A 50,426-nucleotide genomic window follows, 5' to 3' on the forward strand; every position below is an offset into this window, starting at 1 on the left:
GTCCATGCGGTCTTTGTAACCCGCCAGAATGACGACCAAGTCATCGCGCTGGTTCTCCATCACCTGCAGCAGGATTTCAATGGCCTCCTGGCCATAGTCACGTTCGTTTTCCGGTCGGTACAGGTAATAGGCTTCGTCGATGAACAGAACGCCACCCATGGCTTTCTTCAGAACTTCACGGGTCTTTGGCGCAGTGTGGCCAATGTATTGGCCAACCAGATCGTCACGGGTGACCGCCACCAGGTGGCCTTTGCGTACATAACCCAGCCGATGAAGAATTTGTGCCATGCGCATGGCCACTGTGGTTTTGCCAGTGCCCGGGTTGCCGGTGAAGCACATGTGCAGTGACGGGTTATTCGCCGTCAATCCCTGATTTTTACGCAAGCGATCAATCACCAGCAACGCCGCAATATCGCGAATCCGGGTTTTGACGGGAACCAGGCCCACCAGGTCCTGCTCAAGCTCGTTCAGCACCGATTCAACATCGGCGTCCTTCAGCACATCGGCCACGGTCCGGGCCACCGAAAGTGGATCGACCTCAGCTTGTTCCTGTTCTATGGTCTGGTTCATGGTTGGCTCCTCTTCAGTATCGTTCGCCTTCGGGTTTGCTGGCGGCGACACCCACCGTGGTGTAGCGCATGCTGCGCCCGCCAATTTCCTGGCGGCTCAGTGTGAAGCCCGGTTCTACCGGGGGGCGGTTGACAATGAAACTCATCGTGATGGACTCCACCCCGCGGGTCGAATCAAATGCCATCAAACGAATGTAGTGGTGCGGAAAGGTGTCCCGGCATTCGCGCATTTCCATCATCACGCCAGCAGCGTCTTTCAGGTCGAACATCGGGTGGCCGAACATCTCCCAATAGGTGTTGCGCGGGTGCGCATCGTCGGTGTATTCGATGCTCCATGCAAAGCCCTTGTTCAAGCCGTATTGAATCTGCATCTCGATTTCTTCGTCGGTCAGTTCAGGCAGAAAACTGAACTGCCCTTGCGTGATTTTCCCGGTCGGGTTGGTCATCATGATCGTGTTCTCCTGTGAATCAGTTGGACGGACTGGCTGTGGTGACAAAGTCAGAGGTGTCAGTCGATGCGTAGTTGAAGGAAATCTCGCCCCAAGTGTCCAAGGCCTGTTTCAACGGTGTACAGAACTGGGCCGCCTTGCGCAGAATTTCAGGACCTTCGTTCTTGATGTCCTTGCCTTCATTGCGCGCCTTGACAATGCATTCCAGCGCAACCCGGTTGGCGACGGCGCCAGCCTGAATGCCGCCGGGGTGGCCAATCGTGCCGCCACCGAATTGCAAAATGACATCGTCACCAAACAGATCGATCAAGTCGTGCATCTGGCCCGCATGAATGCCACCCGAAGCCACAGGCATCACCTTGTTCAGGTCTGCCCAGTCCTGGTCGTAGAACAGGCCACGCTCCAGGTCTTGTTTGTTGTAGCTTTCGCGGCATACGTTGTAGAAGCCCTGAACGGTTTTGGGATCCCCTTCCAGTTTGCCCACCGCTGTGCCGGCGTGCATGTGGTCGCAACCCGCCAGGCGCAACCACTTGGCCATGACGCGGAAACTGACGCCGTGTGTTTTCTGGCGGGTATAAGTGCCATGCCCGGCCCGGTGCATGTGCATCACCATGTCGTTTTTGCGGCACCAGTTGGACATGCTTTGAATGGCAGTCCAGCCAATCACCAGATCGACCATCAACACGACCGAGCCCAGTTCCTTGGCGAACTCGGCACGTTCGTACATCTCTTCCATGTTGGCTGCGGTCACATTCAGATAAGAACCCTTGACCTCGCCGGTGGCGGCTTGCGCCTTGTTCACGCCGTCCATCACATACAGAAACCGGTCACGCCAGTGCATGAAGGGTTGCGAATTGATGTTCTCGTCGTCCTTCATGAAGTCCAGCCCACCTTTCAGGCCTTCGTAAATAACCCGGCCATAGTTGCGGCCACTCAAACCCAGCTTCGGCTTGGTGGTGGCGCCCAGCAGGGGTCGGCCGAATTTGTCCAGACGCTCGCGTTCAACAATCAGGCCGGTGGGGGGACCCTTGAACGTTTTGACATACGCCACCGGAATGCGGATGTCTTCCAGTCGGCACGCCTTCAAGGGTTTGAAGCTGAACACGTTGCCGATCAGGCTGGCCGTCATGTTGGCGATGGAGCCTTCTTCAAACAGAATCAGATCGTAGGCAATCCAGGCAAAGTATTGCCCGGGGTTGTTCGGAACCGGTTGAACGTTGTAGGCCTTGGCACGGTAGCTGTCGCAAGCGGTCAGGCGGTCGGTCCACACCACTGTCCAGGTGGCGGTGGACGATTCACCGGCCACCGCGGCGGCGGCTTCAACCGGGTCCACGCCTTCCTGTGGGGTAATTCGAAACAGGCACAAAACATCGGTGTCTTTCGGTTGATAGTCGGGCTCCCAATAACCCATCTGCCGATACTTCAATACGCCTGCTGTGTAGCGTTTTTTGCTGTCCGTAATTGCTGTGTTTTCGATGGGTTTATTCATTCGTTTCTCCCTGTGGTTCGATTCAATGTGAATTGCCATAGGGACAAAATAAACCGATTGACAGTTAAGTGAAATTCATGATTTATTAATCGCTGATTCAGCTTTTACTTAATCATGAAGAATGCAACTTTTCGGCAGCTCAGAATATTCACTGAGGTTGCCCACCATCTCAGTTTCAGCAAAGCCGCATCGGCGCTGCATCTAACGCCACCGGCGGTGACCATGCAGGTCAAAGATCTGGAAGCCCAAATCGGTTTTCCCTTGTTTGAAAGGAAAGGCAAAACCACCTACCTGACCACGGGTGGTGAATACATGCTGGTGTATGCAAGAAAATTGCTGGGCACTTTGAAAGATGCGCAAGACGCAGCAGAACGGCTTTCGGGAATTCAAACAGGCACGCTGCTCATTGGCATGGTCAGCACGGCCCTGTACTTCCTGCCCAAGCTCTTGTCAGAATTTAAAACCGATCATCCCGGCGTTGATGTCAGGATTTCCATGGGAAATCGGCAAAAGCTTTTGGCCTGGTTGCGGGATGGTGAAATTGACATGGCGATCATGGGCAGGCCACCCAAGGAAATTTCCACGCGTGCAGAACCTTTTGCAGCGCACCCCCATGTGTTTGTGTGTTCGCCTTCACACATTCTGGCCCGCACCGACGACATCATGCCCACGGTGCTGGAGACGCATCCGTTCATCGTCAGGGAACCCGGATCAGGCACGCTGGCTGCGCTTGACCGGTTTTTCGAACAGCACCGCATCACCCCCCCGATTGCGATGGAGCTGGAAAGCAATGAAGCCGTGAAGCAGGCGGTGATGGCGGGTTTGGGGGTTTCTTTTTTATCGTTGCACACGATCAAGCTTGAGCTGGATCAAGAACTGCTGTGTGTGCTGGATGTGGTGGGTGCCCCAGTGATGCGGGCATGGAATTTAACCTACACCCTGGGGAAGTACCTTTCCCCAACCGCAGAGGCATTTCGCTATTTCATACTGGAGCGAGGTGAGCCCTTTTTGATCTCCGAATTTCAAGAGCATCACCTCAACCTGATGCAAAATACAATCAAGCCTTGACGGCAAGCAAACTTACTTGCCTGCCGCTGCCTTGGCAACATACTTGGTGTTTTGTAGCAGCTCATTTCATGGTCTGCAAAATAAAAACTCGGGCGTCACGGGGGGCAGCTTAAAATATGAATTCAGGTCCAAGTGGTCGCAAACTTTTAGTACATGAATGAACTACGTATTGGTCGCCGATGTTGTCCTGTTGATTCATTTCTCCATCGTGCTGTTTGTGGTGGGCGGTTTGCTGTTGATCGTGTTGGGCAATTTGCTGCGTTGGGCATGGGTCAACCGCTGGTGGTTTCGCGCACTGCATTTGCTGGCAATTTCCGTGGTGATTGTCGAAAGCCTGTTGGGCGTTGAATGCCCGCTGACCACGTTCGAGAACTGGCTGCGGTTGCAAGCCGGGCAGGGCGTGTACCAAGGCAGTCTCATTCAGCACTGGGTGCATGGGGTCATGTTTTACAGGACGCCGGCCTGGGTGTTCACCTTGGTTTATGCCCTGTTCGGACTTGCGGTGGCGGCGGCTTGGTGGCGGTGGCCGCCACACCAACGGAAGTAACATCACCAGCCTGCAACGCTGGCACCTGCCGCGTCAAAGCCACCGATTGCGCCATCGGCAAACCAGCCAGAGAAATCCATCCATTCGGCTGTATTAGTCACCAGCACTGCGGGTAATTCAGTGGCTTGGGCCAAGCCAATGCCGGTCAGTATCATCAAGGCAATTAACAGGGTCCGGAAAGCCCGGATTGCTGTTTCAATCAGGTTCCAGTTCAGGTCCAGGCCAAGCAGGTTTTCGGGCCATTCATTCATGATTCACTCTCCTTTTGAGATGGTGTGAAGTCATGGTATTGATGTACATTAAGCAAATAAACTACCTTTGGTGAATTTCACTGTTGCGATATGAGCAATAATTTCAACGAACTTCAAGCCGCTGAAACCTTCCTGATGGTGGTGAATTCAGGCGGCTTCGCCGCTGCCGCCAAGCTGAAAGGCGAGAACCCCTCCAGCGTTAGCCGGTCTGTCGCGCAACTGGAAGCCCATTTGAATATTCGCCTGCTCAATCGCACCACGCGGCAAGTCAGAATCACCGAGGCTGGTGAAATATACAAACTCCATGCCCAGCGCATGCTGGACAGCCAGCAGGAAGCTCGCGATGCCATTACCCAGCTGCAAAGCGGTCAGCCCCAAGGTACGGTGCGTATCAGTCTTCCCGTCATTGTTGGCGAAAAGATATTGGCACACCGCCTGTCGGAATTTCACGCCAGGTATCCTGATGTGCAGTTGCAGGTGGACTTGTCCAACCGCAATGCAATGATCGTGGAAGAAGGGCTGGATATTGCCTTGAGGGTGGGGCCGCTTCAGGATTCCACCCTGCGTGCCCGAAAAATTGCCACCATTTGGCGAAAGCTTTATGCAGCACCCTCGTACCTTGAGCAGCACGGTATTCCGAAAACGCCGGCGGATCTTATCGATCACCAATGCATCGCGTTCTCCCAGCGAGGGGACCTGAAAGAATGGGAATTCTGGCCCAGGCATGGTCAAGGACCCAGTCAGAAGCACCGGGTAATTTCATGGTTGAGCTGTTCCAGCCCAATCATGGTGGTGCGTGCCATAGAAGCAGGTCTGGGTTTGGGGCGCAGTGCCGACTGGATGATACTAGACGCCCTTGCACGTGGTGAACTGGTTGAAATATTCCAAGACTGGTATTGCGACAACCCGGCAACTGGTGGTTTGCCCATGTACCTGGTGTTTCCGCCGGGCTTGAGCAGCCAGTTGTCGCTGAAAACCCGAGTGGTGGCTGATTTTCTGGAACAAATTGTTCAGGCAGAGTTCAAAAAGGCGGAAAAAACGTCAATTTGCTGACAGCGCATGGGTGCGGCTTCGGCTACAGTAGCTGAACAATAAAAAAGACCCCATGGAGACACAATGCTCGGCAATTCCTACATCACAATCGGTTTACCGGTTTCCCTTTTTATCATCATGATCGGCATGGGGCTTAGCCTTACAGTTGAGGATTTCCGTCGAGTCAAAGAACAGCCCAAAGGCGTGATTGTGGGTACTGTGTTGCAGTTGGTGGGGGTGCCTTTGCTGGGCTTTGCCATTGGCGGCTTGTTTGGTGGCGGGGTAATGGCAGCTGGTTTGGTGCTGTCTGCTGCCATGCCCGGTGGTACAACATCGAACGTGTTGACCTACATGGCCAAAGCCAATCTTGCTTTGTCGATCACCCTGACGGTGCTGGCCAGTTTGTTGACCGTTCTTACCATTCCGTTTTACATGGCGTACGCCTTGCCCATGTTTGTCGGGGTGGGAACTGAATTGCAGCTTCCTTTTCTGAAAACCCTCATCACCATGATGGTCATCGTGATCATTCCTGTGTGCATTGGCATGTTTGTTCGCGCCAAAAGACCAGAACTGTCCAAAAAGTTTGAGCCGGCAATCAACAAGTTTGCCGTGTTTGTGCTGGTCGCCATCGTTGTTCTGATCGGTATCAGCGAGTCTGACAACATGCCGGGCTGGTTTGCCCAAGCCTGGGCCCCAGTGGTGGCGCTGAATTTTGCTGCCGTGGCTTTGGGCCTTTTGGGTGGAAAGATCAGCGGCTTGAATGCGCGCGACAGCTTGACCGTGTCGATTGAAATGTGTGTCAAAAACTCTACGCTGGGCTTGACCATTGCGCTGTCGTTGTTACAAAACGCCGAAATTGCCGTGCCCGTGGTAGTTTACGGTTTGCTGATGTATGTCACCGTTGCGGTGCTATGCTGGTACGGCAGGCGACTGCCGTAACCAGATTTGGTGGGTGAATTACTTCGCGGCGCTGGTTTGCGCTTGGTCGGCCGAGGCCAGTGGCTTTGTCTTGTCAAGCGCCACATTGATGTCGGTCTGGTATTCGTACATGGCACCCGTAATCATGTCGGTAATGCCTAGGTCCAGAAATACACCGCCAACCACACCGGCTGTGGACACTGAACTGACCAGGCGTGTTGTTTTGTCATCGTAGCCATCTGCCTTGCAGGTGATAACAATGTCGTCTTTGTCCTTGCCCACATTGATGGTGTTGTTGGTGCTGCTGATTGAACCAAGTTCGCCATCGCCGATGCGGGTCAGGCTGCATCTTGTTTCTCTAGGGTCAAGCTTGAAAGCCAGTGTTTGGGAAGTGCCTTTGGTAATCGAGGCACAGCCGGTGAACAAAATTGCCGCAGCGCTCATCGCTAAAATAGTTGTTTTCATGTGATTTATTTTTTTCGTTAAATGGATCCGAGACAGTAGAGGCAGGCACAAAGGGTGGTCAATCCCAATTGTGACCAAATAATGGGGGCCCCCCAATTCATGTTCCCTTCCACTATGACGCTTTGTCTATGGCCGAACCCCGCCGTTCCGGGTATAATTCACGGCTAGCTAAATGATTCTTAGGCAAAAAGCCTGCGCGGGTGTTATTTGTCCCCGGGTGTTTTGTCGCATCTATTGGAGTTTCCCTTGTCGAAATTAGTCGCAAGCGCCCACCCGCGCGCCTTGCTCGCGCTCGCAGACGGCACAGTATTCGAGGGCATTTCTTTTGGCGCCCCCACCACGAAAGTGGGTGAAGTGGTTTTCAATACCTCGCTCACGGGCTATCAAGAAATTGTCACCGACCCGTCGTACTGCCGTCAAATCGTTACCCTTACTTATCCTCACATTGGCAACGTGGGCACCAATCCGCAAGACGAAGAATCCGCAGGGCTTCATTTGTCGGGCTTGGTTATCAAAGACCTGCCCGAACTGGTGTCGAATTTCCGTTCCACCATGCCCCTGGCTGATTACCTGAAAAAGCACGGTGTGCCCGGTATTGCTGGCATTGATACCCGCAAGCTGACCCGTATTCTTCGTGAAAAGGGTGCCCAGAATGGTTGCCTGCTGACCGAGGACAGCGGTGAAACCTTTAGCGCCGAACGCGCCATTGAACTGGCCAAAGGCTTCCCCGGCCTGGCTGGCATGGACCTGGCCAAGGTGGTTTCCTGTACAGAAGCCCATGAATGGGTGGAAGGCGAATGGGCCTTGGGTGTGGCAGCTGAAGAGCCTCATTTCCAAACCGGCGAGCGCCCCCACCACGTGGTGGCCTTTGATTACGGTGCCAAGCGCAACATTTTGCGCATGCTGGCCCAGCGTGGCTGCCGCGTTACTGTGGTGCCTGCGCAAACCCCGGTTGAAAAAGTGCTGGCATTGGATCCCGATGGCGTGTTTCTTTCCAACGGCCCCGGCGACCCTGAGCCCTGCGATTACGCCATTTCGGCCATCAAGCACATTCTGGACAAAACAAAGCTGCCCGTGTTTGGCATTTGCCTGGGTCATCAGTTGATGGCATTGGCCAGCGGCGCGAAAACACTGAAAATGAAATTTGGTCACCACGGTGCCAATCACCCCGTGCAAGACCTGAAAACAAAGCGTGTGGCCATTACCAGCCAAAACCATGGTTTTGCGGTGGATGCCGATTCTTTGCCTTCCAACCTGCGTGTTACGCATGTGTCCTTGTTCGATGGCTCCATTCAGGGCCTTGAGCGCACCGACCGTGCAGCCTTCTGTTTCCAGGGTCACCCTGAAGCCAGCCCAGGCCCACACGATCTGGCAGAGCTGTTTGACCGTTTTATTTCAGACATCAGGGTAGCCAAGGCTTAAGAGCCTTTTGTGCAAACCTGTTTGAACCGTATTGAAATTTTTAAAATTAAAGGGAAGTTATGCCAAAGCGTAACGATCTAAAAACAATCCTGATCATCGGCGCTGGCCCCATCGTGATTGGCCAGGCCTGCGAATTCGACTATTCAGGTGCCCAAGCCTGTAAAGCGCTTCGTGAAGAAGGTTACAAAGTGGTGCTGGTCAACAGCAACCCGGCCACCATCATGACCGACCCGGAAATGGCCGATGTCACCTACATCGAGCCCATCACCTGGCAGGTTGTTGAGCGAATTATCGAAAAAGAGCGCCCCGATGCCGTGTTGCCCACCATGGGTGGTCAAACCGCACTGAACTGTGCGCTTGATTTGGCCAAGCATGGTGTGCTGGCCAAGTACAACGTTGAATTGATTGGCGCGAAAGAAGAAGCCATCGAGAAAGCCGAAGACCGCTTGAAGTTCAAGAACGCCATGACCAGCATTGGTCTGGATTCTGCAAAAAGCGGTGTAGCCCATTCCATGGAAGAAGCCCTTGAAGTGCAGGCCAGCATCGCCAAGCAGGTGGGCAGCAACGGCTTTCCGGTCATTATTCGCCCCAGCTTTACCCTGGGCGGTACCGGCGGTGGCATTGCCTACAACGCCGAAGAATTTGAAACAATTTGCCGCCGTGGTCTGGAAGCATCGCCCACGAACGAGCTGCTGATTGAAGAAAGCCTGATTGGCTGGAAAGAATACGAAATGGAAGTAGTCCGCGACAGTGCAGACAACTGCATTATCGTGTGTTCCATCGAAAACCTCGACCCCATGGGCGTGCACACTGGCGACAGCATTACTGTGGCCCCTGCACAAACCCTGACTGACCGCGAATACCAGTTGATGCGCAATGCGTCGATTGCGATTCTGCGCGAAATCGGCGTAGACACCGGGGGATCGAATGTTCAATTCTCGATCAACCCGGCCAATGGCCGCATGATCGTGATCGAAATGAACCCGCGCGTGTCTCGTTCATCTGCCCTTGCTTCCAAAGCAACCGGTTTCCCGATTGCCAAAGTGGCAGCCAAGCTGTCTGTGGGCTATACGCTTGATGAATTGAAAAACGACATCACCGGCGGCCTGACCCCCGCGTCGTTCGAGCCTTCAATCGACTACGTGGTTACCAAAATCCCACGTTTCGCATTCGAGAAATTCCCGACTGCCGACGACCGCCTGACCACCCAAATGAAATCGGTGGGTGAAGTGATGGCCATGGGCCGCACTTTCCAGGAAAGTTTCCAGAAAGCCCTGCGTGGCCTGGAAGTGGGCGTGGACGGATTGAACCAGAAAACAACCGACCGCGAAGTCATTGAGCGCGAACTGGGTGAACCTGGCCCCGAGCGTATCTTCTACGTGGGCGACGCATTTGCCCAAGGTTTCAGCCTGGAAGAAGTGCACCAGCTGACCAAAATTGACCGCTGGTTCCTGGTTCAAATTCAAGACATCGTCGACACGGAACTTGAACTGGAAACCAAAACACTGGCCGACCTGACCGAGCCAATGCTGCGTTTGCTCAAGCGCAAAGGTTTCTCGGACCGTCGTCTGGCCTACTTGCTTGACACATCCGAGGCGGAAATTCGCAAGCTGCGCCACCATCACAATGTGCGTCCCGTGTACAAGCGCGTAGACACTTGCGCTGCTGAATTCAAAACCGGCACGGCGTACATGTATTCCACCTACGAAGAGGAATGCGAAAGCCAGCCCACCGACAAGAAGAAAATCATGGTGCTTGGCGGCGGCCCCAACCGGATTGGTCAGGGCATCGAATTTGACTACTGCTGCGTGCACGCCGCCATGGCGCTGCGTGAAGATGGCTATGAAACCATCATGGTCAACTGCAACCCTGAAACGGTTTCAACTGACTACGACACTTCTGATCGCCTGTACTTCGAGCCATTGACGCTGGAAGACGTGCTGGAAATTGTGGCCATTGAAAAGCCGGTGGGCGTGATTGTGCAGTACGGTGGCCAAACACCACTGAAACTGGCGAAATCGCTTGAAGCCAACGGTGTGCCAATTATCGGCACCAGCCCTGAAAGCATTGACATTGCCGAAGACCGTGAACGTTTTCAGAAACTGTTGACCAAGCTGAACCTGCGCCAGCCGCCAAACCGCACCGCGCGCACTGAAGCGGAAGCCATTTCGCATGCGCAGGAAATTGGTTACCCGCTGGTGGTGCGCCCAAGTTATGTGCTGGGTGGCCGTGCCATGGAAATTGTGCACGAGCAGAAAGACCTGGAACGCTACATGCGCGAAGCCGTCAAAGTGAGCAACGACAGCCCCGTGCTGCTGGACCGCTTCCTGAATGACGCGATTGAAGTGGACGTGGATGCCCTGTGCGACGGCCATACCGTGATGATTGGCGGCGTGATGGAACACATTGAACAAGCGGGCGTGCACAGCGGCGATTCTGCCTGCTGCCTGCCCCCATACAGCTTGTCTGCCGACATGGTCAATGAACTGAAGCGTCAGTCCGAGGTAATGGCCAAGGCACTGAATGTGGTCGGCTTGATGAACGTGCAGTTCGCCATTCAAAATGACACCGTGTTCGTGCTGGAAGTGAACCCGCGTGCATCCCGCACCGTGCCTTATGTTTCCAAGGCCACTGGCCTGCAGCTGGCAAAAATTGCAGCACGCTGCATGGCTGGTCAAACCTTTGAATCGCAGGGTGTGAAGGGCGAAGTGGTACCCAAATACTTCTCCGTGAAAGAAGCCGTGTTCCCCTTCGTCAAGTTCCCGGGCGTGGACACCATTTTGGGTCCTGAAATGAAGTCTACCGGCGAGGTGATGGGTGTGGGTCGTACATTCGGCGAAGCATTCGTGAAGTCGCAGTTGGCAGCGTCTGTGAAGTTGCCAGAAGGTGGTACAGCCTTCATCAGCGTGAAAACCGAGGACAAGAAACACACAGTGAAGTTGGCCAAGGGCCTGGTTGAACTGGGTTTCAAGATCATCGCGACACGCGGCACGGCAGCAGCGATTACCGCGGGCGGCATTGAGTGTACCGTGGTGAACAAAGTGCTGGAAGGCCGCCCCAACATTGTTGATATGTTGAAAAATGGTGAGGTGCAACTGGTGGTGAACACGGTTGAAGAACGCCGCAGTGCGATCAACGACAGCCGTTACATTCGAACCACATCACTAAGTTCTCGTGTTACGATCTTTACAACCATGGCAGGTGCATTGGCTTCAGTTGAGGGCATGAAGCACCTTGGCGCGATGGACGTTTACAGCGTTCAAAGCCTGCACGCGGAACTCTCCGCTTAATCTGCTTGTCTGAACCTTTAAGCCGTCTTATAGCAATTCCTGCTATCAGGCGGCTTTCCATTTGCAGGAAATACCGGAAGTTATGGCCACTATCCCATTGACAGTCAAGGGCGCTGAAAAGCTGAAACAAGAATTACACCGTCTTAAAACCATTGATCGCCCAGCGGTGATCAATGCCATTTCTGAAGCGCGTGCGCAGGGCGATTTGTCTGAAAACGCCGAATACGACGCTGCCAAGGAAAAGCAGGGTTTTATTGAAGGGCGTATCAAGGAAATTGAAGGCAAGCTGAGCAACGCGCAAGTCATCGACCCCACCAATGTAGACGCGGAAGGTCGAGTGGTGTTTGGTGCAACCGTCAAGCTTGAGGACATTGAAGCTGGCGCCAGCGTTGAATATCAGATTGTGGGCGACGACGAAGCCGACATCAAATCGGGCCTGATTTCCATTTCCAGCCCAATTGCACGTGCCTTGATCGGCAAGTACGAAGGCGATGTAGCGCATGTTCAGGCGCCGGGTGGCTTGCGTGAATACGAAGTGCTGGAAGTGAAGTACATCTAAAGGGGTACAGCAACAATGACTTGGCGTGGTTTTAAGGGTACAGAACTGGCATTTTGGGCGATTTGGCTCGGTGCCTTGTGGTTCATGGCCATTTTGGTTGCGCCGGGCTTGTTCAAATGGTTGCCGCGCCCGGAAGCGGGCTTGGTGGCTGGCCGCCTGTTCTACATGCTGGCCTTGTATTCGTTGTTCACCAGCGCAGTGCTTCTGGTGTTGTCCAATTTCGTGAACGGGTTGCGCGCTGGCACCAAGGTGAATGTGCTGATGGCTGTCATCTTGGGTGTGTGTGTGCTGGAACTGGCATGGCTGCACCCACACATGAATGAATTGCGTGAAGGCTTGAGCACCTTGCAAGGCGATGAGCTGGCTGAAATGCGCAGTCGATTTGGCAATGTACATGCACTTTCAACGGTGCTGTATTCCATCAAAATGATTGGTGCGCTGGTTTGGGGTTTAAGCCGGTATGGCGTGAACCAAGCTGCAGAGGCTTGATTCACGGGCAGGCTTTCAGCTTTTTGAATTGAACTGGCGCTTGGTTTGGCGTGGGCCTTTGGGCTTTGGGCGGCTTTTGGCCTTGGCTTTTTCAGGGTCTTCAGCCTTGGTGCGGAAAAGTACCAGTAACTTGCCAATGTGTTGAACCAGGGCCGCGCCAGTTTCTTCGCAAATGGCCTGTGCGTATTCCAGGCGCGCTTCGCGGTCATCGCCGGCAACACGTACTTTAATCAGACCGTGGGCGTTCAGGTTCATGTCGATTTCCTTGACCACATTGGGTGTCAAACCCTTGTCGCCAATCAAAACTACCGGATCCAACGCATGGGCCTGGGCTTTGAGCGCCTTTTTTTCGGCGGGTGTCAGGGTTACAGCAGTGGTGTCCGTCATATTAATTTTTCACTCGGTTGGGTAATCGGTGGCTAAAAAGAAGAAACTCAATAAAAACTGGTTGCATGACCACATCAACGACCCTTACGTGAAAATGGCCACGAATGCGGGTTATCGCGCTCGTGCGGCCTTCAAACTGAAGGAAATCGCAGAGCCGGAAGGGTTGTTGACGCCGGGCATCAAGGTGGTCGACCTGGGCAGTGCGCCGGGAAGTTGGTCGCAGGTGCTTCGGGAAGCCTTGGTGGGGCCGGGTGGCGTTATCAATGGCCGTATTATCGCACTGGATCTGCTTCCAATGGAACCTATTGCGGGTGTTGAATTCATTCAAGGGGATTTTCGCGACGATGCGGTGCTTGAAGACCTGAATCAACGCCTGGGTGGTGAAAAGCTGGACTTGGTGGTTTCCGACATGGCCCCCAATCTTTCTGGTGTTGCTGCGGCCGATTCAGCCCGAATTGAGCATGTGTGTGAATTGGCCATTGATTTTGCCTTGAATCACCTCAAGCCCAACGGGGTGTTGATTGTGAAAATTTTTCATGGATCGTCTTACAGCAACATCGTGCACCAGATGAAGCAAGTGTTTAAAAGTGTGTCTCCGCGCAAACCCAAGGCCTCCCGTGACCGATCCCGGGAAACCTTTTTGCTTTGCAAGGGTCTTAAACAGGCAAATGAAAAGTAATTTAAGCAGCATCACCCAAGTGATTGCGATTGTTAATGCACACCATGAAATAGTGTGATGGCGTAATTTGCTGGCTTGGGTTTAAAATGGACATCCTGCCCCCATTTCCCTAGGGTGGGGCCAGAGTCCTCGAGGAGAAGTGACATTGAATAATTCGTTTTCCAAAGCAGCAGTTTGGTTGGTCGTGGCGCTGGTGCTCTTCACTGTGTTCAAGCAGTTTGAAGGCCAGCAGGTTCGTTCCAACGAAATGACCTATTCCGAGTTCATGCAGGATGCGCAAAATGGACGCATCAAGAGCGTGATCGTTGAAGGCCGCACGGTGCGCGCCCTCACCAATGATGACCGTGAGCGGATCGTGTACTCGCCCGGCGACATCTGGATGGTCGGCGACCTGCTGAAATACGGCGTGCAAGTGCGAGCCAAGCCCGACGAAGAGCCATCACTCTTGATGAGCCTGTTCGTGAGCTGGTTCCCGATGATTCTGCTGATTGGTGTGTGGATCTTCTTCATGCGTCAAATGCAAGGCGGCGGCAAGGGTGGGGCGTTCAGCTTCGGCAAAAGCCGAGCGAAGCTGCTGGATGAAAACACCAACCCCGTCACTTTTGCTGACGTTGCTGGTTGCGACGAAGCCAAAGAAGACGTGCATGAACTGGTTGAATTCCTGAAAGACCCCACCAAGTTCCAGAAACTGGGTGGTCGCATTCCCCGTGGCGTGTTGATGGTGGGTTCGCCCGGCACCGGTAAAACCCTGCTGGCCAAAGCCATTGCAGGTGAAGCCAAAGTGCCGTTTTTTGCCATTTCGGGTTCCGATTTCGTGGAAATGTTCGTGGGTGTGGGCGCGGCCCGTGTTCGCGACATGTTTGAACAAGCCAAAAAGCAGGCACCTTGCATTATTTTCATCGATGAAATTGATGCGGTGGGTCGCCAGCGTGGTGCCGGTTTGGGCGGCGGTAACGACGAACGCGAACAAACCCTGAACCAGATGCTGGTTGAAATGGACGGCTTTGATACCAACCAGGGCATTATCGTGATTGCCGCGACAAACCGCCCCGATGTATTGGATCCAGCCTTGCTGCGCCCCGGCCGTTTCGACCGCCAGGTGGTGGTCAGCCTGCCCGATATTCGTGGCCGAGAGCAGATTTTGAAAGTTCACATGCGCAAAATTCCAATGTCGCCCGACGTGGATGCATCTGTGCTGGCCCGTGGCTGCCCCGGTTTCTCTGGTGCTGATTTGGCCAACCTGGTGAACGAAGCCGCTTTGTTTGCTGCACGCCGCAATGGCCGTGTGGTTGAAATGAACGACTTCGAGAAAGCCAAAGACAAGATCATCATGGGTGCCGAGCGCCGCAGCATGGTGATGCCGGAAGAGGAACGCCGCAACACGGCTTACCACGAGTCTGGCCACGCAGTGGTTGCCAAATTGATGAGCAAAACCGACCCCGTGCACAAGGTCACGATTATTCCCCGTGGCCGTGCCTTGGGTGTGACCATGCAGTTGCCTGAAGGTGACCGCTACAGCATGGACAAGGAACGCATGCTGTGTACCCTTGCTGTGTTGTTTGGTGGCCGCATTGCGGAAGAAATTTTCATGAACCAGATGACCACTGGCGCATCGAACGACTTTGAGCGAGCCACAGCCATTGCCCGCGACATGGTGACCCGTTACGGCATGACCGAGGCCCTTGGGCCCATGGTGTATGCCGAGAATGAAGGCGAGGTGTTCCTGGGCCGTTCAGTGACCAAGACCACGCACATGAGCGAGCAGACCATGCAAATGGTGGATGCCGAAATTCGCAAGATCATTGATGCCCAGTACAAAGTGGCCTGGGACATTTTGGACCAGAATCGTGACAAGGTTCACGTCATGGCCAAGGCTTTGCTGGAATGGGAAACCATTGATGCAGATCAAATCAACGACATCATGGAAGGCAAAGACCCACGTCCACCCACAACTGGCGGCAGCACGCCACCCACGGGTGGTGGTAGCCCCAGCTCCAGTGGTGGTGGCGACAAGGTTGCACCTGCTCCACAGCCCGCACCCGCTGCAATGAGTGTGAAGGCAGACTGATCTTTTTCTGCGTTCGTTTTGAAAAGCCGTTGGTTTTGCGACCAGCGGCTTTTTTGTTGGTGAGTCTGGTTTTTGGTTTGCAGGTGCCACATTGCATTCTGCCTTGATCAAGTCGAATTCCCCGGTGTTGATTCTTGCTCGTTGCATGCGGCTTCGCAGATGCATTAAAACAGCAGCTTCGCAGATGCAATCGAACAGCCTGCATCTTTGCCTTAAAATAGCCTGCATAGCAACTAGCAAGGCATCACATGGTTCGCACTTGGAAAGCAGGTCGATTCGAGCTTACCTACACCCACGGCAAGCCCTTGATCATGGGCATCGTGAATGTAACGCCCGATTCTTTTTCTGACGGCGGCAGTTTCTTCAATACCTTGAAAGCCATTGACCATGCCCGCCAGCTCGTTGAAAGCGGTGCAAACATTCTGGATATTGGTGGTGAATCCACTCGCCCCGGCGCAAAAGGCGTAGACGCCGAAGAAGAATGGAAGCGTGTGGGTGATGTGCTCAAGGAACTGATGAGCTGGAACGTGCCTTTGTCCATCGACACGATGAAAACCAAAGTGATGGCGCGTGCTGTGGATTTGGGCGTGGACATTCTGAATGACGTAAACGGTTTTCGGGAAACGGGCGCAGAAGCAGTGCTTGCGCAATCCAATGCTGGTGCGGTGGTGATGCACATGCAGGGCGAGCCGCGCACCATGCAGGATTCGCCCGAATACACCAACGTGGTCAGCGATGTTGAAGCGTTTCTGAACAAGCGCATGGTTGCGCTTGAAAAACAGGGTGTTCAGCCTAGCCGCTTGTTGGTCGATCCAGGTTTTGGATTTGGCAAAACACTGCAGCACAACATCGATTTGATGAAAGCGACCCCTTTGTTTTCTACCTTGGGTGCAGGCGTGTTGGTGGGCGTTTCGCGCAAGCGAATGATCGCCGAGCTAACCGGGCAAACCGACCCAGGCTTGCGCACTGCGGGTTCAGTGGCCGCGGCCACCTTTGCTGCGCAACATGGGGCAGCCGTGCTGCGCGTGCACGATGTGCGTGAAACCGTGGAGGCCTTGAAAGTTGCCTTCGCGTTAAACCAATAGCACAGGCCAACAAGATGGAGCGGCTTCCCACCATTTTTGTCAGTGTTGCCGCTTTTTGCGAGCAGCATCTTCAACTGACCGTTCACCAGTTGTACGCCAAAGCCAAAAACCCACAACGAATTTTTGTGGGTTTGGTGGATCAATCCGAAGAATTGAACCCCGATTGGTTGGCCCAATTTCCCGCCAGAAAAAATATCCATTACGTGGGTTTGTCGCCGGTTGATTCTCGCGGGGTCAGCTGGGCGCGCGCCATTGCATTCTCGCTGTACAACGATCAAGACTATTTGCTGCAAATTGATTCCCACACCCTGTTCGATGCGGGCTGGGATGAAACACTGATTCAGCAAATGCAGCAACTGAAACATGTCCATGCGAAACCGTTGGTTTCAACTTACCCACCAGGTTTCAGGTTTGATGCGCAGGGCAGGGCGGTGGCGGACGAACCTGTTAAATCGAACGAGATATTCCGGATTGATCGCGACCCGGCAAGCACCTTGGCAGCAGACCGTGCGGTGTTGCAGTTCAGGGTATTTCGCGATGCGGTGGAATCAGATGAAACAACGCACTTGCCCGGTTTTCACGTCGGCGCCTGTTTTCTGTTCACTACAGGCGATTTTACCCAACAGGTGCCTTATGACCCTTACCTGTATTTTCGGGGCGAGGAACAAAGCCTTTCTTTGCGGGCGCACGCCAAGGGCTATCAGGTGTTTCACCCCCGGCACAATCTGATTCCGCTTTATCACCTGTACAAGGAAGTGGGCAAGCTGTATGCGGGGCAGCATTGGCGGCCCGACATGGAGGCCAAGCGCCACAGCGCCTTTGGCTGGTTGCAGCAACGGTCGAACGAGCGAACGAATGCCTTGTTCACACCCGGCTCAGATTTGGGTGTTTATGGCATTGAAGACCTGGCTTATTTGAAGAGTTTTTCCAAATTGAGCAAGATTGATTACTTGGGGCGTACTTAATCGGTATTTGCGCGTTCTAGTGAGCAGGTTCCCGTAAAATCAGTTTAATTATGACAATTCACCCTACTGTAGATTTTCAATGAGCAGACAATATTTCGGCACTGACGGCATTCGCGGCACCGTGGGCCAAAGCCCCATGATCCCTGATTTTTTGTTGCGTTTGGGGCAGGCCGCCGGCACTGTGTTGGCCAAACACGAGGGCGATGGGCGCCGCCCGCAGGTGTTGATCGGCAAAGACACCCGTGTCAGTGGTTATTTGCTGGAAAGTTGCCTTGAAGCGGGTTTCACATCGGTTGGGGTTGATGTGGTGATGGTAGGCCCCATGCCCACTGCAGGCGTGGCCTATTTGGCGCGTGCATTGAACATGTCGGCAGGTGTGGTCATCAGCGCCTCGCACAATCCTTACCAAGACAATGGCATCAAGTTTTTTTCGGGTGAAGGCACCAAGCTGCCTGATGCCTGGGAAATGGAAATTGAAGCTCAACTGGCGCTAAGCGCACCTTGCAAGTCTTCCGAAGAATTGGGCAAGGCCAGGCGTTTGAACGACGCAGCGGGCCGCTACCTTGAATTTTGCAAAGGCACTTTTCCGCGAGACAAACACCTGCGTGGCCTGAAAATTGTGGTGGATTGCGCCAATGGTGCAGCCTATCAGATTGCGCCAGCCGTATTCCGCGAATTGGGTGCTGATGTGGTGGTGCTGGCCGACCAGCCCGATGGCTTGAACATCAACAGCGGGGTGGGTGCCACGTACCCTGATTTTGTGGCCAAGGCGGTGCTGGAACACAAGGCTGATTATGGCTTTGCACTGGATGGAGACGCCGACCGGCTAATTTGCGTCGATGGCACAGGCCGAATTTTCAATGGTGACGAATTGCTGTTTGCCTTGGTGGCCGAGCGCCTGAACATGCAAGGCAAGGTGGAGGGCGTTGTGGGTACACTCATGACCAACCTGGGCCTTGAGCTGGCGTTAAAACAGTTGTGCGTGCCCTTTGAGCGTGCCAAGGTGGGCGACCGCTATGTATTTGAAAAACTGCGGGCCAATGGTTGGCAGTTGGGTGGTGAAAGTTCTGGCCATTTGCTGGTTCTGGATCGCCATTCCACAGGCGATGGCATTGTAAGCGCCTTGCAGGTGCTGCGTGCTGTGCGTAACCTGGGCATGCCCTTGGCCGATATTTTGAAGCCTGTGACCATGCTGCCACAGGTGCTTAAAAACGCCCGTTTGCCGGCTGCTTACGATTGGGCCAACGATGCAAAAGTGCAGGGCATTTGCGAAGCTGTAAAAGCGGAACTGGGTGCCAATGGGCGCTTGCTGATTCGTCCTTCCGGCACGGAACCCGTGCTGCGCGTAATGGTGGAAACAGCTGACAAATCGATTGCAACGCGCTTGGTGGATTCCATTCTTCAGGCTTTGCCCAAAGCGGCCTGATGGTGTTTGAAATACTTGACGGAAATGTCAATAGGCTTTAGAATTCCGCTTCTTTGTCGGGGCATAGCGCAGTCTGGTAGCGCATCTGGTTTGGGACCAGAGGGTCGAGGGTTCGAATCCTTCTGCCCCGACCACCGAATTTTAAGGATGTTCTATCCTTGTCCAGTGGGTGTTTCATACCCATTCGCGTGTGCGAGTTACAATGCAATTTCTGCCCGTAGCTCAGTTGGATAGAGCATCGGCCTTCTAAGCCGAGGGTCGGGGGTTCGAACCCCTCCGGGCAGGCCAAGAATTTAGTACCGGTTTACGGTGGCGGTGTTAGCTCAGTTGGTAGAGCAATGGATTGTGATTCCATGGGTCGTGGGTTCGAGCCCCATACATCGCCCCAAATAAAATCAAGGACTTAGCGTGAGTGATCCGCTAGGTCCTTTTTGTTTTTGGCGATATTATTCTCGACTGAGAGACATTTTCAGTGGTTGTAGATTAGGCAAACTGCCTTAGATTCAACAGCCTCAATTAAATTGCTGTGACAAGCCTGTGACAAATTTTGTGACAAATCGTTTGTCACAGATGGTTTTTGAGTATTGGCCTATATTTGTCGTGACCGGATTTGTCACTAGCACCGAGAGGCAGCGTTAATAGCTTGCGACTACCACCAACTGATGGAACTAAATGGGATATGTTCCTGCTGCCGGGGCGGGGGTGGCTTTCAGACAAAGGCATCTTCCTTTCTCATTAGTTCGATGAATCAAAAGAAATGAAATGCCAGCAAATGTTTATTAGCCCCAAAGTTAAATATTCAAGGAGGCATTTCTAAACTAACTTTTTTGAAAGTCCCTCCCCACCAGCAGAATGGGTTTCTGCATACTCGACGAAGTGAGATGATTGCATTTTTATGAAGAACAATGCCATTATTGCTTAGAAAAGGGGGGGCAGTGGCAGAACTTGAAAATTTGGCGGGACGTTGTATCGAAGGCTGCGTCCTAATTGAAGTTATAGGAAGTGGGGCAGATGGTATCGTCTACGCGGCCGTGCGAGAGGGTGCAGAAGTTGCAGTGAAACTCTTCTTTCCCTCTCAGATCGCTAAAAATGGCGAGACAGCAACTAAAGAGAGGTTGCAACTACAGCTTGAGTTGGCGGGAAAAAAAATACATCCAAATCTGGTGGAAATATATTCAGGTGGTGAATATCCAGAGCTAGAAACTCTTTACTTGGTTATGGAGCGTGTGCCCGGCATCTCTCTAGATAAGTTGGTGGGGAAAGTACCGCCAGCATCGATTCCAAGCCTAGCAAAACAACTGGCCGAGGTCGCTCGTTTTCTGGAGGAGCATGATCTTGTGCATCGAGATATCAAACCTGCCAACATAATAATCAGTGAAGACTTCCAAACACTGACGCTTCTAGATTTAGGAATTATTCACCAAGTGCCTACTGGTAATGAACTACCTCAGGAACGACACTCGGGTATGGAGTTTGTCGCGTCATTACGTTATAGCCCCCCAGAGTTTGTTTGGAGAAAAGAGGAAGAAGATGCTGAAGGAGCCTGGCGAGCAGTGACGCTGTACCAAATCGGAGCAACGCTACACGATATGGTTATGAGAGAGCCTATCTTTACCGGTTACGATAAGCCTCATGCTTGTTTGTATGACGCTGTACGCGATCAAACACCAAGTGTTCATTCAGAACACGTACCAGACTGGTTGATTCAAACAATACAGGCTTGCCTGCTAAAAGACTGGCGGAAGCGAATAAAGTTAGTAGGCTGGAATGATTTTTCGGAACCCGAAAAATCGGCTAACTGGCATCTTCGTGAAAAGCGTATTCGCTTGAAGCAGATTTTGAATGAACAGATTCGACTTGCAGAAGAAAAGCAGGCAAAGCCCGCTATCGCCCAGACCAGAGAACAAGACCTCTGGAGGTTGAATTCGGATTTATTTCTTGAGGTACGGACTTACCTACTTAACACTCCAATTTTCCCAAAATTTAAGGTCATTGAAGAGCGTTTATCACTGCAAGAATATAAATCATGTTTTGTCTTCGATGTGGATGTGTCCCGCGGCTTTTTTAAGGAGATGACCTTTACTGTGACCGTTGCTGTTGATGGACAAATAAATGAAGCTACGAAGCTGTCTTTTGATGCATCAACCGAAGATGGACATATAAGCTCCGCCTCGTGGGTTGAGTTATTTACTGTAGAGACTGCCTGTGCAAATTGCCAACAAGCTTTTCTTGATGCTGTTGAGCAAATGATAGCTTGTTAATCGGAGAGAAAAATGTTCTGGATAGGTACGAACCAGCTCGATACAGAGCAGCGGCAAGCTGTACAAAATATCCCCACATCAGATAGTTTCCTTTTGACAGGACCAGCCGGCTCCGGGAAAACAAATATTCTTTTGCTACGAGCAAAATTTCTTCTTCTTAAGGGAGAGAGTAACTTCAAGATAATTGTATTCACGCAAAGCTTGAGGCAGTTTGTTGTGGCAGGTTGCGAGCACTATGGAATCGATCCCGACTCAGCAGTAACTCAAATGAGGTTTTTTAGAGAGATTCTTAAGGAATATGGCGTGGCGGTTGAGGAGCCGGAAGACTTTGAGGCTAGTCGCGCATTGCTGGCGGGCAAGGTTATGTCGCTAATTGACGCAAAAAGAATATCGGACTCTTATTGTGAAACGTTACTGATCGATGAAGCGCAAGACTATACGGATACTGAATTATTGGTATTCCGCGGTCTATGTAAGCGTTTAGTTTTGGCGGCTGATTCGCGACAGAGCATATACAAGGCTACGCACACCCCTGACCTACCAGAGCGGCTTGTCGGTGGAAATGTAGTAACGCTCCGTTATCACTATAGAAGCGGCTTGAGCTTGTGCAAAGTAGCTGATGCAATTCTTTCTGACGCAGCAACGTATCCACGGGTTCAAGCGGGGTGCCATTATCCTGAGGCTGAGAAACCGTCGATAGTCAGGTCTGTTCCATGCAACACATTCGAGGATCAGCTCGCAACTATAGTTGAGAATTTGCGTGAACATATTGCCCTCTATCCTGGCGAGAAAATTGGCGTTTTATTCCCTAAACGAGAACAGGTAGAGGCTTTTAAAGAAATATTAACGGTCAGCGCGCTAGTAGACGGCAATAAGCAAATATGGGTCGATACCATGCATGCAGCGAAAGGCTGGGAGTTCCGAGCGGTTCACCTAGGAGGGGGGGAGGTTTTGTCCCGAATGGGCCCTGTTCAGAAGCGGTTGATATACACTGGTGTGCTTCGAGGGAAGACTAGCGCTAACATATATTACAGTGGCCACCTGCCCGGTTACCTCAATGCGGCACTGGCTGTGCTCGAACCTCCACAACCCGACCCTGAGTTTGATGACCTTTTTAAGAAATAATCATGCTGCACAGTAGGTCTGAAACATTAGCTGACATTTTTAATACCAACTCTCAAGTGGGAGCCCCAGTGAGAGCAGATCTGTTTTCTGCTAGCTATACGAAGGACGAGAAGTTAGTCAAAACTTATCGGGTAGAACAATCCGACAGTATCTCATTGCCCAATGTAATTGTTCCGCAGTCGGATACATTGGAGGATTTGTTTGCAACGGTCGCAACCTACTATCCGGATCAGTCACCCATAACAGCGCTCATACATGTTTTGGATGGTGAAATGGAGCGCTCTCTGGACCATTCCGCTACTCCCGAGCCTAGGAGTTGCGATGTTCTCGACAGTCGATATCGCAAGGCTAGTCTTGGGGCTGCGCTAGGAGAGGCTGTTTTGGCCGGTTTGTCCGTTTCAGAGAGTGTAAGTTCTACACCGTCTTATTCCGCAGTTCGCCGAACTCTTGCTTTTACATTAGGCCGTTGCCAGCATTTGTATAAAGACTTAGTCCCGTTTGAGCATCTCGCAATGAGATGGATGCAGCTTAGGGACATGACTAGATTGGGCTATACGCAGCCAGTTGTGAGCGCTGTGCTGCGAGTCCATGAGTTAGTTAGGCCTAGTTCGGCCAGGCCATCGGACTTTGCTGATATTGAGCTGATTCAAGGAGTTCAGGCGTTCGTCAGGGGTGACGATCTTGATGGCAAACTTATTGAGGCAGTTATTCGCAAGTGCTACCCAGGGACCGCTGCCCACCTTCGAGAACTCACCGGGGTGTTCGATGATCGCATGAAAGCGTTTATACGACTTGTCGAGATCATTCAAAGTAAATCCTTGGGCACGGAGATTGATGAGGTTGCTGTTGCATTTGTATGCAACCGTATATTGCCTTCATCGTTCTCGCATGTTGGTGTCTTGCTCCCTCTAATTGAATTCTTTCCTGCTGCGCTAGTTTGGTACGGGTTCTTTTCGACACTTTCCAAACCGTCGAAATCCACGTCCGTTAACTTTGGGTTGCTGCTAAAGCTTGAGCGAGATCTGTTCGAGCCTTTCTCTTATAAACAAAGACCGCGTTGTGATATTTCCTTGGACGAGCTCGAAGTGTTATCGCGTGTGGGATTGCGCAGCGAGATTATTAAGCCGACACAGCAACGTGTTTTGCTAGTTTCCCTATTACCTGGCATAGATATTTATACGCGATTTGGTGGGGAATCAGAGACAAGTTCAGACTTGCTTGCACGTCGCAACGCACTAACTACAGCAACGCATGATCGTGTTGCAGCCCTACTACAAGAGGCACTGGAGACGTTGAGAAGCGGGCCAGCACGGCAGTCGAAGGAGTTTTCAGTATCTGCTGCTGGAAAAAAAGAGAGAAAGAGAAGTAGATAGCTTGCTTCCGTTAAACCATGCCTGAGACCTTGGACACATTTGAAACATTACAGTTCTTCCGCGGGCTGTCTGACGAGTATTCAATTGATAAAACTTCGATAATCGTTCCGCGTAAAGATCGACGTCCTCGCAACTCATCACCCCACTTTCACGAAGTGGCCGATAAGTGGTTTCTCGATAAGTTCGGCATACCTTATCGGAGTCAAGGTGTTTTCGTGATAGCCAGAGTATTGTCAGCATCGGCTTACGCTACTTCGCCTGATCATGTTGTCAGAGTTATCCCGTTGTCTACGTATAGATTCTGCTGGTCCAAGAAGATTTCAGATCTTCTATTCGGAGCTCAAAAGCTGGCAAATGCGCCTGCAGAAAAAATCAAAGATTTCCTTGAGAGCGCTTGTTATCAGGAAGACGATTTGAGTGCTGCTCATTCAAGCGGGAATGAGGTAAAGAGCAGGCCTCGTTTTGTCGGACAGTTTTCTTGGATTTTTAATAAAGATCCAGCCCTGCGGGTTAAGCGGCCAATGCCGCAACTTGTTTGACGAAATACACCTCGTCAGGGGTTTTGTAATCCAAGGCCTGATGGCCTCGACCCGTATTGTAAAACGCAATGTACTCGTGCAAATGTTTTCTGGCTTCTGATGTGGTTTCGTAGGCTCGAAGGTACACCTCCTCGTATTTCACCGTGCGCCAGAATCGTTCGATCACCACGTTGTCGCGCCAACAGCCTTTACCATCCATGCTGATTTGTATGTCATGACCTTTGAGCATTTCGGTGAACTCCAAACTGGTGAATTGACTTCCCTGATCTGTGTTGACGATCTCGGGCTTGCCATATTTGATGATCGCTTCTTGAACCGCTTCAACGCAGAAATCTGCATGCATGGTGTTCGACAACCTCCAACTGAGCACTTTCCTGCTGAACCAATCGATGACTGCGCACAGATACAGAAATCCGCGTTTCATTGGCAAGTACGTGATGTCCAGCGCCCAGACCTGATTGGGTCGAACAATGGGCAGTGTTCGCAACAAATACGGATAGATCTTGTGCCCAGGGTGTCGCTTACTGGTATTGGGCTTTCGGTAAACGGCTTGAATGCCCATCTTGCGCATCAAACTGATCACCCTGCGCCGACCAACGCCTGCAAAACCCGAGCGAAGCAGCAGATCACGCATCATGCGGCTGCCTGCATACGGACGGTCTAAATGAATCCGATCCATAGCAGCCATCAGCGCGAGATCCGATTCAGACACGGGCACAGGCTTGTAATACGCCGTGGATCTGGCCATGCGAAGAATCTTGGCTTGTTTGCTCACTGCCAATTCGTGACTCGGGTCAATCAACGCTTTGCGCTCAACAATCCCGCCTTGGTGAGCGCGCTTTCTAAAAAATCGTTCTCCAGTGTCAGCTCGCCAATTTTTGCATGCAACACCTTCACATCCACCGTGGATTCTGCGGCTTTGGTAGCGCCAAATACAGTGGATGCGCCTTGCAGCAATTCAGCCTTCCATTGCGCGATCTGGGTGGCATGCACATCGTATTTCTGGGCTAGCTCGGCAAGAGGCTGTTCACCCCGAACTGCTTCTAGCGCCACTTTGGCTTTAAAGTCAGGCGAGTGGTTTCTGCGTGGTCTGCGACTCATGATTTCTCCTTTCCTGGCCAACATTGTTGGCCTAAAAAGCAGAGCTGTCATCTTTTATCCACCTGTCCAAATTTCCGAGGCCTGCTCTAGGTTTGTTGAAGTCGATCGATTTGAGTCTGTAATTCTTGATTTTCGTAATGCTCCTGTGAGGGTTGAAAGGAATATTGTTACAACATGGTTTGATACCAGAGAGGCTTAGATCTCATTCTTGGCATCACTGGCCAGGCTATCTAGCGCTCGTCGCGGGCAGGGCGCGGACTACTGCGTCTTCTAAATCTGCCTTAATGCAATGAGGCTGCTTCCAGTCTCCTTGGTAGGTGATCTGGTCAACCCCGCCAGGCCCTACACCGCTTGGCACGTAGTCAAGTTTGAGGTTGTTGCGGGTACGCCATGCAATAGCATGGTCAGCGCACGAACTGTCCCCCGATACTCCTACAGCACCTAACAATACGCCCTGATTGTTGTACAAGGCCAATCCTCCTCCAAACACATTGATGCCTCCCATGCGTTGACCAACCAACGGATCATTGGGTTGGCCCCACGCACTTACTGGGCCTTGCATCGCCAAGGCAGGATTCACCGGGTTACTCTCTTGCAGGCCGAACAGGCTACCACCGGGTTGGACGGCGCTGTATAGATTGGCCGTTGCCAAAGCTAGACCTGGCAGGCTGAAGGCATTGGCTGTGTAGGCCTTCTGTGCTGAAATAGCCCGGCTTCCCGGCCACTGGTCACCCAAGCCTTTCCCTGTGAACGCTACCGCACACACGGTTCCACTACGCGACACCACAGTGCCCCACATCTCTAAGTTGAAGCCTGCATTGTTAGCCTTGCGTGCGAGCACAAGCGCATCGTGTAACTGGGCATGGGTGGGCAACGCGGCACATTCTGCGGGAGCAGCTGGCTTGACTGCATGCGCAGGCAAGCTGGTAGAAGTAAGCAACGCAGCTATCATGATGCCAAAGGGGCGGATGTAAATGTTCACAGAATTTCCTTTTAATGAAAAGTGATCATTGCCAGTCTCCCATTTCATATTAATCGTGTATATGGAATAAAAAGGAATTAAGTATTCCTATAAATGAGACAATGAATATAAGGACACTTTCAGATTTTCTGTCATATGCTGAATCCACAAGACCGGCTGAAAATTTTTTGCGTCGCCGCAGAAACCGACAGCTTCCGTGAAGCTGCAATGCTTTTGGGGATGTCGCCTCAAGGAGTAACACGGGCCATACAGGAACTCGAAGCGCACTATGGCGAATTACTTTTTCACCGCACCACTCGCCGGGTGAATATCACCGAATTCGGGGCCGAACTTGCACCACGCGTACGGGCCAGCCTGGAGCAGATGGAAGCTGTCCTCGCTCCTGCATCGCCACAAGCACCCGCTGAACTAGTTGGCCGCGTTCGTATCACAGCGCCTCGCAGCCTTGGCAGGTTACGGGTGCTGCCAGCGCTTAACGAAGTTGCACGTCTTCATCCAGGTATCGTCATCGATATCCGACTTTCTGATGAACTTGCTGATGTTGTTGACGGGCAGATTGATGTCGGTGTTCGTATGGGTCTATTCAAAGACAATCGCTTTGTGGTGCGCAAAGTAGGTTCGGTGGGCTTTGGTGTTTATGGCAGCCATAATCTCATCGAGCGCTATGGCACACCGCAGCAAATCTCCGACCTATCAGCGCTACCAACTACAGGGCTTATTGATCACAGCACGGGCCGACCCTGGAGTTGGTTTTTTAGCAAAGAGCGCCGTATGCTACCCGAGCCTTTTGCGTTTGTAACCGACGACCCTGAGGCAGAGTGCGATGCTGTTCTGTCTGGTGTTGCCTATGGGCAATTGCCAGATTACCTCGCGGAGCAACACGTGAATTCCAAAAGTCTAGTACGCGTGCTGGAGGCCGATGCGTGTGCACCGTGGGATATCTATGTATACAGACCTCAACGAGGACCAGTACCAAAACGGGTGCGCCTAGTGTTTGATGCCATAGTCGATGCATTGAAACAGCACGAAGCTATTTTGACAAAGACGTAGCATACGTGTTTGCCGTGTACAACAGTGATATGTCAAAAGCCGCTCTTTCGAGGCACAGAATTGGCATATGAATCCCACATCATAGAGACACCTCTAGCCGCACAAAAGTAATGACGTGATTTGCATGTAATGACTATCCACAAGGCAAAACGCAAAGAATTCAATGAGGTCGTTATCCACGAGGGCACGTTCCCCGGGCGCATAAAGAATACGCCCTCTCCTGTAATCCTGAAATTGACTGATCCTAGATTTCGTAGGCGCCCACTTGTCCGCTTTTCAGCCCAAACTGGCCATTCCTCCCAAAGAAGCTGGACAACCGCTCCGGCCGAAATTCGACCTTAACTGACCTTCAACAGTTGAATGCATGAGCACCGTCAGGCGTCCCGCTAAAGGGTTAGGGTGAGCTTGCTAAACAAAATCCACCATTAACGCCCCCAGATTCTATGTTTGTATACTTTCATCGTGGAGGCTTCATTTCGGCACTCAAACGTGACTGCCCAACCGACTGCAAAGCGCCTATGCAGTTGCTAATAGCGCTAAACTGTCACCACAATTTTGCCGATCTGCTGGTTGGATTCCATATAGCGGTGTGCTTCGACAATCTGCGCTAGCGGAAAGGTTTTGGCCACCAGCGGTTTCAGCTTGCCTTCAGTCAGCCCTTGCACAATGAAGGCTTTGGCGCGTGCCATGCGTTCAGGATGAGTGCTGATTTCAAATAGGGTATACCCGCGTATGGTTAATTGCTTGGCGAGCACGGGGAACAGCGGCAATGGCGTCGGCTCTGTACTTAGCGCGCCATACTGGAAAATAATGCCGCTTTGGGCTGTCGCTTCTGCCAGTTTGCTGATGGTCGGCCCGCCAACCGGATCGAACACCACGCGTGCACCTTTATTATTGGTAATGCGGTTCACTTCGGTCACCAGGTCTTGTTCTTCCGTCGCAATCACATGCTTGGCACCGGCCTTGAGCAAAGCCTCGCGCTTGCTGCTGGTGCGCGTCAAAGCAACAGGAATGGCACCCAGCAGATTGGCAATCTCGATAGCTGCCACACCCACGCTACTGGATGCCGCCGGAATCAGCACAAACTCACCGACTTTGGTATCGGCAAACTCCACCAATGCGCCGTAGGCAGTCATATATTGCATCCAGATGGCGGAAGCTTCCGGCCAAGAAAGTGATGGTGGATGCTTGACCACGGCAAATGCGGGCACATTCGCCAACTCACCATACACGCCATACTGATTCTGCGAAAACGCCGGAACCGTGCTGACCGCATCACCTATCTTGAAATCAGTCACATCCTCGCCCACCGCATTGATTATGCCTGCCGCCTCATAGCCGAGCCTCGCTGGCAGTTGCGGTGTTTCCAGATACTGACCATTGCGAAACATGACTTCGGCACGATTGAGTCCGATGGCATGCACCTTGATCTGCACCTCACCCTTGCCTGGTGAGGCGACTTGTTCATCTGCTATCTGTAATACTTCTGGCCCACCGGTTTGGTGGAATCTGACGACACGTGACATTTTTATCTCCTGATAATGTAAAAAATAGTGTGAAAATACTATTTATAATTTAATGCCAGCCTTTCAACACGATCTTGCCTATGGTGCCACCTGCTTCGAGCTGAGCGTGCGCCTTACGCAGATTGGTAGCATTGATGGGTGATAGGGTTTCATTGAGCGTGGTCTTCAGCACACCCTCATCCACCAGTTTGGCAATGCGGTCGAGGATAAGGTGCTGTTCTGTCATGTCGGCGGTCTGAAACATGGAACGTGTAAACATCAGCTCCCATGCGAAGGTCGCGCTCTTATTCTTGAGCAGATTAAGGTCCACCGGCTGTGCGGTTTCGACAATCGAGCAAATCTTGCCTTGCGGCTTGATGAGCTCGGCCATGACAGAAAAATAGCCATCGGTATCGTTGCAGCAGAAAATATAATCTGGTTGGGGAATGCCGATTTCGCGCATTTGAGTCACTAGGTCATGCTTATGATTGATGACATACTGTGCGCCCAATTCCTGCACCCAGCGTACGGTCTCAGGCCGCGATGCCGTGGCTACCACGGTCAATCCCGCCAGTTTGTTCGCGAGTTGGATGGCAATCGAACCCACGCCGCCCGCACCGCCTATGATAAGCAGGTTTTTATTGCGGTTCTGCGCTATATCAAGCGCAATGCCCAGGCGGTCGAACAGTGATTCCCAAGCTGTCACTGCGGTCAGCGGCAAAGCTGCCGCCTGCTCATAACTCAAGCTCTGCGGCATGTGCCCGACTATGCGCTCATCCATGAGCTGGTATTCGGCATTGCAGCCCGAGCGCGTGATGTCACCCGCATAAAACACTTTGTCGCCAGTCTTGAACAGCGTGCAATCTGGCCCGGCTTCGACGACTTCACCAGCGGCATCCCAGCCCAGCACCTTGGGTGTGGTCTCTATCTTGTCCTTGGGTTTTCGCACTTTGGTATCTACCGGGTTAACTGCAATGGCGTGGATCTTGACCAGCAGATCGCGACCGGTAGTGACGGGGATGGGCAATTCGACATCCATCAGTGATTCAGGATCGCTGATAGGTAAATACTTGGTTAATGCAACGGCTTTCATGGCGGCTCCTATTTTTGTAGCGCAGGCGTCCTCGCCTGCGTTTTTTTGATAAGTTGGCAGGCGGGGCGCATGCGCAACAACTTCATATAAATTCCGGTAAAACAAATTCAGCCAACTCCTGCAACACCTCACCGGCCGGACGTTTGCCGTATTTGACGTTGAAAATCATGTGGTCCACGCCGATACGTTTGCTGGCACGCAGATGTACCAGCAGCGCATTCCTGCCGAGTCGGTGACCCAGATGAATAGGCGTTGGTGCTTCGTTCGGGTTATCGGCAAGATCAATAAAATAAGACTGCATAAACGGTTTATACTGCCCCGGCAATTCCGCTTCAACAGTATCGCGCCAGCGCTGCACCACCTGCGCCTGCGCTTCTATGCTACGCGGGTAGCTCATCCAGCCGTCGGCATTGCGCGCGATCCAGCCCAGATCCTGCTGACTATGTCCGGTAACTAACAAGGGCACATGCGAAGCTACCGGCTTGGGAATGACATCGGCATGTTGCAGATGGCCAAAGCTGCTACTTATTTGCGGGTAAAACTCTGACCAATATATCTTAAGCAAATCGACCTCTTCGCGAAACATCGCCCCTCGCGACTCAAAATCCACATTAAAGGCTGGGAACTCCACCATCCTATCGCCTGTAGCTATGCCAAGCAGCAAGCGGCCATTGGACAACTGGTCTATGCTGGCGGCGGCTTTGGCGATATGTATCGGGTGGCGCAATGGCAGAATGATGGATGCCGTCAGCAGCGCGATTTCTGTGGTCTGCGCGGCCATATAACCGAGATAAGCCCACGGGTCGAATACCTGGCCGACATCGCCAAAATTCGGGTCGCGCAGCGGCACATCGCGAAAGCCGAGGCTGGAAAAACCGGATTTTTCGGCAAACTGCGCCAGCGCTACCTGGTTGTGCATGGTCGGCTGGTCGCGCTCGAAGGCCTCGATCGGGAACATGATGCCCAGCGTGAGTTTGCCGCGCTGGAATACACGCTGCCAGCCGCGGTTGGCTGTCGGCGATTGATTTGGATTAGGGGTATACATTCTGCTCACTAAGAAAAAACACTGGCACACCACAAAAGGTAGGAAAGTGATGTGCCAGTGTAGGTCCGAAATAGCCCGGGGAGGAGCTATCTACTTAGCCAAAACAGATTTAAGACTGGCCTTTGACTGCCAGTAAATCCACGGTTTCGATTACCGGCATCTCGGTCAGCAAATCTGCGGCATTCGCCATCAGTGCCTCAGCGATTTTCCCTGTCAAATGCGCTTGTCGGCCATGTTCATCCATAAAGGTGTCAAAAATGCCAAAGGTGGCAGGGCCGAATTTGAGTGCGTACCAGGTAGCGGTTTCCGGCTCGTTTTCCACCAGCGGCAGTGCGGATTTCAGAAATGCTTCCAGTGCTGCTTCCTTACCTGGCTTGGCGTGCAGACGTACATACAGGGCTAACTTGTTGCTCATGATTGCTCCTAATAAAAAAATAAAACACGAAGGTGGTGGATACGCGCTATCGCGCTTTATCCACCCTACTAAAAATCTAAATACTCGCTTCCAGCACCTCCCTGCTCTTATCCAGCGTCACATCCTGATGCTCACCGAGTTTGACCATGCCATGACTTTCAAGTTGCGCCAGCAGGGCAGGAATGGCATCCGCACCGATGTTGTAGGCGGATAAGCGCGTAGGCACGCTGAGGCTCTCGAAAAAAGCGCGGGTATTCTGGATAGCCGCTTCGATACGAGCATCCTCTGTACCTTCACTGATATGCCAGACGCGCTCGGCGTATTGCAGCAGCTTGGCGCGCTTGACATCGCGGCGCAGGCTGAGCATAGTCGGTAATATGATAGCCAGCGTCTGTGCGTGATCCAATCCATGAAGCGCGGTGATCTCGTGGCCTATCATGTGCGTCGCCCAATCGCTGGGCACACCGGAGCCGATCAAACCATTCAAGGCCAGGGTGGCGACCCACATGAAGTTGGCCTGAGTGTCGTAATCCTGCGGATTGGCCAGCACCTTGGGACCAACCTCGATAAGGGTCTGTAGCAAGCCTTCGGCAAAGCGATCCTGCACCCGCGCTTCCACCGGGTAGGTCAGGTATTGCTCCATGATGTGGGTGTAGGCATCCACCACGCCGTTAGCCAACTGGCGCGGCGGCAGGGTGTAGCTCTTGCTCGGGTCGAGCACGGAGAACTGTGGAAACACATGCTCACTGGTGAAATAGAGCTTGTCGTGCAAGCCAGATGCGGTTTCGGTGCGTGAAATCACCGAGCCGTCGTTCATCTCCGAGCCTGTCGCAGGCAAGGTCAGCACAGTGCCATAAGGCATGGCCTGTTTCACATTGGCACCTCGCTGGAGCAAAATCTCCCACGGGTCGCCCTCGGCATACACCGCTGCCGCAACAAACTTGGTGCCATCAATCACCGAGCCGCCGCCGACTGCCAGCAGATAGTCCAGCCTATTGGCCTTGATTTGGGCGACGGCTTTCATTAGGGTCTCATAGGTAGGGTTTGGCTCGATGCCGCTGAATTCCTCGACATAACGCCCGCCCAGGGCAGCTTTGACTTCATCCAGCGTGCCATTCTTCTTGGCGCTAGTGCCGCCGTAAACAATCAATACGCGAGCCTCAGCAGGCACCAGCTTGTCGATTTCGGCGACCTTGCCCTTGCCGAAAGCGATGCGCGTCGGGTTGTAAAAATCAAAATTCAGCATCAAAACTCCTTAAAAATTACAGTTATTAGACCAGTCGGCTAGTGTTCGGATAAATAAAAAGATCGACCTCAAGCAAGTCCCAGTCTCGCTTTCGTGGCATTCATGGCGCATTCCAGGGCTGCACGCGTGCGGCCTACCTTGGTCAAAAGCGTTGCGCCTATCCACATATAGTAGATCTCTGCCGTGACAGTTTTTGCATCGAGGTTGGCAGGGAATTCACCTGTGCGTATACCTTGTTCCACGCAATGTGTGAGGCACGCTATTACCCTGTCGGTGCCATTCTTCAACGTAATACGCATGGATTCGGAAAGATCCGTCACTTCTGCGCTCAATTTAACTACCAGACATTTATCCGTTGTGGCATCACTTGACTGCGTATCCAGCCAGAACTGGAAAAATCCCAGCAGTCGGCTGGAATTAGTGCTGCCGTCATCTTTAAGCATGCGCTCTAACATCTGCAGGTAGTCGTCAAAATAGTCTGCGAGTAAGGCGTCGCCAAACTGCTCCTTTGACTTGAAATAGTGATAGAACGACCCCTTGGGCACGCCTGCAGTGGAAAGTATCTCGTTGAGGCCGACCGCAGCAAAGCCCTTGCCGAGGATGATGCCCTTGGCTATATCGAGGATTTGCTGACGCGTATCGCCAGACTTTATGATTGGAAGTTCATTACCCATAAGTGCATTATTGCATTAATTAGACCGGTCGTCTAGTTATGCCATTAAAAAAGCTTTCAATTTACTTTGCGAAAATCTAAAAAGAATTTGCTTGGGAAGAGGATGAATGATAAATCTCTAGTACTTGAAAATTCACAATTCGCTATATTTTTTATTGGTATGGGATTCATTGGTTTTGTAAATCTTCATAGGTTATTATGAAGGTCAGCTTTGGGTCAAATACAGTCCTTTTTCACAAAACTAGTCAAGTCGGCTCTGGCCGAATACCAGACACATAGCATTGCAGTACAGATAGGCAAGATTTACAAGTGAAGACGTCTAGTCAAGCGATGTGCAGGGTTATAAGGGATACTTTTTATGTCAGTATTCCGGTGAGGTAATCTAAAATTTATAAGTAAAGAATCTGCAGTTCACAATCAGAGTTGGGGCCAGAGTTGAAGGTTGTAGCCAGTAACACCTACATACATCGTGGACTCGCCCCCGTATTACAGGGCCATCGGTATTAGTTAATTGACCTCTGCTTTTCCCGGAATCTCCGGGGAGGCAGGTACCCCAAAGCACTGTGAGGGTGCTTTTCATTGTAATGCTCAAACCACATCTTCAATTCACGCATGACAGTTTGCGAGTCAGGCCGATTGGCCAGACGAGCATAGTCACGTTTGAATGTCTTCACAAAGCTCTCGGCCATACCGTTGCTTTGCGGGCTTTCAACCGGCGTTCTCACGGGTTTGAGCCCAAGTTGGGTTGCAAAGGTTCTCGTTTCAATGGCGGTATAACAAGAGCCATTATCCGACAGCCATTCAATGGGAGTTTGCGCCGTACTGCCCGCGCCAAATCGGTATTCCACTGCTTGCATCATCAAATCTCCAACCAGGCCAGCATCAATGCCTTTGGTGGTTGCAATCCAGCTCATGACCTCGCGGTCACAGCAATCCAGGGCAAAGGCCACTCGAACTTTCTCACCGTTGTCACAAGCCAGTTCAAACCCGTCCGAACACCAGCGGGTGTTGCTGGTTTGAACAGCCACTTTGCCGTCGTGCCTGCGTGTATCCCTAGGCTTACTGCCATGCCGAAACAACAGCAAATTGTTGTCTCGCATCACGCGGTAAACACGTTTGTGGTTCACCATTTGTGGGCTCCCATCGATACCCTGAAACTTCAGAATCGCCCACACGCGGCGATAACCGTAGGTGGGCAAGTCTTTGGCAACGGTGATGATGTCACTCAACAACTGGTCGTCATCAGGCCTGGGTGGCGCTTTTCGACGGTCAACCCAATCAGCTTTTCTGGTTCTCAGAGCGGTCATGTGACTGCGCGAAACGCCAAGGACGAAACAGACCTCTCTTACTGGTCGTCCCCGGGCAACAAGGGCGAGTGCGCAATCCACTTTCGGCTTTTACCATACTCCACGGCTTCCTTGAGAATTTCGTTCTCAAGTGTTTTGCGGCCCAGCGCAGCTTCCAGTTGTTTGATGCGCTTCAAAGCTTCTTTCATTTCAGAAGCTGGCTACCATGATTTCTACAGAACCCCGCGCGGTTTCCATCCGCGAGCGATCAATTCGAACAGCTCGTGGACGCTCACGACTCCGCTGTCGTTTATGAACATGCCGATCCTGACCTACATTGCTGAAATTTCGCCGCGACCGATCCTGTTCATCCACGGTGAGAAAGCACACTCGCGCTATTTCAGCGAAACTGCGTACGCAGCTGCGGCGGAGCCAAAAGAATTGATGATCATTCCTGGAGCCAACCACACGGATCTGTACGACCGGGTTGACATTATTCCTTTTAACAAGCTGACGGCGTTCTTCCGTGTTCACCTGAAGAAGTAGAGACGACGGCAGCATGAATTGGCCACGGTAGGAGGTGCTATCGGAATTGCGGGACGAGCTGTTGCAACTGCAATTAATGTGAGATGTTCGCGCTCTGAGTTGAGATAAATGCTCGCTACATCTCCTTAATGTTGAATGACAGCGTCTGCCCGAATACGTAACTGAAAAAAGGAGATGTAGAAATGAACTACAAGTGTCGAATCTCAAGCCTGCGCGGACTGAGTTTACTGTTAGGAATGCTGGTGGTTAGTGTATGCCGAGCCGGGGCACCTTCCGAGTCCGGTAACGCGATCATTGGAGTCTTTGAGAGTTCTGAGAAATTGCCCATGTGGATGACTATTAACGAACAGCGATTTGCCATCACTCTTGCCGATAACGATACCGCGCGTGCATTCGTCTCGCAGTTTCCGCTTACGCTGGATATGGAAGAGCTGAATGGCAACGAAAAACATGCCAAATTACCCACATGATTGCCCACACATGCGAGCCGTCCTGGAATCATCCGCAATGGCGATCTCATGCTCTATGGGAACGACACGCTAGTTGTTTTCTATTCGACCTTCAATTCGATCTATTCCTACACTCGGATTGGTCGAGTGGATGACACTGCAGGCCTGGCCGAGGCCCTGGGTTCGGGAAATGCAAGACTTACTTTTTCAAGACAGTAAGTTATCGACAATACAGTCCTCGGGTTGCCTGGTAATCGCTGAGCAACGAAAGCAAGTACCGCTAATGACACCTTCGTAGTTCCCAAACTTTCAGCGCAATACCGAGTCGCTTGTGTGTCTGAACTCGGTTGAGTTCAGGACGGCCGAACTTTGCTAACCATGTCAATGAAAGCGCGTAACTTCAATTGTGCTTGAGTGCGAGCAGGAAAGTACAAATACAAACCCGAAGTTTTGGGAATGAATTCACTGAGTACGGGTACCAAGCTGCCTTCAGTCAATTCTCGCTCGACCTCGTACTGCGCCACATAGGCCAAACCCAAACCCTGTCGGGCAAAGTTGATCAGAATATCCCGGTTATTCACCACCACTGGGCTTGGTACATCCACAAAAAACTGCCGCTTGCTGCGAACAAACTCCCACCGGTGAAAGGTGCCACTGGTCACGAAGCGGTACATGATTGCATCGTGTTGCTGTAAATCCTCAGGTTTTGCTGGTTTGCCATTGCGTTTGAAATATTCCGGGCTTCCCACCACATGAAAAGCCAAATCGGGAGTAAGCCGTACACCAACCATGTCTTTGTCTACCGACTCGCCCAAACGAATACCTGCATCGTAACGACCCTCCAGCAAATCGGTAAGGCCTTCATCGATCGTGATGTCCAGTTTCACATCGGGGTACTTCTGGCGAAACTCGGCAACAATGGGTTCGACCAAATAAGTGCAGGCCGATCGTTTCATATTAAGTCGAAGCGTGCCGATTGGTTTGTCGCGAAACTGGCCAAGAGCGGAGATTGCCTCATCAATTTCCTGCGTAGCGGGCTGCAGGCGCGAGAACAAAGCCTGGCCAGCTTCAGTCAAAGCAACTTTGCGAGTGGTCCGCTGAAACAACACCACGCCATGGCGTTCTTCCAACACCCGGATCGCCTTGCTCACCGCCGTGGGGGTAATGCCCAATTGTGCAGCGGCCAAGGTAAAACTGCTGTGCTCGGCTACAGTTAAAAACACCGGAATGCCGTCCAGCAGATCTTTATCGAGCACCATGAACAATCTCCATTCTGAACCTAATGTTAATAACCAATACACCATATCCGCCTTTATCTTGATAATCAAGGGGGCTAGACTGTACCGATATGTGCACTGCAACATTTTTAGGGTATCGGAGGTGGTGAATGGTTGATTTTGTATTGAATGGCAAAGTCGTCAGTGTGGACGTGGATGGCGACACCCCACTGCTTTGGGTGCTTCGCGATGACCTGGACATGACGGGCACAAAATTTGGCTGCGGCATGGGCCTTTGCGGCGCTTGCACAGCACATGTAGATGGTGAGCCTGTGCGCAGTTGTTCGACGCCAGTGTCCACCGTGGCTGGTAAACAAGTTAGCACCATCGAAGCCATGCAGAATCACAAAGTGGGATCGGCTGTTCAGGCAGCCTGGCAGAAGCTCGATGTCGTGCAGTGTGGTTATTGCCAGTCGGGGCAAATCATGTCGGCCACAGCTTTGCTGACCAGCAACCCAAAGCCTTCCGACGATGACATCGATGCAGCCATGGCAGGCAATGTGTGCCGCTGTGCCACCTATGTGCGCATTCGTGCGGCCATTCACGAAGCCGCCAAAACATTGGCTTAAGGAGAAACATTCATGAGCATCGTTACCAACGTTTCTCGTCGCGATTTTTTGAAAGCCGGCGCCGGCCTGACACTCGCAGTCAGCATTCCCTCCGTGTTTGCCAGCAACAAACTGAAAGCAGGCGGCCCGGGCCAGGCTGGCAGTGCTGTTGAAGCAGGCAACTTCGCTCCTAATGCCTTTGTGACAATTGGTAGCGACAACACAGTTACTGTTATTTCCAAACACCTTGAAATGGGTCAAGGCGTGTATACGGGCCTTGCCACCTTGGTTGCAGAGGAACTGGATGCCGATTGGTCCACAGTCAAAGTGGAGGGCGCAGGCGCTAGCACCAAACACTACAACAATCTGTTCTGGGGTGCGCAAGGCACTGGCGGCAGTACCGCAATTGCCAACTCATTTGAACAAATGCGTACCGCAGGCGCCACCGCCCGGGCCATGTTGGTGAACGCTGCCGCTGCACAATGGAAAGTACACGCTCGCGAAATTTCAGTGAGCAACAGTGTTGTGTCGCATGCGAAAAGCAATCGCAAGGCCACCTTTGGCGAGTTGGCTGAAGCTGCCAGCCAGCAATCTGTGCCTGGTGAAGTAACGTTGAAAGACCCGAAAGATTTCAAACTGATTGGCAAAACAGCACCCCGCAAAGACAGTACTGCAAAAACCAACGGCACTGCAATTTTTACGCAAGACATGAAACTGCCCGGCATGCTGGTGGCTGTTGTTGCCCACCCGCCCAAGTTTGGCGGCACCGTGAAGAAGGTTGATGACAAAGCTGCGCGCGCTATCCAAGGTGTATCGGACGTGGTCACCATTCCCAGTGGCGTGGCCGTTTTGGCCAGCAATTTCTGGACCGCGAAAAAAGGTCGTGATGCACTGAACATTGAATGGGATTTGTCCAAAGCTTACAACGGTAGCAGCGAACAAATTACAGCTGACTACACCCAACTACTGGGCAAGCCCGGCACGGTTGCGCGGGAAGATGGTGACACCAAAGGGCAATTTGCGCGCAGCAATCAGATTGTCGAATCCGACTTTCACTTCCCTTTTTTAGCGCATGCCTCGATGGAACCATTGAACTGCCTGATTAAACTGGACAAGGACAGCGCGGAGGTCTGGAATGGCGAACAAATGCAAACCGCCGATCAGGCTGCTGTGGCCGCAGTGTTGGGCCTTGACCCCGAAAAAGTGAAACTGAACATGCTGTATGCCGGTGGCAGCTTTGGCCGCCGAGCCAACCCGCAAGCGGATTACCTGGTTGAAACGGCACACATTGTGAAAGCCATTGGCGGAAAAGCGCCGGTGAAATTGGTGTGGAGCCGGGAAGACGACATGAAAGGCGGCTACTACCGCCCGGTCTATGCCCACCGCTTGCGCGCAGCATTGGGAAAAAATGGTTTGCCAGTGGCCTGGGAGAACCGCATTGTTGGCCAGTCAATTGCCAAAGGTTCGCCCTTTGAGGCAGGCATGGTGAAAGACGGCGTGGATGTAACCTCGGTCGAAGGGTCATCCAACGTGCCTTACCAAATTCCAAACATGCTCGTGGATTTACATACCACCAATGAACAGGTTCGCGTACCCATTCAGTGGTGGCGTGCCGTGGGTTCCACCCACACTGCCTACGCCACCGAAGTATTCGTGGATGAACTGGCCGTTCAAGCCAAACAAGATCCGGTTAAATATCGTGAGGCCTTGTTGACTAAGCACCCCCGCCATGCAGGTGTACTGAAACTGGTGGCTGAAAAAGCCGGCTGGAACAAGCCACTCGTAACTGCAGCCGACGGTGCCAAACGTGGACGCGGCATTGCTGTACATGAATCGTTCAATAGTTTTGTGGCTCAGGTTGTTGAAGTAACAGTTCAGAAAGATGGCAACTTCAAGGTAGACCGCGTGGTGTGTGCCGTAGATTGCGGTGTGGTAGTAAACCCCGATGTGGTGAAAGCACAAATGGAGGGTGGTATTGGTTTTGCCCTGGCCGCCGCACTGACTGGTGAAATTACCTTGAAAGACGGTGAGGTGCAGCAGTCGAATTACCACGACTACCCAGTGTTGCGCATCAACGAAATGCCCAAAGTAGAGGTACACATGGTTCAGTCTGGCGAGAAGCCAACCGGCGTGGGTGAGCCGGGCGTACCACCTTTGGCACCCGCGCTGGCCAACGCCTTGTTCAACGCGACCGGCAAGCGCATTCGCAAACTGCCGATTGCTGAACAACTGAAAGCATAAAGGAGCCGCAGCATGGAAAGTCTTGATCTTGAAGTGTTGCAGCGCGCGCACCGGTGGCTGGAAAATGGTCATCGCGTGATGCTGGCCACTGTGGTGCGCACTTGGGGTTCTTCCCCCAGACCACCGGGCTCGTTGCTGGCGTTGCGTGAAGATGGCCATGCCGTGGGCAGCGTATCGGGTGGCTGCATTGAAGACGATTTGATTGACCGCCTGTTGAACAAGGACGGCTTTCCGGCACAGCCCCAGCTGGTGAGCTATGGTGTTGGCGCTGAGCAGGCCCGGCGCTTCGGTTTACCCTGTGGCGGCACCATGGAGCTGGTGCTTGAACCCCTGGCTGCAGCCAATGAATTGACGGAATTGTTGAATGCGTTGAAAGCCGGAAAACTGGTGCAGCGCGGCCTGAATATCAAAACAGGCGACAGCAAACTGGAGCCCTCCCACCCTGAACAAGGCTTGGTGTTTGATGGTTCCACCTTGATCAGTGTATTCGGCCCACGCTATCGTTTGTTGCTGATTGGTGCTGGTCATTTAAGCCAGCAACTGGCGCGCATGGCGATTGCACTCGATTTTGCTGTGACGGTATGTGACCCACGTGAAGAATACGCCGATGAATGGAATGAACCCGGCACCACATTGACTCGCGACATGCCCGACGACGTTGTCATGGCGATGAAACCCGACGCACGCATGGCCGTGATTGCCTTGACCCATGACCCCAAGCTGGATGACCTCGCCTTGATGGAGGCCTTGCAAAGCCCCGCATTTTATGTGGCTGCGCTGGGTTCGCGCCGAAACAATGAAACCCGCCGAACCCGCCTTCTTGAATTTGGCGTAAGCGAGGAACAGGCTGCAACCTTGCGTGGCCCGGCCGGTATTTATATTGGAAGCCGCACCCCTGCTGAAATCGCAGTTTCAATTGCCGCCGAACTGGTGGCCATGAAAAACGGCGTTGCTGGCGACAAGGTATTGAATGTGGCACAAGCCAAAGCTGCGCTTGAAGTGGCTGCTGACACCTTGAGCGCCTGCGCAAAATGAAAAAGCCCGGGCCATGATTCAGGGCATTTTATTGGCTGCGGGGCAGGGCCAGCGCTTTGACCCTAGCGGGGAAAAAGACAAGTTGCTGCAACTTCGCGCCGATTCTGGCAAGCCTGTGTTGTGGCATAGCGGCAGCGCCATGTGCAAGGTGCTGCCCGACACGCTGGCAGTCATTCAAGGTCACCAGCCCGGGCGCGTGCACTGCCTGTTCGATGCGGGCTGCGAAGTCTTGATCAGCCCGGAAGCACAACAAGGTATGGGCAGCGCCTTGGCCGCGGCTGTAAAGCATTGCCTTGAGAAAAAGCCTGGTATCACTGGATTTGTGATTTCATTGGGAGATATGCCGTGGCTACCCGTTGAAGCCATTGCACTGGTACATGCTGAACTCTCGAAAGTGAGCGCACAAGAGTTACATGCTGTGGCGCCATACTTTCAAGGCAAGCGTGGGCACCCGGTGGGGCTGACGCGTACATGGGCGGGTTCACTGCTTGCATTGCAGGGAGATATAGGCGCAAAAAATTTGCTACGCGCTGCGAATATGCTCCCGATTGAGTGGCCAACCGCGGATGTGTTGCAAGATGTGGATGTACCGGAAGATCTGAATTATTCAAGTCGTAGAGATTAAATTTGAATAAAGTACACGCATCGTGGAAAAGCGTCTGAATTCAAAGGCGAGCCGATGCTCGCAGCTGGCTGTTTCGAGATGAGTTTTTAACGGTAACTGCTGATGCTATGTTGATGTTAAACGACATTATTGGCATAGATCCCAAGAGTTAGAACCTTGCTGAGAGCACGCATTTACGCCATTTGAAAACTAACTGTGTAGTTTTCTACACAGTTACGTGTACCAAACTTCTAAGGGGTCGGGGGTTCGAACCCCTCCGGGCAGGCCAAGAATTTAGATCAGTTGGATTCAAACCGGTTTACGGTGGCGGTGTTAGCTCAGTTGGTAGAGCAATGGATTGTGATTCCATGGGTCGTGGGTTCGAGCCCCATACATCGCCCCAAATAAAATCAAGGACTTAGCGCTGTGGGGTGCTAGGTCCTTTTTGTTTTTGGTGCCTTGTTGATGAGCCTGCCCACTGTGTTATGTTTGTAGCTGACTTTTAAAAAATAAACTATTCACATGATTAAAGACAGCAACAGTCACAGCATCGTCATTGGTTACATTCTCTGGATTTTTGGTTTCATGGGCGCACACCGTTTTTATTACGGTCGACCTATTTCCGGCATCATTTGGTTCTTCACTCTTGGCCTGTTTTTAATTGGCTGGATTGTGGACTTGTTCCTGATTCCCGGCATGGACAAAAGCGCTGACCGCCGCTTTTTAACCGGCCCCATCAACTACAACATTGCCTGGGTGTTGCTTACTTTCCTGGGCGTTTTCGGCATTCATCGTTTTTATCAGCGCAAGTGGATTACAGGTTTGATTTACTTGTTTACCGTGGGCCTGTTCGGCATAGGCATTATTTACGACTGGTGCACCCTGAACGACCAAATCGATGAACTGCATCGCGATGGAACGTTGAGCTAGGGCGGCCACTTTTCATGTCAATGCACACCCATTGCGTATGCCCTTGCATCACGGTGGCGTGGTCGCTTTCGCGCACAACCTGGTATTGGCGTGCCACGCAGCCATAGCCCAATTCCACAAAGTCTTGAAACGTCGGCCCAAGGTGCTTTGAATGAAGCGCCGCAATGGCCTGCATCCACACCAGGTAAATGGTGTTGTTGGTGTGGTCGAATTCATCGAGATGTAACCGAATTGTTTTATTGAGCAAAATTAGTTTTGAAACGTTCTTGTTATCCCTTGGAGTTGTCGTGGCAATTTTCAATTTTCTCACTATTCGACGTGGTTTGATCTTCGTCTCTCTCTTGGCTTGCGTTAACGTGCAGGCCAGCACCTCATGGGAAAAACTCAATGGTGAAAAGTCGATCATGCTGACCAACACCTTGGATGAAAAAATCCAGATTGGCACCGTGGATTTCAGGTCTGTGGGCGCTGACTCGAAAACTTTCAAAATTACGTTAAAAGAAGACACGATGAACGAATATTTTCTGGCCATGCGACCGTTCAAGTGTGTGGCAGGTGCGACCCAGCAATACTGCCTGTTTCCAGTCAGCAACGAGCCGTCCATCGTCACGGAGGACGATTTCACCACACTGGAATATCAGTTGATGTTCATGAAAACCAAGCCAAACGCTTTGCATATCAATCCGTTCCGACTCGGTACCTGCAGACCGCCGGCTTCGACCGATCCGCGCTGTGGATTTGCAGGCCGTGCAGCCACAATCAGCATGGATGCCCATGCTGATTATTCGCTGATTTAAATGCCTCAAGCTGATTGCCTTGCCATCCACGCCTTGTACTTTTTCGTTCTCAGCTGTGTATTAACAAGCTGCGCCACAAATGCGTAGAAAGGGTGAACGTTTGCGTTCGGTGTTTTGCCTTTGCTCACGCGCCGCAACTGATGTTTCACCATGGCCATGTAGGCCAGTGATGCAAGAACCTTGTTTTTCCATGTCACGGTGCGCAGCATGGGGGCGCTTGCAAGGCCGCTTTGCCATTCACGTGGCAGCTTTGGGTTCAGCGACAAGGCGGTGGCAATGCCCACCATGTGGATGCCGCTGTTCAGCACCTGTTCCACCACGGGCAGGCGGCGTACACCGCCGGTCACCATGATTGGCATGGTTGCAACGGTTGCAATGTCTTTGGCGAATTCCAGAAAGTAGGCTTCGCGCGCAAGGGTGCGGCCATCGCGGGCGTCGCCTTGCATGGCGGGGGCTTCGTAGCTGCCGCCCGACAATTCAATCATGTCCAGGCCCAACGGGTTCAGCATGGTGACAACCCCCTTGGCTTCTTCCTGGCTAAAGCCACCCCGTTGAAAATCGGCAGAATTGAGTTTTACTGAAACGGAGAAAGTTTGGCCTACTGCTGCGCGAACGTCTTTCACAATGTCCACCAACAGGCGGGCGCGGTTTTCAATCGAACCACCCCACTGGTCGTGTCGCTTGTTGGTAATTGGCGATAAAAACTGGCTAAGCAGGTAGCCGTGCGCAGCGTGAATTTGTACACCGTTAAAGCCGCTTTGTTCGGCCAGCACGGCGGTGGTCACAAAGCGGGCTTTTACCTCTGCAATGTCGACCTCGGTCATGGCTTTGGGCACTGTAAACTGTTTGGAGAATTTGCCCATGTCCAGTGCCACGGCAGAAGGCGCCACCGTGACTTGTCCCATTGCAGCCTGCATTTGACGGCCAGGGTGGTTGATTTGCATCCACACCTGTGCACCTTGTGCACGGGCCACCTTGGCCCATTGCTCGAACCTTGCCTTGTGTTCGGCGTTTTCCAGCACTACACCGCCAGGGCCTGTCATGGCGCGGCGGTCTACCATTACATTGCCGGTAATCATCAAGCCCACGCCGCCTTCGGCCCAAGCCCGGTACAGACGAATCAGCTCATCTGATGGTGCGTGGTTTGAATCAGCCAGATTTTCTTCCATGGCGGCTTTGGCCAGCCTGTTGATGATTTGTGTGCCGTTGGGCAAAGTAAGTGATGTAAAGGTGCTCATGTCGTTTTCCATGTGTTCGATGGAAACACCTTAAGATTAAAGTTAACTTGAAGGTCAAGTACTTTGTTGACCCTCAAGCGCACTTGAAGCTTAAACTGATGCTTGTTTACATCGTCGAGAGTGCGCCATGAAAATTGGAGAATTGGCCAAGCGAAGCGGGCTGACCCCCGCCACCATTCGCTTTTATGAATCCAAGGGTTTGATCACCGCAGTGGATCGCAAGGCAAACGGATACCGTGAATACCCGGCCGAGGCGCTGGCTGTGCTGAGCATTATTTCAAATGCCCAGCAAACAGGCTTTACGCTGGATGAAATCAAGCAGGTGATGCCAGGTAATTTGTCGCAGTGGAAGCACGATGAACTGATTTCAGCGTTGACCAAAAAAATTGCAGACATTGAGTCGATGCAGTTGCGGTTGGCGAAAAGCAAATCTCAGCTGAAAAAACTGATTGTGATGATTGAAAGCAAACCGGATGGTTTGGCTTGTGATGACAATGCCTTGCGGGTGATGCAAAGCATGGGCATTGCCGGGGCGGTTCAACGGATCAGTCTGGGGCAATTCAAAGCATGAGTGCCTGAATCAATACATTAAAGCGTACTTTAATATAAGCGGCTATATTCAAGAATTCTTTAATAGCATGCGTCAAACTGGCTTTTACATTACTTCCACCACCTTGGGCGAGCCCTTTCAGGCTTTTGTTCCCAATCCCTTGCCTCCAGCTTCACCTGCATTGGATTCCGCGTTCTTTGAAGAGAAGAACAAAGCAGCTGAGCTAGCGCTTGCACGCCTCTCAGGTGTAGCGGGATTGGTTCCTTCGGTGGATTGGTTGCTTTACAGTGCTATTCGAAAAGAAGCGTTGATGACGTCTCAAATTTTCACTATTGGTGAAAATTGCGCTTGTGCATGCTCAGTTTGAAACAATTCATCCGTTTCTTGATGGCGTGGCTGCAGCAGCAGTACAGGTCGAGCGTGGCTTTGTGGCTGTGGTCAGTCTGATTGCTGCCGATCGTCGAAAGTTGTTGGAATCACCTCGAGCCACCCCCATGGTTTATCGCTTGTTTGAAAGTTTGCCCATGATGCCTCGCTTCAATGTGGAGCAAGTAAAGCTGAAGTTGAACGCCAGTTTTCCGACAGCAAATGCTGCTGTGTCCGCACTTGAAGCGCTGGGCATTGTGTGGTGGAAGTCACAGGGCAAAAGAAGCATCGAGCCTACAGCTACAAGGCCTATATCGATTTGTTGAGCGATTGATTGCTTTGCATTTAATTGAAGGGTTTTAATCGGCGTAATGCGCCGACATGTTAGTGGGTCTCCCCAAGATCTTGCAGTGGATGTAAGCCGTTGAATCTCGGTTTCAGAATGTCGGTGATCTCATCTGCTGAAACTTCATCCGCTTTTGTATGGCGCCACTTCGGTATTTTGTCTTTGTCCACCAGCAAGGCGCGCACGCCTTCTGGAAAATCAGGATGAACACAACAGCCAATCGAGGCTTGGTATTCCAGGCGCAATACATCGGCCAAATCGGCACCCTCGTGGCGCTTCATCAATTCAAACGAAAGCGCTGCCGAGGTGGGTGAACCATGCGCATACGCCTGCGCGGCCTTGGCCAGCCAGGCGTCATCGCTTTGTTGAAGCGCACGCAGCGCGCGGTCAATTTCTGCCAGCGTGTCGTGGTTCATTGCTGCATCAATTGTGGCGGCGTGTGTGTGTAACAAAGGCGTGGGCGCGTCCATTTCAAACTGTGTCAGCAATGCGGACAACACCACGCTGTCGGTTTTCAAATTGCCTTGCCAGTGGGCTTTTTCGATTGCCGCCAACACCAGCGAAAACTGATCGTGTGGAACTACGGCTTCGGCCCAATTGCCCAGCATTGCATCGCCTGCATTCACAATGGCGCCGGTTAAAGCCAGAAACAAACCGGTGCGCCCCGGCATGCGGTGCAAGAACCAGGTGCCAGCAACATCGGGGTACAGGCCGATGTGAATTTCCGGCATGGCAATGCGTGCATTGGGGCTGACCACGCGGTGCGAAGCGCCCACCATCAAGCCCACGCCGCCGCCCATCACAATGCCGTGTGCCCAGCACAATATTGGTTTGGGGTAGGTGTGAATGCGGTAGTCCAAACGGTATTCTCGTTCGAAAAATGCTTCTGCTTCTGGCGGCACATTTCCCGCGCCCGCGCACTTTGATGCGTGGTACAGGCTGACCACATCGCCGCCTGCGCAAAATCCTTTGTCACCTGCAGCACCCAACACCACACCTGCGACGGCATTGTCTCGTGCCCACGCTTTCAATTGTTGGTCGAGCAGGTCGATCATGGGCAATGTGAGCGCATTCAAGGCGGCCGGATTGTTTAACATGGCATGGCCAAACAGATGGCCGCTGGCAGTTTTGATTGTGCTGAAAATAACGGGAGCTGACATGGGCGGGTGTTTTTGCTTTTAAACCGGACCGCAAAAGATACACCGAAATAACGCCCAAACAAAAAGGCCCGGTGTTTTCACACCGAGCCTTTTGGACTACTTACTGCTTGAGCAAATTAATGGTGCAGATCAAAACGGTCTGCATTCATTACTTTGGTCCATGCGGCCACGAAGTCGTTCACAAACTTCTTCTCGGCATCTGCACCGGCATACACTTCGCACAAAGCACGTAATTGCGAGTTTGAACCGAAGCACATGTCGGCCAGTGTACCTGTCCACTTCACTTCACCTGTTTTCCGGTCGCGGCCTTCCAGCACGCCGTCTGCGCTGGTTGACTTGGTCCACTTGGTGCTCATGTCGAGCAGGTTGGTGAAGAAGTCAGTGGTCAGTGCTTCCGGGCGCTTGGTGAACACACCGTGCTTTGCACCGCCTGTGTTGGCGTTCATGGCGCGCAGGCCACCCACCAGCACGGTCATTTCAGGTGCAGTCAAACCCAACAGGTTGGCTTTGTCGATCAAGCGTTCTGCGGCTTTGCTTTCCAGGCCTTTGCGTGCGTAGTTGCGGAAGCCGTCTGCGGTGGGTTCCAGCACTTCAAATGCTTCCACGTCAGTTTGATCTTCCGTTGCATCGGTTCGGCCCAGTGCAACCGGCACAGTGATGTTGTGGCCTGCTTTCTTGGCAGCGGCTTCAACACCCGCAGCGCCAGCCAGTACGATCAGGTCAGCCAGGGAAATTTTCTTTCCGTTGCCACCGTCATTGAACTGTTTCTTCACATTTTCCAGTTGCTCCAGCACCTTGCCCAATTCTGCAGGGTTGTTGGCTTCCCAGTTTTTGTGGGGATTCAGGCGAATGCGTGCACCGTTGGCACCACCACGTTTGTCGCTTTTGCGGTAGGTGGACGCAGAGGCCCAGGCTGTGCGCACCAGCTCGGCAATGCTTAAGCCACAGCCCAATACTTTGGCTTTCAAGGTTGCTACATCTGCATCGTCGGCCAGCTTGTGGTCAACTGCGGGTACCGGGTCTTGCCAGATCAAGTCTTCTTTGGGTACCAGTGGGCCGATGTAACGTGATTTCGGTCCCATGTCGCGGTGGGTCAGTTTGAACCATGCGCGTGCATAGGCATCGGCAAACTCGTCCGGGTTGTTCAGGAAATGGCGAGAAATTTTCTCGTAAGCCGGGTCCATGCGCAGCGCCAGGTCGGCGGTGGTCATCATGGGGGCGTGGCTCTTGTTGGGGTCGTGTGCGTCCACAACAGTGCCTGCACCTGCACCACCTTTTGGCTTCCACTGGTGTGCACCGGCTGGGCTCTTTGTCAATTCCCAGTCGTACTTGAACAGGGTTTCCAGGTAACCCATGTCCCACTTGGTGGGGTTGGGTTTCCAGGCACCTTCAATACCGCTGGTGATGGTGTCGCCTGCTTTGCCGGTACCGTGCTTGTTGATCCAGCCCAAGCCCTGTTCTTCAACGGGTGCGCTTTCAGGTGCGGGGCCCACCAGCGCTGCATCGCCTGCGCCGTGTGCCTTGCCGAATGTGTGGCCGCCTGCAACCAGCGCCACGGTTTCATAGTCGTTCATCGCCATGCGGGCGAATGTTTCGCGAATGTCATGCGCGGAAAGTTTGGGGTCGGGGTTGCCGTCCGGGCCTTCGGGGTTGACGTAGATCAGGCCCATCTGCACGGCGGCCAAAGGGTTCTCAAGGTCGCGCTTGCCGGAATAGCGGCTGTTTGGTTTGTCGCTGGTGGCCAGCCATTCGGCTTCAGGGCCCCAGTACACTTCTTCAGGCTCGTACACGTCTTTGCGGCCAAATGCGAAACCAAAGGTTTTGAAGCCCATGGTGTCCATGCAGTAGGTGCCAGCCAAGGTGATCAGGTCGGCCCATGACAATTGTTTGCCATACTTCTGTTTGATGGGCCACAACAGGCGGCGGGCTTTGTCCAGGTTGCCGTTGTCGGGCCAGCTGTTCAAGGGGGCAAAACGCTGCATGCCGGCACCAGCACCACCACGGCCATCGGCGATGCGGTAGGTGCCCGCAGCGTGCCATGTCATGCGCACAAAAAATGGACCGTAGTGGCCGTAATCAGCTGGCCACCAGTCTTGGGAATCTGTGTACAACGCTTTCAGGTCGGCCAGCAGGGCGTTTACGTCCAGTTTTTTGACTTCTTCCACGTAGTCGAAGCCGTCGTCCATCGGGTCGATCAGGGGGGAATTCTGGTTCAGGATTTTCAGGTTCAGTGCGTTGGGCCACCAGTTTGCGTTAGTGGGTGTGCCGGCAATCGCTGTTTTGGGACCATCGCCCGTGAATGGGCATTTCGCTTCGTTAGTCATGCTTCTCTCCTTGTTGCCGTTAATTCGTAACTGCTGAATTCAGTGTAGGGATCGGAATCCTATCGATCAAGTTGTTTTTATAAATTTATGCTATAGGCTATGCCAATGAACATTGTTTGCCCGCAGCATTTCAAGAATATGTCTGTGGCGCTTTGCAGTAAATACTTAAGGTGACAAAGCCTTGGTTCAGGCTTCTTGTGGTGTGCAATACACCCTGCTGGCGGGCACTTATAAAGCGCCCACCGCAGTGTTCTCCAATTTTTCACTGGTCTGTTTAAGCCAATCGCCCTCGATTTTTTCTGTAAAAACCACTATGGATAACACCAATTCTTGCGAATTTTATTAATATAATCGACGTTATTGTTTTCCATAAGTTGTTGATTAATAAATTATTGTGTTGTATTTGTTTGAGTTCAGAGTTCAATGGTTTCAAAAAAATACTTGAACTCCGAATTCAGAATATATATATTAAACCCACAACAAAAATATAGCTTTCTCGCCCCCCAAGCGGGCACCGCATGAAACAAGGAAGGAGATGACACATGCAAAAAGAGAACAATTGTTGCGCCTGTGCAGGAGCGCAACCTTTTGATGATTCACGCCGCAGGGTGTTCAAAATCGCTGCAGCCGGTATTGCCGCCGGCTTTGGTGTTACTCGCAATGCCAGCCAGGCGATGGCCGAGGCCGCAATTGATGGCCCGGTGGCAGGCGACTTTCTGGTTGATGACAATGCTGAAGGCGAAATCAGGCCGATCACGCTGGATGACCTTGCCCCACTCAAGCCACTCATTGTTTACCCGCTCAATCCAAAGACAAACAAGCCCAAAACCGATTCCCGCTTGAATCGCATTGTGTTGATTCGCATGAACAGGGCTGATTTTAGTGATGAGTCCAAAAAAGTTGCTGCGGGCGATGTGTTGGCATTCTCGTCGATTTGCACGCACCAGGGTTGCGATGTGAAAACCTGGATGTCGGCGGACAAGGCATTGGCCTGTTTTTGCCACGGCTCGAAGTTCCAGCCGCTGGATGCCGGTGCCGTGGTTGTTGGCCCCGCCACACGTGCCATGCCCGTGCTGCCCATCCGGTTGGACGGCAAGAAAATTGTGGTGGCCGGCGGGTTTAAGACACCGCCGGGCGTGGGTTGATTGCCCTCAGTTGTATAC

The 50,426-nt window shown here is 52.4% G+C and carries 49 protein-coding genes, 4 tRNA genes and 1 pseudogene (1 of these 54 running past the window's edge); 34 read left to right on the forward strand and 20 right to left on the reverse strand.

Features of this window, described 5'->3' with window-relative positions; all coding sequences use genetic code 11:
- The 3 genes in view from cbbX to V7028_RS03435 are tightly spaced (at most 19 nt apart) and all read right to left on the reverse strand, a layout consistent with a single transcriptional unit that may run on beyond the window.
- A protein-coding gene (gene cbbX / locus V7028_RS03425) for a CbbX protein (RefSeq protein WP_334118705.1) crosses the window boundary here: on the reverse strand, window positions 1-570 show its 5' portion. 351 nt of this gene lie to the left of the window's left edge; only the first 570 of its 921 coding nucleotides appear in the window; it begins with the start codon at window positions 568-570; the stop codon falls past the left edge of the window.
- Between the two features lie 13 nt (window positions 571-583).
- A complete protein-coding gene (locus tag V7028_RS03430) occupies window positions 584-1,018 on the reverse strand; it encodes a ribulose bisphosphate carboxylase small subunit (RefSeq protein ID WP_334118706.1) in 435 nt (144 codons plus the stop codon).
- 19 nt (window positions 1,019-1,037) lie between these two features.
- Window positions 1,038-2,507, reverse strand: a complete 1,470-nt coding sequence (locus V7028_RS03435) for a ribulose-bisphosphate carboxylase large subunit (protein ID WP_334118707.1) — start codon at window positions 2,505-2,507, stop codon at window positions 1,038-1,040.
- A 114-nt stretch (window positions 2,508-2,621) separates the two neighbouring features.
- Between V7028_RS03435 and V7028_RS03440 the strand changes: the two genes are divergently transcribed.
- Window positions 2,622-3,575 carry a LysR family transcriptional regulator gene (locus tag V7028_RS03440; protein ID WP_334118708.1) on the forward strand — a complete coding sequence of 318 codons (954 nt, stop codon included), beginning with the start codon at window positions 2,622-2,624 and terminating at the stop codon, window positions 3,573-3,575.
- 157 nt (window positions 3,576-3,732) lie between these two features.
- Window positions 3,733-4,122, forward strand: coding sequence for a DUF2784 domain-containing protein (locus V7028_RS03445; RefSeq protein ID WP_334118709.1), 390 nt, complete (start codon window positions 3,733-3,735; stop codon window positions 4,120-4,122).
- Window positions 4,123-4,124: 2 nt separating this feature from the next.
- Here the strand turns inward: V7028_RS03445 and V7028_RS03450 are convergent, their stop codons facing one another.
- Complete coding sequence (locus V7028_RS03450; protein ID WP_334118710.1) at window positions 4,125-4,373, reverse strand: hypothetical protein; 249 nt, start codon at window positions 4,371-4,373, stop codon at window positions 4,125-4,127.
- A gap of 90 nt (window positions 4,374-4,463) precedes the next feature.
- On the opposite strand from V7028_RS03450, the gene V7028_RS03455 reads away from it, so the two are divergent.
- Entirely contained in the window at window positions 4,464-5,426 is a 963-nt protein-coding gene (locus V7028_RS03455) for a LysR family transcriptional regulator (RefSeq protein ID WP_334118711.1), read from the forward strand.
- Window positions 5,427-5,489: 63 nt separating this feature from the next.
- Entirely contained in the window at window positions 5,490-6,344 is an 855-nt protein-coding gene (locus V7028_RS03460) for a bile acid:sodium symporter family protein (protein WP_334118712.1), read from the forward strand.
- Window positions 6,345-6,362: 18 nt separating this feature from the next.
- Here V7028_RS03460 and V7028_RS03465 read toward each other — a convergent pair whose 3' ends face one another.
- Window positions 6,363-6,788 (reverse strand): hypothetical protein, encoded by a 426-nt coding sequence (locus tag V7028_RS03465; RefSeq protein ID WP_334118713.1) that lies wholly within the window; start codon window positions 6,786-6,788, stop codon window positions 6,363-6,365.
- A gap of 246 nt (window positions 6,789-7,034) precedes the next feature.
- On the opposite strand from V7028_RS03465, the gene carA reads away from it, so the two are divergent.
- The 4 genes from carA to V7028_RS03485 all read left to right on the forward strand — a co-directional run bounded on the left by carA (window position 7,035) and on the right by V7028_RS03485 (window position 12,548).
- Window positions 7,035-8,210: a glutamine-hydrolyzing carbamoyl-phosphate synthase small subunit gene (gene carA / locus V7028_RS03470; protein ID WP_334118714.1), complete on the forward strand. Its 1,176-nt coding sequence runs from the start codon at window positions 7,035-7,037 to the stop codon at window positions 8,208-8,210.
- Window positions 8,211-8,269: 59 nt separating this feature from the next.
- Entirely contained in the window at window positions 8,270-11,500 is a 3,231-nt protein-coding gene (carB, locus tag V7028_RS03475) for a carbamoyl-phosphate synthase large subunit (RefSeq protein ID WP_334118715.1), read from the forward strand.
- Window positions 11,501-11,582: 82 nt separating this feature from the next.
- Window positions 11,583-12,059 carry a transcription elongation factor GreA gene (greA, locus tag V7028_RS03480; protein ID WP_334118716.1) on the forward strand — a complete coding sequence of 159 codons (477 nt, stop codon included), beginning with the start codon at window positions 11,583-11,585 and terminating at the stop codon, window positions 12,057-12,059.
- Between the two features lie 15 nt (window positions 12,060-12,074).
- Window positions 12,075-12,548 carry a DUF4149 domain-containing protein gene (locus V7028_RS03485; protein WP_334118717.1) on the forward strand — a complete coding sequence of 158 codons (474 nt, stop codon included), beginning with the start codon at window positions 12,075-12,077 and terminating at the stop codon, window positions 12,546-12,548.
- A gap of 15 nt (window positions 12,549-12,563) precedes the next feature.
- On the opposite strand, the gene yhbY is transcribed toward V7028_RS03485, so the two are convergent.
- Window positions 12,564-12,935: a ribosome assembly RNA-binding protein YhbY gene (gene yhbY / locus V7028_RS03490; RefSeq protein WP_334118718.1), complete on the reverse strand. Its 372-nt coding sequence runs from the start codon at window positions 12,933-12,935 to the stop codon at window positions 12,564-12,566.
- 28 nt (window positions 12,936-12,963) lie between these two features.
- Between yhbY and V7028_RS03495 the strand changes: the two genes are divergently transcribed.
- The 12 genes from V7028_RS03495 (at window position 12,964) to V7028_RS03550 (ending at window position 24,456) form a co-directional block, all read left to right on the forward strand.
- A complete protein-coding gene (locus tag V7028_RS03495) occupies window positions 12,964-13,614 on the forward strand; it encodes an RlmE family RNA methyltransferase (RefSeq protein ID WP_334118719.1) in 651 nt (216 codons plus the stop codon).
- A gap of 145 nt (window positions 13,615-13,759) precedes the next feature.
- The gene (ftsH, locus tag V7028_RS03500; RefSeq protein WP_334118720.1) at window positions 13,760-15,682 is read left to right on the forward strand and encodes an ATP-dependent zinc metalloprotease FtsH; all 1,923 of its coding nucleotides are present in this window, start codon (window positions 13,760-13,762) and stop codon (window positions 15,680-15,682) included.
- Between the two features lie 248 nt (window positions 15,683-15,930).
- A complete protein-coding gene (gene folP / locus V7028_RS03505; RefSeq protein ID WP_334118721.1) occupies window positions 15,931-16,767 on the forward strand; it encodes a dihydropteroate synthase in 837 nt (278 codons plus the stop codon).
- A gap of 14 nt (window positions 16,768-16,781) precedes the next feature.
- Window positions 16,782-17,732, forward strand: a complete 951-nt coding sequence (locus V7028_RS03510; RefSeq protein ID WP_334118722.1) for a GlcNAc-transferase family protein — start codon at window positions 16,782-16,784, stop codon at window positions 17,730-17,732.
- A 79-nt stretch (window positions 17,733-17,811) separates the two neighbouring features.
- Window positions 17,812-19,158 carry a phosphoglucosamine mutase gene (gene glmM / locus V7028_RS03515; protein WP_334118723.1) on the forward strand — a complete coding sequence of 449 codons (1,347 nt, stop codon included), beginning with the start codon at window positions 17,812-17,814 and terminating at the stop codon, window positions 19,156-19,158.
- 57 nt (window positions 19,159-19,215) lie between these two features.
- Window positions 19,216-19,292: transfer RNA gene (locus V7028_RS03520), tRNA-Pro, on the forward strand.
- A 77-nt stretch (window positions 19,293-19,369) separates the two neighbouring features.
- Window positions 19,370-19,446, forward strand: a tRNA-Arg gene (locus tag V7028_RS03525).
- 24 nt (window positions 19,447-19,470) lie between these two features.
- A tRNA-His gene (locus V7028_RS03530) sits at window positions 19,471-19,546 on the forward strand.
- A 547-nt stretch (window positions 19,547-20,093) separates the two neighbouring features.
- The gene (locus tag V7028_RS03535) at window positions 20,094-21,419 is read left to right on the forward strand and encodes a serine/threonine protein kinase (protein WP_334118724.1); all 1,326 of its coding nucleotides are present in this window, start codon (window positions 20,094-20,096) and stop codon (window positions 21,417-21,419) included.
- A 12-nt stretch (window positions 21,420-21,431) separates the two neighbouring features.
- The gene (locus tag V7028_RS03540; RefSeq protein ID WP_334118725.1) at window positions 21,432-22,544 is read left to right on the forward strand and encodes an AAA family ATPase; all 1,113 of its coding nucleotides are present in this window, start codon (window positions 21,432-21,434) and stop codon (window positions 22,542-22,544) included.
- 68 nt (window positions 22,545-22,612) lie between these two features.
- Window positions 22,613-23,917, forward strand: a complete 1,305-nt coding sequence (locus V7028_RS03545) for a hypothetical protein (RefSeq protein WP_334118726.1) — start codon at window positions 22,613-22,615, stop codon at window positions 23,915-23,917.
- A 29-nt stretch (window positions 23,918-23,946) separates the two neighbouring features.
- A complete protein-coding gene (locus V7028_RS03550; protein WP_334118727.1) occupies window positions 23,947-24,456 on the forward strand; it encodes a hypothetical protein in 510 nt (169 codons plus the stop codon).
- Here the strand turns inward: V7028_RS03550 and V7028_RS03555 are convergent.
- A protein-coding gene (locus V7028_RS03555; protein ID WP_334118728.1) for an IS3 family transposase occupies window positions 24,428-25,557 on the reverse strand; the annotation gives its coding sequence in 2 pieces (ribosomal slippage) (window positions 24,428-25,299 and window positions 25,299-25,557; 1,131 coding nt in all). The two genes, V7028_RS03550 and V7028_RS03555, sit on opposite strands and share 29 nt — an antisense overlap.
- 226 nt (window positions 25,558-25,783) lie before the next feature.
- On the reverse strand, window positions 25,784-26,587 hold the full coding sequence (locus V7028_RS03560; protein ID WP_334118729.1) for a GlcG/HbpS family heme-binding protein: 804 nt from the start codon (window positions 26,585-26,587) through the stop codon (window positions 25,784-25,786).
- An 87-nt stretch (window positions 26,588-26,674) separates the two neighbouring features.
- Between V7028_RS03560 and V7028_RS03565 the strand changes: the two genes are divergently transcribed.
- On the forward strand, window positions 26,675-27,589 hold the full coding sequence (locus V7028_RS03565; RefSeq protein ID WP_138517595.1) for a LysR family transcriptional regulator: 915 nt from the start codon (window positions 26,675-26,677) through the stop codon (window positions 27,587-27,589).
- 536 nt (window positions 27,590-28,125) lie between these two features.
- Here the strand turns inward: V7028_RS03565 and V7028_RS03570 are convergent.
- The 8 genes from V7028_RS03570 to V7028_RS03605 form a co-directional block, all read right to left on the reverse strand.
- A complete protein-coding gene (locus V7028_RS03570) occupies window positions 28,126-29,115 on the reverse strand; it encodes a zinc-dependent alcohol dehydrogenase family protein (protein WP_138517596.1) in 990 nt (329 codons plus the stop codon).
- Window positions 29,116-29,164: 49 nt separating this feature from the next.
- A complete protein-coding gene (locus tag V7028_RS03575; RefSeq protein ID WP_138517597.1) occupies window positions 29,165-30,187 on the reverse strand; it encodes a zinc-binding alcohol dehydrogenase family protein in 1,023 nt (340 codons plus the stop codon).
- 82 nt (window positions 30,188-30,269) lie between these two features.
- The gene (locus V7028_RS03580) at window positions 30,270-31,232 is read right to left on the reverse strand and encodes an LLM class oxidoreductase (RefSeq protein WP_334118730.1); all 963 of its coding nucleotides are present in this window, start codon (window positions 31,230-31,232) and stop codon (window positions 30,270-30,272) included.
- 109 nt (window positions 31,233-31,341) lie between these two features.
- Window positions 31,342-31,647, reverse strand: coding sequence for a putative quinol monooxygenase (locus V7028_RS03585; RefSeq protein WP_138517599.1), 306 nt, complete (start codon window positions 31,645-31,647; stop codon window positions 31,342-31,344).
- 76 nt (window positions 31,648-31,723) lie between these two features.
- Entirely contained in the window at window positions 31,724-32,893 is a 1,170-nt protein-coding gene (locus V7028_RS03590; RefSeq protein ID WP_334118731.1) for an iron-containing alcohol dehydrogenase, read from the reverse strand.
- Window positions 32,894-32,961: 68 nt separating this feature from the next.
- On the reverse strand, window positions 32,962-33,567 hold the full coding sequence (locus tag V7028_RS03595; protein WP_334118732.1) for a TetR/AcrR family transcriptional regulator: 606 nt from the start codon (window positions 33,565-33,567) through the stop codon (window positions 32,962-32,964).
- 502 nt (window positions 33,568-34,069) lie between these two features.
- Window positions 34,070-34,873, reverse strand: coding sequence for an IS3 family transposase (locus V7028_RS03600; protein WP_334118733.1), 804 nt, complete (start codon window positions 34,871-34,873; stop codon window positions 34,070-34,072).
- A gap of 38 nt (window positions 34,874-34,911) precedes the next feature.
- Window positions 34,912-35,061 carry a hypothetical protein gene (locus tag V7028_RS03605; RefSeq protein ID WP_334118734.1) on the reverse strand — a complete coding sequence of 50 codons (150 nt, stop codon included), beginning with the start codon at window positions 35,059-35,061 and terminating at the stop codon, window positions 34,912-34,914.
- Window positions 35,062-35,164: 103 nt separating this feature from the next.
- On the opposite strand from V7028_RS03605, the gene V7028_RS03610 reads away from it, so the two are divergent.
- A complete protein-coding gene (locus tag V7028_RS03610) occupies window positions 35,165-35,398 on the forward strand; it encodes an alpha/beta hydrolase (RefSeq protein ID WP_334118735.1) in 234 nt (77 codons plus the stop codon).
- A 332-nt stretch (window positions 35,399-35,730) separates the two neighbouring features.
- A pseudogene (locus V7028_RS03615) lies at window positions 35,731-36,066 on the forward strand (cyclophilin-like fold protein).
- Window positions 36,067-36,200: 134 nt separating this feature from the next.
- Here the strand turns inward: V7028_RS03615 and V7028_RS03620 are convergent.
- On the reverse strand, window positions 36,201-37,106 hold the full coding sequence (locus tag V7028_RS03620; protein ID WP_138517603.1) for a LysR family transcriptional regulator: 906 nt from the start codon (window positions 37,104-37,106) through the stop codon (window positions 36,201-36,203).
- 128 nt (window positions 37,107-37,234) lie between these two features.
- On the opposite strand from V7028_RS03620, the gene V7028_RS03625 reads away from it, so the two are divergent.
- From V7028_RS03625 to V7028_RS03655, 7 genes are all read left to right on the forward strand, one after another.
- Window positions 37,235-37,693 carry a (2Fe-2S)-binding protein gene (locus V7028_RS03625; protein WP_334118736.1) on the forward strand — a complete coding sequence of 153 codons (459 nt, stop codon included), beginning with the start codon at window positions 37,235-37,237 and terminating at the stop codon, window positions 37,691-37,693.
- A gap of 12 nt (window positions 37,694-37,705) precedes the next feature.
- Window positions 37,706-39,913, forward strand: coding sequence for a xanthine dehydrogenase family protein molybdopterin-binding subunit (locus V7028_RS03630; RefSeq protein WP_334118737.1), 2,208 nt, complete (start codon window positions 37,706-37,708; stop codon window positions 39,911-39,913).
- Between the two features lie 12 nt (window positions 39,914-39,925).
- Window positions 39,926-40,948 (forward strand): XdhC family protein, encoded by a 1,023-nt coding sequence (locus tag V7028_RS03635; protein WP_334118738.1) that lies wholly within the window; start codon window positions 39,926-39,928, stop codon window positions 40,946-40,948.
- A 13-nt stretch (window positions 40,949-40,961) separates the two neighbouring features.
- Window positions 40,962-41,573 carry a nucleotidyltransferase family protein gene (locus V7028_RS03640; protein WP_334118739.1) on the forward strand — a complete coding sequence of 204 codons (612 nt, stop codon included), beginning with the start codon at window positions 40,962-40,964 and terminating at the stop codon, window positions 41,571-41,573.
- Window positions 41,574-41,879: 306 nt separating this feature from the next.
- Window positions 41,880-41,955 (forward strand) — tRNA-His (locus V7028_RS03645).
- 119 nt (window positions 41,956-42,074) lie between these two features.
- On the forward strand, window positions 42,075-42,482 hold the full coding sequence (locus V7028_RS03650) for a TM2 domain-containing protein (RefSeq protein ID WP_334118740.1): 408 nt from the start codon (window positions 42,075-42,077) through the stop codon (window positions 42,480-42,482).
- Window positions 42,483-42,721: 239 nt separating this feature from the next.
- Window positions 42,722-43,279: a hypothetical protein gene (locus V7028_RS03655; protein ID WP_334118741.1), complete on the forward strand. Its 558-nt coding sequence runs from the start codon at window positions 42,722-42,724 to the stop codon at window positions 43,277-43,279.
- 5 nt (window positions 43,280-43,284) lie between these two features.
- On the opposite strand, the gene V7028_RS03660 is transcribed toward V7028_RS03655, so the two are convergent.
- On the reverse strand, window positions 43,285-44,517 hold the full coding sequence (locus V7028_RS03660) for an NADH:flavin oxidoreductase/NADH oxidase family protein (protein WP_334118742.1): 1,233 nt from the start codon (window positions 44,515-44,517) through the stop codon (window positions 43,285-43,287).
- A 127-nt stretch (window positions 44,518-44,644) separates the two neighbouring features.
- On the opposite strand from V7028_RS03660, the gene V7028_RS03665 reads away from it, so the two are divergent.
- The 3 genes from V7028_RS03665 (at window position 44,645) to V7028_RS03675 (ending at window position 45,759) form a co-directional block, all read left to right on the forward strand.
- Window positions 44,645-45,088 carry a MerR family transcriptional regulator gene (locus tag V7028_RS03665; RefSeq protein ID WP_334118743.1) on the forward strand — a complete coding sequence of 148 codons (444 nt, stop codon included), beginning with the start codon at window positions 44,645-44,647 and terminating at the stop codon, window positions 45,086-45,088.
- Window positions 45,089-45,155: 67 nt separating this feature from the next.
- On the forward strand, window positions 45,156-45,434 hold the full coding sequence (locus V7028_RS03670) for a Fic/DOC family N-terminal domain-containing protein (protein ID WP_334118744.1): 279 nt from the start codon (window positions 45,156-45,158) through the stop codon (window positions 45,432-45,434).
- Window positions 45,418-45,759, forward strand: a complete 342-nt coding sequence (locus tag V7028_RS03675) for a hypothetical protein (RefSeq protein WP_334118745.1) — start codon at window positions 45,418-45,420, stop codon at window positions 45,757-45,759. Before V7028_RS03670 ends, V7028_RS03675 begins: the two co-directional genes overlap by 17 nt.
- A 58-nt stretch (window positions 45,760-45,817) precedes the next feature.
- On the opposite strand, the gene V7028_RS03680 is transcribed toward V7028_RS03675, so the two are convergent.
- Both V7028_RS03680 and katG read right to left on the reverse strand, forming a co-directional pair.
- Window positions 45,818-46,939 (reverse strand): enoyl-CoA hydratase/isomerase family protein, encoded by a 1,122-nt coding sequence (locus V7028_RS03680; protein WP_334118746.1) that lies wholly within the window; start codon window positions 46,937-46,939, stop codon window positions 45,818-45,820.
- A gap of 116 nt (window positions 46,940-47,055) precedes the next feature.
- A complete protein-coding gene (katG, locus tag V7028_RS03685) occupies window positions 47,056-49,263 on the reverse strand; it encodes a catalase/peroxidase HPI (RefSeq protein WP_334118747.1) in 2,208 nt (735 codons plus the stop codon).
- Window positions 49,264-49,805: 542 nt separating this feature from the next.
- Here katG and V7028_RS03690 point away from each other — a divergent pair.
- Entirely contained in the window at window positions 49,806-50,408 is a 603-nt protein-coding gene (locus V7028_RS03690; RefSeq protein ID WP_334118748.1) for a QcrA and Rieske domain-containing protein, read from the forward strand.
- Window positions 50,409-50,426 lie beyond the last annotated feature (18 nt).

The organism is Limnobacter sp., assembly GCF_036846585.1.
In the GTDB taxonomy this organism is placed as follows: domain Bacteria; phylum Pseudomonadota; class Gammaproteobacteria; order Burkholderiales; family Burkholderiaceae_B; genus Limnobacter.

What these genes read in the sequence shown, in the direction of transcription:
- V7028_RS03465 (WP_334118713.1), bottom strand. Translation starts at nt 6,788, where the DNA reads ATGAAAACAACTATTTTAGCGATGAGCGCTGCGGCAATTTTGTTCACC.
- V7028_RS03450 (WP_334118710.1), bottom strand. Translation starts at nt 4,373, where the DNA reads ATGAATGAATGGCCCGAAAACCTGCTTGGCCTGGACCTGAACTGGAAC.
- V7028_RS03540 (WP_334118725.1), top strand. Translation starts at nt 21,432, where the DNA reads ATGTTCTGGATAGGTACGAACCAGCTCGATACAGAGCAGCGGCAAGCT.
- V7028_RS03595 (WP_334118732.1), bottom strand. Translation starts at nt 33,567, where the DNA reads ATGGGTAATGAACTTCCAATCATAAAGTCTGGCGATACGCGTCAGCAA.
- V7028_RS03570 (WP_138517596.1), bottom strand. Translation starts at nt 29,115, where the DNA reads ATGTCACGTGTCGTCAGATTCCACCAAACCGGTGGGCCAGAAGTATTA.
- V7028_RS03435 (WP_334118707.1), bottom strand. Translation starts at nt 2,507, where the DNA reads ATGAATAAACCCATCGAAAACACAGCAATTACGGACAGCAAAAAACGC.
- V7028_RS03560 (WP_334118729.1), bottom strand. Translation starts at nt 26,587, where the DNA reads ATGAAATGGGAGACTGGCAATGATCACTTTTCATTAAAAGGAAATTCT.
- V7028_RS03430 (WP_334118706.1), bottom strand. Translation starts at nt 1,018, where the DNA reads ATGATGACCAACCCGACCGGGAAAATCACGCAAGGGCAGTTCAGTTTT.
- V7028_RS03580 (WP_334118730.1), bottom strand. Translation starts at nt 31,232, where the DNA reads ATGTATACCCCTAATCCAAATCAATCGCCGACAGCCAACCGCGGCTGG.
- V7028_RS03660 (WP_334118742.1), bottom strand. Translation starts at nt 44,517, where the DNA reads ATGAGCACCTTTACATCACTTACTTTGCCCAACGGCACACAAATCATC.
- folP (WP_334118721.1), top strand. Translation starts at nt 15,931, where the DNA reads ATGGTTCGCACTTGGAAAGCAGGTCGATTCGAGCTTACCTACACCCAC.
- V7028_RS03620 (WP_138517603.1), bottom strand. Translation starts at nt 37,106, where the DNA reads ATGGTGCTCGATAAAGATCTGCTGGACGGCATTCCGGTGTTTTTAACT.
- V7028_RS03650 (WP_334118740.1), top strand. Translation starts at nt 42,075, where the DNA reads ATGATTAAAGACAGCAACAGTCACAGCATCGTCATTGGTTACATTCTC.
- yhbY (WP_334118718.1), bottom strand. Translation starts at nt 12,935, where the DNA reads ATGACGGACACCACTGCTGTAACCCTGACACCCGCCGAAAAAAAGGCG.
- V7028_RS03485 (WP_334118717.1), top strand. Translation starts at nt 12,075, where the DNA reads ATGACTTGGCGTGGTTTTAAGGGTACAGAACTGGCATTTTGGGCGATT.
- V7028_RS03690 (WP_334118748.1), top strand. Translation starts at nt 49,806, where the DNA reads ATGCAAAAAGAGAACAATTGTTGCGCCTGTGCAGGAGCGCAACCTTTT.
- V7028_RS03665 (WP_334118743.1), top strand. Translation starts at nt 44,645, where the DNA reads ATGAAAATTGGAGAATTGGCCAAGCGAAGCGGGCTGACCCCCGCCACC.
- V7028_RS03575 (WP_138517597.1), bottom strand. Translation starts at nt 30,187, where the DNA reads ATGAAAGCCGTTGCATTAACCAAGTATTTACCTATCAGCGATCCTGAA.
- V7028_RS03670 (WP_334118744.1), top strand. Translation starts at nt 45,156, where the DNA reads ATGCGTCAAACTGGCTTTTACATTACTTCCACCACCTTGGGCGAGCCC.
- greA (WP_334118716.1), top strand. Translation starts at nt 11,583, where the DNA reads ATGGCCACTATCCCATTGACAGTCAAGGGCGCTGAAAAGCTGAAACAA.
- V7028_RS03445 (WP_334118709.1), top strand. Translation starts at nt 3,733, where the DNA reads ATGAACTACGTATTGGTCGCCGATGTTGTCCTGTTGATTCATTTCTCC.
- V7028_RS03680 (WP_334118746.1), bottom strand. Translation starts at nt 46,939, where the DNA reads ATGTCAGCTCCCGTTATTTTCAGCACAATCAAAACTGCCAGCGGCCAT.
- V7028_RS03585 (WP_138517599.1), bottom strand. Translation starts at nt 31,647, where the DNA reads ATGAGCAACAAGTTAGCCCTGTATGTACGTCTGCACGCCAAGCCAGGT.
- V7028_RS03440 (WP_334118708.1), top strand. Translation starts at nt 2,622, where the DNA reads ATGAAGAATGCAACTTTTCGGCAGCTCAGAATATTCACTGAGGTTGCC.
- V7028_RS03460 (WP_334118712.1), top strand. Translation starts at nt 5,490, where the DNA reads ATGCTCGGCAATTCCTACATCACAATCGGTTTACCGGTTTCCCTTTTT.
- V7028_RS03625 (WP_334118736.1), top strand. Translation starts at nt 37,235, where the DNA reads ATGGTTGATTTTGTATTGAATGGCAAAGTCGTCAGTGTGGACGTGGAT.
- V7028_RS03590 (WP_334118731.1), bottom strand. Translation starts at nt 32,893, where the DNA reads ATGCTGAATTTTGATTTTTACAACCCGACGCGCATCGCTTTCGGCAAG.
- V7028_RS03640 (WP_334118739.1), top strand. Translation starts at nt 40,962, where the DNA reads ATGATTCAGGGCATTTTATTGGCTGCGGGGCAGGGCCAGCGCTTTGAC.
- V7028_RS03605 (WP_334118734.1), bottom strand. Translation starts at nt 35,061, where the DNA reads ATGAAAGAAGCTTTGAAGCGCATCAAACAACTGGAAGCTGCGCTGGGC.
- glmM (WP_334118723.1), top strand. Translation starts at nt 17,812, where the DNA reads ATGAGCAGACAATATTTCGGCACTGACGGCATTCGCGGCACCGTGGGC.
- V7028_RS03635 (WP_334118738.1), top strand. Translation starts at nt 39,926, where the DNA reads ATGGAAAGTCTTGATCTTGAAGTGTTGCAGCGCGCGCACCGGTGGCTG.
- V7028_RS03565 (WP_138517595.1), top strand. Translation starts at nt 26,675, where the DNA reads ATGCTGAATCCACAAGACCGGCTGAAAATTTTTTGCGTCGCCGCAGAA.
- V7028_RS03610 (WP_334118735.1), top strand. Translation starts at nt 35,165, where the DNA reads ATGAACATGCCGATCCTGACCTACATTGCTGAAATTTCGCCGCGACCG.
- V7028_RS03455 (WP_334118711.1), top strand. Translation starts at nt 4,464, where the DNA reads ATGAGCAATAATTTCAACGAACTTCAAGCCGCTGAAACCTTCCTGATG.
- V7028_RS03600 (WP_334118733.1), bottom strand. Translation starts at nt 34,873, where the DNA reads ATGACCGCTCTGAGAACCAGAAAAGCTGATTGGGTTGACCGTCGAAAA.
- V7028_RS03630 (WP_334118737.1), top strand. Translation starts at nt 37,706, where the DNA reads ATGAGCATCGTTACCAACGTTTCTCGTCGCGATTTTTTGAAAGCCGGC.
- V7028_RS03510 (WP_334118722.1), top strand. Translation starts at nt 16,782, where the DNA reads ATGGAGCGGCTTCCCACCATTTTTGTCAGTGTTGCCGCTTTTTGCGAG.
- katG (WP_334118747.1), bottom strand. Translation starts at nt 49,263, where the DNA reads ATGACTAACGAAGCGAAATGCCCATTCACGGGCGATGGTCCCAAAACA.
- carB (WP_334118715.1), top strand. Translation starts at nt 8,270, where the DNA reads ATGCCAAAGCGTAACGATCTAAAAACAATCCTGATCATCGGCGCTGGC.